This window comes from Rhizobium mesosinicum, from assembly GCF_019511345.1.
Lineage (GTDB): Bacteria > Pseudomonadota > Alphaproteobacteria > Rhizobiales > Rhizobiaceae > Rhizobium > Rhizobium mesosinicum.
In genome coordinates this window covers 56,668-113,362 of sequence record NZ_JAEUAK010000016.1, presented here as the reverse complement: position 1 = coordinate 113,362, position 56,695 = coordinate 56,668, and the positions used below count along the sequence as shown (strand labels likewise).

The window sequence follows — 56,695 nt, the reverse complement described above, 5'->3', positions numbered from 1 at the left end:
GCCGATGGGTATCGTGAGTATGGACGGGCCCTCTTCGGCTCGATGCGTGCGCGATCGGACAATTCACTTCAGGGGCGGAATGAGGTTCAGCATGCTCTGGCTTTCTGCCGTCTGGCAGTCACCCTAAGCCTTGCGCGAGATGTGGCACTATCGTGGCGCTAACCGATCGGGTCTGTTCTTCCAATCCTTGTATGGCAGCAGCATTTGGCCTGGAAACCGCTTCTCAATCGCACTTTCCGTAAGAACGATTTTTGCGAGTACCTCATTTGTTGACGATGCGTGATCCGACGATTCACTGCGCCTCTCTAAGTCGGCCATCAGTTCGAAAAGCTCTTCATCCGTCATCGTCTCGAGCGCTGATGCGAGTTCACGCTCCGGGACAGTGGCCAAATTCGTCATGAGCACCTCTTGCCGATAGGTTGCTTGACCTCCATCTCATCAGCGCGGACCAATGATGTTGATAGGGGTCAGTTTCCTGGCTGGTTATTTTCTGTGGCCGCAGCTGCCGGAAGCTTATTCTGGGTTCCTTCCCTGTCCGGCGCCTGTAAGGGTGCTGTCGGTGCACTGGCGACATAGAGACCTAGGCCGAGAGCGCCGACAGCAACAACAAAGGCACCGGCTATCGCGGCAACGGATCGCCGTCCGTCCTGCTTGATCATTCCGAAAGCAAGAGCAATTCCAAGGAGTGCTGCTCCTCCTGCTATTGCAAAAAGCCAGAGGTAGTTGATCATCGTCGGCTCCCAATATTGGCTACTTAACCTGAATAGGTAACGAAGGTTCCCAAGCTTCTTCGTTTGTGGCGCCGCCCAATTCCATGGTCAGAGGCCGTCACCGTTGTGGAAGTCGCAAAACTTCTGGCCATATCGCACCGCAATGATCGTTAGTGGTTCAGATCCTTGCCACCTTCAGATGGTGTTCAAGTGCCGTTCTCGTGCTTGCGGCTCATACTTCAGCTCGGCATTATCGTCGCCGTCGCCGTCGCCTTTGACGAGGTCGACCGCGTCCTTGTGTGCGGATTCCTGACCTGAATATATTGCTTGAGGAAATCATCGCCCTGAAGTCCCTCCAGCTTCGCCAAGAATTCCATGCACGAGTGGTCGCAGCGAGAGTTCGCGGCTGCCGCAGCTTCAGTCGCTGCTACCGAAGGCGCTGAAAGCTTAATGCAGCAATCTCGAAGCGGCTGCGGTTCGTCCGACCAATAGTCCATCGGACGGTTGAGTGAGCGCTCGAGCGACCCTGAACAGAAATGCTGCTGCAAAGGGCAGTGAAGCCGGTATCCACATCAAAAGTCCGGCGAGTTGCTGATCTTCGAGAGGCGACAGACCATAGGCTTGCGACGTCAGAAAATGCGGGCTGAAGAGAGGGTGTGACGCAAAGGTCAGAAATGCGCCGAGCGCCGTCATCTGCAGGAGCGTTGCGGCGGAGACGATAAGCGCGCCGCCTGCAGGTCGTCTGACATCGAGAATTTCCCTCCAAAGCCACAAGGCCGACAGGAAAAGCGGGACTTCCATGATCCAGTAAGGAGCATTTCCTGACAGCGCCCAAGCATAGGGGACGGGCAGATGCCATAACCAGAGCATCGTCGTGTGAAAGACGAAGATGAATATCAACGGCACTCGGTCCCAAAACGTCTCTCGGCTGAAAACAAAGCGCCAGATAAACGGCGCAGCAAGCGAGATCAGTACGAAGTGATGAACTGCTCTTGCCGAGAACAATGCTGAACTCAATGCGCACAGGGGAGAAACGAAGGCGACGACAAGGAGAAGGATAGCGGCCAGCCATTGCCGGATGCGATTGTCTCGAAGTGCCGGGAGCCAGGTCAATGCAGCGACAAGGCTTATGGCGAACAGCAGGTAAGGATCGACATTCCAAGCTGACATCAAGAGTTGAGGCGCTGGGGCGCTACCGCAGTATGGATCGATTTTGAAAGTCATCGCGCCCTCAAACATTGTGGTTTCGGCCACTAAACATATGTGACCAGGGTTTGTTCCGGCAACAACGCTCCAGATGCCGCCGATACTACTGAAGCGGCGCTTCCGCCTCTACGGGATCAGGGAACAATGTGTGTATTGCGGATGTTTGGAAGTCACTTAGGAGACTAAATGGGAGATGGCTACGGAATTCGCAGGGCCGCTCCTCGATCATCCAACGCATTATGGTTGGTGGGGGACTAAAGGAGAGTGTTTTCTGCAAATTGGCGATTGCGCGGGCTATGGTTCAATCGAACGGCGGCAGGTCCATGGTAGAATTGGTGCCTATTGAGCACCACTCTGATGAACTGATGAAACTGTCGACGCCATCCCCAAATCAACAATCACAACAGGCTGGTATTGATGCACAATGATTGCGTCGTTCAAGGCCTCTCGAAGTCCTCTTCAGCCGGGACATCGTCCATCGGGCAACTGTTACCATTGGCACTGGTCTCGGGAATGTTCGCTTCACCAATGCGACATCGAATGGCGTCGTAAAGAAAGGCGATTTAGGTATTATTCCCTTTTGTCCATTTGAATATCAGTTTGCGCCTAAGGTCGCCTCCGCCTATTCGTCACGCCGTAAGTTGCGAATTCGGTCGAAAAGAACGGCAAGCACAATTGCACCGCCGATAAAGCTACCTTGCCAGAATGCGTTGATGCCGAGCAGGCCGAGACTGTTGCGGATAACCTCGATGAGCGCGGCGCCGATCAGCGCCCCAAAGGCGGTGCCGACGCCGCCGGCCAGGTTGGCGCCGCCGATGACTGCAGCGGCGATGACCTGAAGCTCCATCCCGGCGCCAATATTCGTGGTGACAGCGCCGAGCCAGCCGGTTTGGATGATGCCGGCAACCCCCGCCGACAGGGCGGAAATCATATAGACGATAACCTTGATCCTCTGCACGGGAACGCCCGTCAGTGTCGCGGCGTGCTCATTACCGCCGATGGCAAAAACATAGCGGCCGAATTTGGTCCAGCGCAGCACAAAGCCGGTAAGGAGCGCCAGCACGACCATGTAGAGCACCGGATTGGCGATGCCGAAGAGCCAGGCGCCGCCACCCAGCGCCAGCAGCTTGTCGTGATCGGGCCCGAACTGGAAAACGACGGTGTTGTTGGACGCAACCATCGCAAGGCTGCGCGCAATCGACAGCATCCCGAGCGTTACAACGAAGGGTGGGAAGCCGAGATAGGCAATCAATAGGCCGTTGAACGCTCCGACCAAAAGGGCAACGCCGACCGAGGCTGCAATGCCGACTTCAATACTGTATCCCGCGTGCATGACGACCGCCAGCACCATGCTGCACAGGCAAAGCACCGAGCCAACAGACAAATCGATGCCGCCGGTGATGATGACCAGCGTCATGCCCAGCGCGATAATTGCGACGAACGTGACGTTGCGGGTGATGTTGTAGATATTCTTCGACGTTGCAAAGGAATCCGTCGTCATCGACAGGAATATGCAGGCGAGAATGACGGCAATCAGAACCCAGAATGTCTGGCCGCCCAAGATCGACGCAAGCCAGCTCCGTTGCTTCTGCCCGATCGTCTGGTCAAGTGTAATCGCCATCGTCGACCTTCTTCTTTCTCGCTGCGGCGGATAGCATCGATCACACCTGTTCGATGGCGCCGGTGATGAGCCCCGTGACTTCCTCAGGCGAACTTGCCGCAATTGGCTTGTCGGCTACTTTTCTGCCCCGCCGCATCACGATCACGCGGTCTGCGACCGAAAAGACGTCGGGCATGCGATGGCTGATCAGGACGACGACAATGCCCCGGTCACGCAATTCGCGGATCAGATTGAGAACCTCGGCGACCTGGCGCACGGAAATAGCCGCCGTCGGCTCGTCCATCAGGACGATTTTCGCTTCCGACAGCATCGTCCGGCCAATCGCGACCGCTTGCCGCTGGCCACCTGACATTTGCTTGACGAGATCGCGTGGCCGCGTCTCCGATTTGAGCTCGCGGAAGATCTCGCCGGCGCGCTTGTACATGGCTTTGTAGTCGAGGATGCGAAAGGGCCAAATGCCGCGTCGCAATTCTCGTCCGAGGAACACATTTGCTGCTGCCGTAAGATTATCGCAGAGCGCCAGATCCTGATGAACGATTTCGATGCCGTGCAGTCGCGCTTCCTTCGGCTTATGCAGCACGATCTCGGCGCCATCGAGACGCATGGTTCCGTGGCTCGGTCGAAAGTTGCCGGCGATCATCTTGACCAGCGTGGACTTGCCCGCGCCGTTATCGCCCATGAGGCCAACGACTTGCCCCGCTTCGAGCGAAAACGAAACATCGTTCACGGCCTGGATGGCACCGAAATGTTTGGAAATATTGGTGAGTTCGAGAACTGCCACCAGCCTCCTGGCCTCCCAAAACTTGTCGCTATCCGTTCGCTCCGAGCCCAGCCTTTTTCGACGCGAGGATCAGGCGAACTCGCCTTTCCAATATCCTCCCAGGAAAAGCGAATATGAGCATTTACGCAAAACCCTGCGACAGCGTCAACTCATAGTCCGAGATGCTGAGCCCACTATAACAAAAATCTGTTTTGTCAGACAAATATCAATTGACGGAGGCGGCGCGCGAATATTAGCTATTACTGGGAGAGAGAGCATGCTGATCCTTGTTACCGGTGCCACGGGCAAGGTCGGGCAGCGCTTCATTGCTGGGCTGCTTGACGATCCGAGATTTTCCAAAGCCCGTGTTCGCGCGCTTTGTCATAACCGTTTGTGCGAGGCGACCGATCGTGTCGAAGTCATCCGCGGCTCGATCGCCGATCGCGATGTCGTGGCGGCAGCACTTAACGACGTTACCCATGTCGTGCATCTTGCGACTTGTAAGGAAACCCCTGAAGACATCATGGATGTCACGGTCAAAGGTCTCTTTTGGCTGCTCGAGGAGTTCCGTGCGAGCGTCACAGCACGCCAATTCATCCTGATCGGCGGTGATGCGGGCATCGGGCATTTTCACTATCGCCACAATGGGCCGATCACCGAGAGCGCCCCCCATTGCGCCTATCCCGGAAGCTATGCACTTTCCAAGGTTCTGGAGGAGGTCATGCTGGAGCAGTTTGGCATTCAATACGGCCTTAACGGCTGTTGCCTGCGCGCGCCCTGGATCATGGAAAAGGACGATTTCAAGTATTCGCTGTCCTTTGGGGATGACGTTTTTGGGGGTCCGGACTGGAAGACGCTCGTTCCGGAAGAAGCGGCGCGACGCTACGCGGCCATGGGCACGGTGCCGCTGCTGCTCGATGCTGACGGCCGTCCGCTGAAACGCAACTTCGTGCATGTCGCCGACCTCGTATCGGCAATATTGGCAGCGATCGACAACCCCCGGGCGGAGAGGCAACTGTTCAATATCTGCATGGATCGACCTGTCGACTATGCTGAAGTCGCCGCCTACCTATCCCGCACGCGAAATCTCGACTCGGTCGAGATACCAAGCCGCTTCCATTCCAACTGGATGGACAACAGCAAGGCGAAATACCTGCTCAATTGGCGGCCAGACTACGATCTGGAAATGCTTATCGACTCGGCGTGGCAATACGAGCGTTCGAAGGAGGAGCCTCGTATCGTGTGGTATCCGGGTTGATTTCGTGTGGCGGGCATGCCGTGCCCGTCTGTTTCAAGGGAGGAAACCATGAGGAAGGCATTACTACTTACAGCCGCAGTTCTAGCATTGACCGCAGGGCAGGCCTTGGCGAAGAAGCAACTCGTCATCGTCGTTAAAGGCCTCGACAATCCGTTCTTCGAAGCGATCAATCAGGGTTGCCAGAAGTGGAACAAGGAGAACCCGACAGCGGAATACGAGTGCTTCTACACCGGTCCGGCCTCGACATCCGATGAAGCCGGTGAAGCGCAGATCGTTCAGGATATGTTGGGCAAGCCGGACACGGCAGCAATCGCGATTTCGCCATCAAATGCCAAGCTCATCGCCCAGACCCTCAAGACTGCCAATCCGAGTGTTCCGGTGATGACGCTCGATGCCGATCTTGCTGCCGAGGATGCAGCTCTGCGCAAGACCTATCTCGGCACCGACAACTATCTGATGGGCGCACGCATCGGCGAATACATCAAGAAGGCCAAGCCGAAGGGCGGGACGATCTGCACGATCGAAGGCAATCCGGGAGCAGATAATATTCTGCGTCGCGCGCAAGGTATGCGTGATACGCTCACTGGCCAAAAAGGCCTTACCGCGCTGAAAGGCGAGGGTGGTTGGACAGAAGTCGCAGGCTGCCCGGTCTTTACCAATGATGATGGTGCTAAGGGCGTCCAGGCGATGACGGATATCCTCGCGGCCAATCCTAAGCTCGATGCGTTCGGCATTATGGGTGGCTGGCCATTGTTCGGCGCGCCGCAACCCTATCGCGACCTGTTCAAGCCGATGGCCGACAAGATCGCCAGCAATGAGTTCGTCATCGGTGCCGCCGATACGATCGGCGACGAGGTTGCTATCGCGAGGGAAGGCCTAGTGACTGCGCTCGTCGGCCAACGGCCGTTCGAGATGGGGTACAAGGCACCTTCGGTGATGATGGATTTGATTGCCGGAAAAGCGGTTGAAGATCCGGTCTTCACAGGGCTCGATGAGTGCACGAAGGACACGGTCGATACCTGCATTCAAAAGTAGGCTTATGGCTCGGCGCACCAGGTCAGAGTGCGCCGACTGCCTTCACGTAACGGATCGAAAGATCTGCAGGGCTTGACGCGCCCTGAATTCCGCGCTTTGTGCCGGATCCAATCGCAGGCGACTTCCTCGTTATTACGATTGTTTTGATAGTCGTGCAGACAGTCGAAAGAATGCTGAGGCAGTGGAAATAAATGCCTGACAAGAAATCGGGAAAGCCGACAACACCGGTCGAGGTGGCGACGGCTGACCGCTCAGCCACCATAAGGCGCCCAAATGCCGCCCGCATGACCGGAGCGAGCGTTCATCTGTCTTTGGCAGGCGAGATAGGTCTCAGGATCGTTCGCGGTGACTATCCGCCCGGTACGATCCTGCCAAACGAGGCAAAATGGTCGCAAGTCTTTGACGTCAGCCGGTCGGCGGTGCGTGAAGCGATCAAGATGCTGATGGCAAAGGGCCTGCTTTCTTCCCGGCCGAAAATCGGCAGTTGGGTCGAACCCAAGGAGCGGTGGAACCTGCTGGATCGGGATGTGCTGGGCTGGTATGTGGCATCTCCCGATCGCGAATCGTTTTTAAGGGCGGTGCAAGAACTCAGGCACATGATCGAGCCGGAAGCGACAGCGCTTGCTGCTGAGCGCCGAACTGAGGCGCAAATGGAGGCGATCAGTCAGGCCCTGCGAGATATGGATCAGGCGACATCGCTCCAGCAGCGGACAGAAGCCGATGCGCGATTTCACATAGCGATCTTGCGGGCTTCGGGAAATGATCTGCTGGTGCCGCTCGGAGTATTGATCGAATCGGCGCTGAACCACCTTTTCGCTTATGTCACGCGAGAGGAGGACGACCTGCAATATGTCATGAAACTTCATGAAAATATTGAGAAAAGCGTCCGATTGCAACGACCGAACGTAGCGCGTAACGCAGTCCGCAAGGTACTGTCGAATACAGACCAGATCATAGCGCGGTGGTCACGATAGACGTCGGTATCCAGCCCGGCCCAGGAAGGGCCTGACGGTCTCGATTGTCTATACCGGCGGAAAAAGCCCACCCTCAATCGCCTCTTGCCGGCCACGGACTGAATTGGGCTTCCGTTGCTCAGGCGGCAGACGCTGCGGCCCGGCGTGGCGACCTCGCCATCAGTCGCGCATAAGCGATGGCTGACAGCATGTTGACGTGATTGGCGCGGCCGGTTCCGGCGATGTCGAAGGCGGTGCCGTGATCGACCGAGACACGGTCGATCGGCAGGCCGAGAGAGACATTCACGGCGGTCTCGAAAGCAACGAGCTTGATCGGGATATGGCCTTGGTCGTGATATTGGGCGATCACCAGATCGAAGGCGCCGTTATAAGCGCGCGCAAAGACCGTGTCGGCGGAGATCGGGCCGGCCACGTCGATACCCTTGGCCTGTGCGAGCTCGACGGCCGGTGCGAGGAATTCCGCGTCTTCGGTTCCGAAGAGGCCGTTTTCGCCGCAATGCGGGTTGAGACCGGCAACTGCGATACGCGCCTTCTTGCCGAGGCGCATGAAGTGATTGTGGCCGGCTTCGATCGTTGCCAGCACGCGTTCGGTCTTCGCCCGCTCGATCGCCCCCTTCAGCGAGACGTGGGTGGAGACATGAATGGTATTCAACCGCTCCGAGGCGAGCAGCATGAAGGAACTCTTGGAGCCGGTCAGATGTGCCAGCAGGCCGGTATGGCCATCGAAATGATGGCCGGCGAGGTTCATCGCTTCCTTGTTGATCGGCGCCGTGACGATGACGTCGGCGTCTTTCGACATAGCGAGATCGACGGCGCGGGCGATGTAGCGAACGGACGCATCGCCCGCGACAGGGCTGACCTTGCCAATCTCGGGGAGAGGGGCGCCAAGCGGCACCTCATCGACAGCGATGGTGTTTCCGTCTTCTGAGGAGGAGGGGCCAAAATCGAGGGCAACGTGAGTTGCACGCACGGCACGTTCCAACGCTTCGGCATTACCAACGATGACGAAATCGCGCCGTTCGGCGGCCGGCAGTGCAGCAAGTGCCTTGACGATCACTTCCGGGCCGACGCCGGCGGGATCGCCGAGGGTTACTGCGACTTTTGCATTTCTGTCCATCAGTCAAATTCCTCTTGAAAGCCCACCTCAATAGGCTGCTTCGTAGATCGAGCGAATGTCAGTGCGCGTCAAATCGCGCGGATTGTTGTCGAGTAGCCTGCGGATCGCGAAAGCATCGTCAGCCATGGCGTCGAGATCGTTTTCCGGCACACCGAGGCCGGAGAGCGTCATTTCGATGCCGAGTTCGGCGCAGAAGGCATAGGCCGCATCGAAGACCGATTGGACGGTGTCGGACGTGTCATAGCCGAGCGCCTCCATGACCGCCTTTGTCTTCTCGGGTACGGCCGGCGTGTTGAAGGCGAGTACATGGGGGAAGATCAGCGCATTGGCTGCGCCGTGAGCGATGTGCCAGCGGGTGCCAAGCGGATAGGCGAGGGCATGGCCGCCCGCCGTATTGACCGGGCCGAGGCAGAAGCCGCCGTAAAGCGAGGCCAGCGAAAGACCGGCGCGGGCTTCGGCATCCGAACCATCGCGGACGGCTCTTGCGAGATATTTGCCGACGAGCCGCGTTCCTTCAATCGCATACATGTCGATCATCGGATGTGCCTTGCGACTGGTGAAGGCCTCGACGCAGTGGGCCATGGCATCGACACCGGTTGCGGCAGTAGTGCGGGCGGGAACGGAGAAGGTCAGCGACGGGTCGATGACGGCGATATCGGCGAGCATGTGAAGGCTCTCGACTGCAAGCTTGGCTTTTGTCTCGGGATCTGTGACCAGAGCGCGGATGCCGGCCTCGCTGCCTGTGCCTGACGTGGTCGGCACCTGCGCGAGCGCTGCCTTGCGTGCTCTCTGCACCTTGTTTGGGCCGACAACTTCGTGAAGCGTCTGCTGCGAGCCGGCAAGTACGGCGGCAAGCTTGGCAAGATCCATGGCGCTGCCACCGCCGAAGCCGACAATGAGCTCAGCCTGTGTCGCTTCTGCCGCGGCGAGCACTTTGTCGAGATTGGCAATATCCGGCTCGGGCGTTACGTCTGAGAAGACCGAAACCTCACCCTTCAGCTGCAACACATCGATGCGTGCGGCATTGAAGGCATCCGAGATAACCAGCGTTCTGGAATAGCCCTTGCTAGTGGCCCAGGCGCCCAACTTCCCCGCAGTTCCGACGCCGAACTCGATCAGGTGTGGCCGGACAACGGTAATAGGTGAATCCAAGCTGACCATATTAGGTCCTCCGAGCGTGACGGTCAGGGCCGTCAACGATGCAAATTGGTTACGCCGCATGCTGACGGCGGGAATGAGTGTTGGTCTTTCCTGCTTGGCGAACAGGTCTGTCGCGACGTACCGGTCTTTCGCGAACTGCTCAGCGAGCTTATCAACCCACCATGCGAAGAGTTCATCCGAGGCTTTCGCATGCCGGCGCTCGCCACGCTTCTACCCATTCTGCTGACCTCTAGGCGATTGAGCCCAACGGAAGACGGACATATTTGATGGCGCGCCGGTAATAGGTATAGGCGACATGAAGCGTGCCGTCCGGCCCCTGGGCGATCGAGGGATAGGAGAATTCGCGGTTCAGCAGGTCTTTCGAGTTGTTGCTCAAACAGTATCCGTCGCCGGTGTCCAGGTCGAGCTTACGCTCGAAGTGCACACCTCCATCGCTGGACACTGCAAGGCTTAGCGGGGCACGCGGAACACCCCATACTGCCTTTCTGGCGGTTGCAATGGAAGTCTCCGAAACAGGCGCTCCGGTACCTTCCACCTCGTCATAAAGCGATTGGCGCCGGGCGTCATGGGAAGCAGCGTTGCTGTGGTTGTAAACCATCGCGATCCTTCGATCTCGGAGATTTATTGCCTGGATCGACGAATTGTTATTGGGCAAATCGATCGGCCTTGGCGTGCTCCAGGTTTGGCCCTGATTTGAAGACAAAGATGAGTGGATATTCTCCGCATAACGATCACGGAAAAAGGCGATCATTCTGTCGTCTTGAAGCGGGACGATATTCATGTGCACCGCGCCCAGGCTGTTGTCTATCTCTTTGACCTGCCAGGTTTTTCCTCGATCACCTGAGATCATAACGCCTGCCGTGTCCACGTCGCCGCTCCAGCGCCGACCGGGCAGGCTGCCGCAGCGGAAGATCGGGAGCAGCCATTCGCCCCTGCCATTGACCACAATCTGCTGGCGCACGAAGGTGCCAGGCAGGTCGCAGAGTATAGAAGGCGGAGCAAAACTCTTGCCGCCATCCTCCGAGATCCGGCATTTGACAACTGCGCCATCCTGATCGCCAGATGTCTGGGAGGTATAGAGCAACCAAACACGACCATCCGGCGCATTGAAAATCAAGGGATTCTGCTCGGACTTCGCCGGATCGTCAGACATTTTCTCCGGTTCGGTCCAGCTCTCCGTGCCGGGTGCCAGCCGCGACATGTAAATCGATATGTCGCCCATGCCTTCCATTGTACCGCCGAACCAGACGCACGTCAGCGTTCCATCGGCCAGAAAGGCGAGGTTGGCAGCATGGTTCTGGACGCAGGGGGAGGGCAGATAAGCATCAAAGCGGCCAGTCTGCGCGGTATTTGCCCTGAGGATACCGTCCATCAGCGACGGAACTTCTTCCGGTTTTAAGCCTGTCGATTGCATGTAATCCTCCTTAAGGCAGTTTTGCGTAACCTTCGGCGAGCTCCGCATATTCACGATCATTGAGTGGTACGAGCGGCGGGCGTGTGCGCCGCCAACCGGCGTTGCCGGTCTTCAGGCCAACCATGGCCTTGATCGTCGGGATCTGGACATAGGAGTTCGACAGGGTACGAAAGGCATTGATGCGTGCCTGCGCGTTCTCAACTTCTGCGCTCCTCGTCTCATCATGGACGTGGTCGTAAACGGTGCGCAGTGAATTTGCGACGAGGTTCGAGGTGGCGGTAATGCAACCGGCGCCGCCCGCCTTCAGGAGCGGCAACAGCAGTGGGTCGGCGCCGCAGAGTACAGAGAAGCCGGGGCAGGCTGCTACGATCGCCCGCATATTATTGAAATCGCCTGCAGATTCCTTAATGCCGACGACTGTTTGCGGGAATTCTTCAACCAGCCGGCTGATAAGCGGAATGGAAAGTGGAACGCCCGAAACCTGTGGAATATGATAGAGGATCACCTGAAGCCTGGTATCGCCGATCTTCTCCAGAATCTGCGCATAGGCGGCGAAAAGGCCTTCGTCGGAGACGCCTTTGTAGTAGAAGGGCGGGAGCATGACCACCTTGGTAACGCCGAGCGAAAGCGCATGCTTCGTTAGTTCGACTGTCTCGGGAATGGCGACGACGCCGGTACCCGGCAAGAGCTTGTCCGAGGGAATGCCAGCCTTCAGCGCTGCTTCCAGGATTACACGGCGCTCAGCAGAAGAGAAGGAGTTGGCTTCGCCCGTTGTTCCGAGCAGTGCCACTCCGTGGCATCCTTCTTCGATCAGCCGCTGGCAATGTTCAGTGAAGATTCCGAGATCGGGGCTGCCATCGGCGTTGAGAGGGGTAGTTGCGGCGCTGTAGACGCCTGTAATCTTGTGATTGTTCAAGAGATCCTCCCTCGTCGAACGGGCCTTCGTGGCATATTCCTCGCCTCTGTTTTCATCTCAGTGTTGCCATGTTGTCAATCTGACAAATTTTATTTTTGTTCATCCTTTTCAGCAAGTCGTTGAATTTAACTGAGAAAAATTTTGTTTAGCCGATAAATCGGCTTCCTTTGAGATTTTTTGTTGACATGTTTACATTATGACGTGATTGTGTGAGCCCTGCCGCGCAGCTTCGGGGAGGTCTTTCGAAAGGGCGCGCTATTTGCCAGGAGGAGCAAATGACATTTGGTAATGAGCAAGACTTTTCGCAGATTTCCCGTCGTGCCGCGCTCAAGCTCGGGCTTGCGGTCGGCGTCGGTTTCTCGCTCTTCGGCGCGAGCGCTCGCATCGTCATGGCGCAAGACGGTCAGGTTCTGAAGGCTATCAATCCAGCCTTCGACCAGGATTGGTCGCCGTTGCGCGGCGGCGGCAGAACCTTCCGTTGGAACTCGTTCTGGTGGGCCTCGCCGATGTATTTCGACGCCGACGGCAAAATCCAGCCCTATGTCTTCACGAGCTGGGACTCGCCCGACAAGAAGGTGTGGACGTTCAAGATCAACCCGAAGGCAGTGTTTTCCGATGGCAGCAAGATCACTTCGGCCGATGTCAAAGGCTCATGGGAGGTTGGCGCCATGCCTAGCACCAAGAACCAGCGCGTCGATCAGGTGTTGAGCAAGGTTGCCGGCTATAAGGAAGTTTCCGCCGGCTCCGCAAACGAGTTGACCGGCGTTTCGGCGCCTGATGAATCGACTGTCGTCTGCACGCTTTCCGAAGCCGACCCTATCTTCTTCATGCGACTTGCCAACCATATCGTGCCGATTACTAAGGCTGCCCAGTCGCGCGGCAGCGATGGCGAGGAAGTGGTTGACTGGTACAAGCCTGACAGCAGCGCCGTCTATTCAGGCCCCTTCAAACTGACCGAGCTCGATATCGACGCCGGCACGGTGGCCTTCGAGCCGAACGAGAATTTTTTCGGTCCGAAGCCGAAGCTCGCCCGCATCGAGATCAGCTCGATCGAAGACAATGTCACCGCGACTTCGCTGATCAAGTCCGGCGAATACAACGTACATACCGAGCTCGTCACTTCGACGATCATTCAGGATCTGGGTCCGGAATTTTCTGCCGGCCCGCTCATCCCGACCAGCCAGCACTTCTGGTTCAATACTTCGCGCGCGCCGATGGACGATCCCAAGGTTCGCCAGGCTTTGATCATGGCGGTAGATCGCGACGGCCTGTTCAAGGCGTCTTATCCTGATGGGCCACACAAGAAGGCCGACCAGATCCTGAATTCGGTTCCGGGTGCGGACAATTCCGGCTTCGAGCCCTATCCGTATGATCCGGCAGCGGCCAAGAAGCTGCTTGCTGAGTCGAGCTATGGCGGACCAGATCGTCTTCCCAAGCTTATGTTTGTCGGGATTTCGGGTCCGGCCATCCAGGCCGCTGCGCAGTTCATCGCCGAACAATGGCGACAGAATCTCGGGATAACGTCCGTCGACATGAAGCCGCAGCAGGATGGCGGACCGAACCAGAACGCGGTGCAGATCTTGCGAGACGACGTCGGGACACGCGTTCCCGATGCCGTCTCCTATCTGACCGGCTGCATCGCCTCCACCTCGTCCCACGCCCAGAACAAACTCGGCAACTACAAGAACGACAAGGTAGACAGTCTGCTTGCAGAAGCTGCAACCAAGGCTGCAGACGATCCGGATCGCGTGAAACTCGCGCAAGAAGCCCAGAATGCGTTCCGCGACGATTGGGTGTTCATTCCATGGTATTCTCAGGCCATGTCCCGCTGGGCGAGCAAGGAGGTCAAGGCCATGGAAAAGAACCTCGACTGGCAGGTCGTCACTCCCTGGGACGTATCGATCGGCTGATTGAGACTGTTAGCCAATTCTCGATAGCTCAAGCAACCGCGCGAAGGCCGGAAGGTCTTCGCGCAAGTTAAAGAAGGGTACGCGCGATCCGCACAGCTTGCGGAAAACGCTCCTGATAAAAGGTGGGAGGTGGTCTTGCTTCGTTATATACTAACGCGATTTGCCATCTGGATTCCGTCCGTCCTGGTCGTGATGATGGCCGTCTACGCGATGGCTTTCTATGGTGCCGGCGATCCGATCAAGCTGATCTTCCTTCGCGCGCCTGGTGACGTCGCTTACAACCCGCAGCGTATCGAGGCGATCCGCGAAAGTGCGGGTCTCAACAAGCCCTTCATCGAGCAGTTCGGTCTTTACATCTGGAACCTCCTGCACGGGCAGTTCGGCAATTCGCTGACGTCAGGTCGCTCCGTCTGGGCGATGGTTTCGGCAGCTGCTCCCGTCTCTTTCCAGCTTGCGCTCTGTTCCATTATCCTGACGACTGTCGTTGCGATCCCGCTCGGCATGCTCGCCGCCCTGAACCAGAACAACCGCGTCGACTACACGATCACCGGTACCGCGCTTTTCCTCTGGGCCATCCCCGCCTATGTCGCCGGTCCGCTGTTGATGGTCGGCCTCATCGTGCTGCTGCCGATGATCAGAGTGCCCTATGGCTGGGGCGGCGTCTTCGATGTGCGTATCATTCTGCCGCTTATCGTGCTTTCCTTCCAGCCGATCGCGCTCATCGTGCGCCAGACGCGCGCCGCAGTCATCGAAGTGCTGTCCGAAGATTTCGTCCGTACGGCGCGCGCCAAAGGCGTGCCGGAAATCGTGGTTGCGCTGAGGCATATCCTGCGCCCGGTGCTGACACCTGTGGTCACGCAGCTCGGCCTCATCATGATCACCATCGTCAACGGCGCCATCTTCGTCGAGCTCGTTTTCGGCCTGCCGGGTCTCGGCCGGTTGACCGTGCAGGCGCTCACCAATTCCGACTATCCCGTCATTCTTGCGATTACCCTGATCGGATCCTTCCTGGTCATGGTGTCGAACTTGCTGGTCGATGTGCTCTATCCGCTGCTCGATCCGCGTGCGAATGATTCCAGAAGGAGCCGCTGACCATGTCCGCCATTCCTCTTTCGACGATCGACACTGCCGAAGAGCCGCCGGTCAACCTGTGGCGTGATGCCTGGCATCGCCTGAAGCGCAACAAGCTTGCGATCTTCGGTCTGATCGTGATCGTGATCCTGGCCTTCACGGCAATCTTCGGCCCCGCCCTGACGCCCTATGACTATCTCAGTCAGGATCTTGCGTCGCGCAACGCGCCGCCGTCGCTGGCGCATTTCTTCGGTACTGACGACCTCGGGCGCGACGTCTTCAGCCGTATCGTCTTCGGCACACGCACGGCTTTTCTTGTTGCCGTCATCGTCACCTTTATCGCTGTCGTGATCGGGCTTCTGCTTGGTGCGATCGCCGGCTTTTTCGGCAATCCCTTCGACCGGGTTATCATGTGGCTAACCGATGTGACGATGTCGGTGCCGAACCTGCTGCTCGTCGTCGTCATCAATGCATCGCTGAAGACGCCTATCACCAGGTGGATGGAGGCGCAGTATCTTGCGACCCTCAATCCCTTCTATCGCCAGACGGTCTGGGTGGATTTCATCCTGGTCTTCGGCTCAATGGCGCTGATCTCCTGGCCACCTTATGCGCGTCTGGTTCGTGCTCAGGTTCTGTCGATCCGCAATCGTCCCTATGTCATGGCGGCACAGGCGCTCGGCCTTTCCAACTGGATCGTCATCTTGCGTTATATCGTGCCGAATGCGCTTGGTCCGCTGATCGTGTCCGTCAGCGCCGGCCTCGGTACAGCCATGGTGCTGGAGAGTGCCTTCAGCTTCCTGGGTGTCGGGGTCAATCCGCCCACCCCCAGCTGGGGCAACATGATCTCGGATGGCCTGCGCGTCTGGCAGCATTATCCGCATCTCCTCGCCGCTCCGGCGGCCGTGCTCGGTCTTGCCTCGGTAGCCTTCAGCTTCCTCGGCGACGGCCTCAACGACGCACTCAATCCGCGGGGCAGCAAATGATGAATGCAACAAGCAACGAACGCCTGCTGGACGTGAAGGATCTCACCATCGAGATCGATACGCGCCGCGGCCCGGCCGTCGTGGTTGACGGCATCGACCTCTACGTCAACAAGGGCGAAACGCTCGGCGTCGTCGGTGAATCCGGCTGCGGCAAGAGCCTGACGATGCTGAGCCTGATGCGGCTGCTGCCGAACAAGATCAAGGTGACGAAGGGTTCGGCGACGTTCGACGGGCGGGACCTGCAGAAGATGTCGAACGGCGAGCTGCGCAAGGTACGCGGCGGCGATGTCGGCTTCGTCTTCCAGGATCCGATGACCTCGCTCAACCCGGTGATGCGCATCGGCGACCAAATCTGTGAGCCGCTGATCTATCATCGCAAGATGTCGAAGAAAGAGGCACAGGCTCGCGCCGTCGAACTTCTGCGCCTCGTCGGCATTCCAGGTCCCGAAGAGCGGCTGATAGCCTATCCGCATGAGCTTTCCGGCGGCATGCGCCAGCGTGTGATGATCGCCATCGGCCTTGCCTGCAATCCGAAGCTTCTGATCGCCGACGAGCCGACAACCGCGCTCGACGTGACGATCCAGGCCCAGATTGTCGATCTGGTGAAGGATTTGCGCGCCAAGCTCGGCATGTCCGTCGTCTGGATCACCCACGACCTCGCGCTGATCGCCGGCCTCGTCGATCGCGTCGCCGTGCTCTATGCCGGCACGGTTGTGGAAGATGCGCCGGTGGACGAGCTCTATGCTCGTCCCAGCCATCCCTATACGCGCGGCCTCCTGTCCTCGATCCCGAAGCTTTCGGATGCGCCGGCAAGCCGCCTCTCCTCAATCGGCGGTACACCGCCGGAGCCCGGCCGCCGGCCGAAGGGCTGCCCCTTTGCGCCGCGCTGCCCGCTGGCCGAAGCTGTCTGCCATGAGCGGGTGCCGCGGCTTGAGCCGATTGCCGGCAACAAAGCGCATCGCGCCGCTTGTTTCGTCGTCCAGAGAATGCAGGAGGCTGCGTGATGGGTGCCCAACCGCTCTTGAAGGTCGAAAACCTCGTCAAGCATTTCCACGTCAAGCTCGGTGCTTTCGGAGAACGCTCGGCGACCGTCTATGCGCTGGACAACGTCAATCTCGAGATCATGGAAGGCGAGACGTTGAGCCTCGTCGGCGAATCCGGTTGCGGCAAATCAACGACGGGCTTCACCATTCTCAATCTCTATAAGGCGACGAGTGGCAAGGTGGTCTACAAAGGCCAGGATCTTGCTGTTCTCGACGAAAAGCAGATGCGGCCCTTCCGCCGGGACCTGCAGATCGTCTTTCAGGATCCCTATTCGACGCTCAACCCGCGCATGACGGTCGGTGAGGCGATCGGCGAGCCGATCCTCTTCCACAAGCTCGCCATCAAGGCCGAGCTCAGGGACAGGGTTGCAGCGCTGCTCACCGATGTCGGCCTGCCGACCCGTTTTGCCCAGCGTTATCCGCATGAGCTCTCGGGTGGTCAGCGCCAGCGCGTCGTCATTGCGCGTGCGCTTGCCTGTCAGCCGAAATTCATCGTCTGCGACGAAGCGATCTCGGCGCTCGACGTGTCGATCCAGGCGCAGATCATCAACCTGCTGCTCGATCTGCAGGAAAAATACGGCCTGACCTATCTCTTCATCGCCCATGACCTCGCCATCGTGCGCCATATCAGCACGCGTGTCGGCGTCATGTATCTCGGCCGTCTGGCTGAGCTTGCGACGCGAGAAGAGCTTTTCGACAATCCGCTGCATCCCTATACGAAGGCGCTGCTTTCGGCCGTGCCGGAAACCGATCCTGAACTGGAGCGCAGCCGCAAACGCCAGATCCTGCAGGGCGATGTGCCGAGCCCGCTGAACCCGCCGACGGGCTGTCGCTTCCACACGCGCTGCCCGATCGCGATGGACGTTTGCAGCAAGGTCATTCCGGAATGGAAGGAAGCAAAGCCCGGCCATCTCGTCGCCTGCCATGCCGTCAATCCGGGGCAAGCCTCATGACGCTGAAAGTCGCCATCATTGCCGACGACCTGACCGGCTCGCTCGATACGGGCACACCGTTTGTGGAAGCCGGATTGTCCGTTGCCGTGGCGATCGATGTGGGGGCGGCTGGCAAGGCGCTGGAAACCGGCGCCGAAGTCGTTGTGGTCAATACTGCTTCGCGCGCGTTGCCGGAAGCGGAAGCGGCCGCGCGGGTGCGTGCTGTTGCCGGGACCCTGCGCGCTGCCGGGTCAGCCATCTTCATGAAGAAGATCGACTCCCGACTGAAGGGCAATGTTGCGGTCGAAAGCATCGCGCTCGCCGATGTTCTTGGTCTCAAGACAATCCTCATGGCGCCTGCCATTCCCGATCAGGAGCGGATCACCTATCGCGGTTGCGTGGTCGGGCGCGGTGTCGATCATCCACTGCCGATAGCCGACCTCTTTGCCGGATCTGGTCGTGACGTGATGGTGGCCGATGCCGAAGACGATGCCGATCTCGACATTGTCGTCGCAGAGAATGACTGGCTTTCCACCCTTGCCGTCGGTGCCCGTGGTCTGGGTTCGGCGCTCGCGCGCCGGCTCGGCGGAACTACGCGGCTGACGCCGGAATTTCTTACGGCGCGAAAGACGCTCTTCGCCTTCGGGTCCCGTGATCCGATCACGGCTGCGCAGATGGATCGTCTCGAAGCATCGGGCGCGCTGCGCGTCGTCGTCGATGCGCCGATGGGCGTGGTCGAAGGAGGCGAGGGTCTGGCGCTGCCCGCGCTGGTCCGCTGCACAGGCGAGATGAAGAGCGATGTCACGCTCGTTGCCGCTCGCTTTGCGCAGGGCGTGAAATCGGTCATAGCTGATACGAATCCGGATATGATCATGGTGGGCGGCGGCGATACTGCGCTTGCCGTTTTCCGCGAACTGGGCGTTTCGGTTCTGTTGCCGAAGGGGGAAATCGAGGCCGGCGTTCCGTGGTTCGACGTGACCGGCGCCGACGGGCGGCAATTTCGTTGCGCCGTCAAGTCGGGGGGCTTCGGCAATTCCGATAGTTTGCTAAGACTGATCGTTCGGAATCAGGCGGCTTGAGCGAATGCCAGCAGGGAGAATGAGAGTGGATGAAGCGAATGGCGGATCGGTGAAGCCGGAAGCGGCGCCGGCAGCCCGGCCAGGCAGGGCCGTCAAGCTGGTCGACCGTGTCTTCGATCAGCTAATGGAGCGTATCCGCGCCGGTAATTATCCGCCGGATTCACGCCTTCCGGGTGAACATGAGCTGGCCTCTCTGCTGGGTGTCTCACGCCCCATCGTGCGCGATGCGTTGGCCCGTCTCAGAGAGCAGGGGATCGTCTATGCAAGACAGGGGGCCGGCACCTTCGTCAGCGCGCATGGCTCGCCGACGGCGCAGCTTGCCTATTCGCCGGTCAAAACGATCGCCGATATCCAGCGCTGCTACGAGTTCCGCCTGACGATCGAGCCGGCAGCCGCCTATTTTGCCGCTAAGCGCCGCGACGATGCCGCGATCCAGAAGATTGCCGCAGCCCTTGCGGATCTGCGCGAAGCGACAAGCCATCAGCTACACCGGGTTGATGCCGACTTCGTCTTCCACCGCGCTGTCACCGAGGCAGCCAATAATCACTATTACACGGCCTCCATGGATGCGCTGAAAGCGCATATCGCCGTCGGCATGCATCTGCACGGGCTTTCGCTCCTTGGCCCGCGGCCGGGCCTTGAGCAGGTGTATCAGGAGCACAACGAAATCTACAAGGCGATCGCCGAGGGCAGGGCGGAGAATGCCCGTGATCTCATGCGCGCTCACCTGGAGGGTTCACGCGACCGTCTGTTCGAAGGACGCGTGCTCGACCTGTCCTTCTGAGGAAGGCGGCTCCGCGAGGTTGGTTCGAGGCATCATTCCTCGAATAAAGCTCGTTCCGTCGCGAATATCTTGGTGATGTATTCGGCAACGGTCCGGATCGGCAAATCCTTGCGTTGCTGGCGTCGGGTGAGAAGCCAGGCTTCCCGCGGCGGCGGGACGAACGCGAGCGGGCAGGCATAGAGGCTTTTTTCCGTGCGACCGATGTAGTGCGGCAGCAGCGCCAGACCTGCGCCTGACCTAGCAGCCATCGCCTGGGAAACCTGATTGTTGGCGCGGAAAGACACGCGTGCATGCGGGAACTGGCGGGCCAGCCAGATCGCCTCGGGCACATAGCCGTTCACCTCGTCAAACCCGACGAAGACGGGTTCCGCACCGTTTTCGACCTGCCGGCAAATCTCCTGCGTTCCGTAAAATCCGTATCCGATCGTCGCGAGCTGCTTGGCAATGAGATCGCCGTCCTGCGGCTTTCCTAGGCGTATGGCGATGTCGGCCTCGTGGCGCTCAAGGCTTATGGTGCGCAGGTCAGTCGCAAGGTCGATATCGAGGCCCGGATATTGTTTGGTAATTTCCGCCAGACGTGGAATCAGGAAGCCCTGTGAGAGTGCAGGCGACGCGTTGACGCGCACCAGACCTTTCGGCGTGTCGTCCTTCCAGCCGCGTCCGAGCGTCTGCACGGAGGCTTCCATGTCGCTTGCTGCGGTGAGTGCGCGGGTTCCCGCTGACGTCAGCACATAGCCATCCGGGCGGCGCTCGACCAGTTTTTCGCCAAGCGTTTCTTCCAGTGAATGAAGCCGGCGGGCAATCGTTGCGTGGTTGACGCGCAATGTGCGGGCCGCTGCCGAAAGGCTGCCGTGACGTCCGAGTGCGAGAAAAACCCTGATGTCCTGCCAATCGGGTTCTGTGCGTTTTTTATCAGCCATTGACAAAGAATAGCGAATTTTTCGCAGAAGGGAACGGGGCTAGATAGAGGCGACCTCGAAACAGAAAGGTTTCCGATATGACCTCTTCTAGTCTCAATCTTACGCTGATCGGCGGGCCAACCGTGCTGATCGAATATGGCACGCTCCGGCTTCTCACCGATCCCACCTTCGACCCGCCGGGCCTCTACAGAGAAAAGCCCGTTCGCTTCGAAAAGACTTCCGGACCTGCCCTGTCGGTCGAAGAGATCGGCCCGCTGGATGCTGTCTTACTCAGTCACGACCAGCACCTCGACAATCTCGACAGTGCCGGCCGGGCAATGCTGCCGACAGTCCGCACCACATACACAACAAAATCAGGCGCGGAGCGGTTGGGCGGCAATGCGCTGGGCCTTGCTCCCTTCGAGACGGTCACGCTGGAAGGTGGCGACGGCGAGAAGCTTCTGGTCACCGCCACACCCGCCCGTCACGGCCCCGTCGGCATCGAGCCGATATCGGGCGATGTCGTCGGCTTCGCGCTTGGCCGCAAAAAGCCGGGCGATCTTCTCTACGTGACCGGTGACACGGTCTGGTACGAGGGCACGGCAGAGGTCGCCAGGCTCTTTTCTCCCAAAGTGGTGCTGCTGTTTACCGGTGCTGCCGAGCCTCGCGGTCGCTTCCATATGACGATGGGCAGCGAGGACGCGTTGGAGGCGGCACACGCCTTCCCGAACGCGCTGCTCGTAGCCGCGCACAACGAGGGCTGGGTGCACTTCCGCGAAAGCCAGGACCAGCTAGCCCACACCTTTTCCGTCTTCAACCTCGAAGACCGCCTGCAGCTCTTCGAAAAGGGCAAACCCCTCACCGTCGACCTGACGGACTGAGCATACCTCAAACGTGGCGCAAAGCGCCATCTTTCAAGGAGACGTACAATGAGCAATGAACAGAAAGTCGCAATCGTCACCGGTGCCTCGCAAGGTATCGGTGCAGGCCTCGTCGAAGCCTACCGCAAGGAAGGCTATGTCGTCGTTGCCAACTCCCGCAACATCCAGCCGTCATCGGATGCGGGCGTCATCGCGGTACCCGGCAGCATCGGCGAGCGTGGTATCGCCGAACAGGTTGTCAAGACGGCCGTCGAGCGTTTCGGGCGCGTCGATACGCTGATCAACAATGCCGGCATCTTCATCGGTAAACCCTTCACCGATTATACCGTCGAAGACTTCAACAACGTCGTCAACGTCAACGTCGCCGGTTTCTTCCATGTCACGCAATTTGCCATTGCCGAGATGCTGAAGCGGGGTCATGGTCACATCGTTCAGATCACGACGGCCCTGGTGGATCAGCCCATCGCCGATGTTCCGACCGGCCTTGCCACGCTGACCAAAGGTGGTCTCGACGCCGTCACCCGCGGGCTTGCCATCGAATATGCCAAGAGCGGCATTCGCGTGAATGCGGTGGCACCCGGCATCATCAGGACACCGATGCACGCACCGGAAACGCATGCTTTCCTCAGTGCCCTGCATCCAGTCGGCCGCCTGGGTGAGGTGAACGAGGTGGTCGATGCCGTGCTCTATCTGGAACGGGCGGGCTTCGTTACCGGCGAGACGCTCAATGTCGATGGCGGTCAGCACGCCGGCCGCTGGTAGTCTATTGAGAGTCGGGAACAGTCGGTGCGCGCTTAGCAGCGTCTGTCCCTTCAAGGAGAACGACAATGCCTTATGTGAATATCAAAGTAACGCGTGAAGGCACGGCTCCTGGTGCAACCAGCACCACGCCGGAGCAGAAGGCTGCCCTGATCAAGGGCGTCAGTGACCTGCTCTTCGACATTATGGGCAAGCCGCATGACAGTACCTTCGTCGTCATCGACGAAGTGGAGATGGAAAACTGGGGCGTTGGTGGCCTGCCCGTACCTGAATATCGCAAGCAGCTTGCGGAAAAAGCAGCAAAGCAGAAATAGTGTCATGGCGGTCCTTGCGGCCGCCACGCGCTTTATGATCAGGCGCCAAGCATGGAGTATCGTGTCTTGGGCAACTGGCAGGGCAATCGTATCATCGACCTCTTCAGGAGCGAGCTTCCCATCATTCAGGCGCCGGTGGCGGGGCGAGCAAGCGAAGCGGGTGGCCCTGGATCGCTTCCAGCAGCCCGAGCAAACGAAAGCGGGCCTCGACCAGTGTGGGCTGGGCAGGCTGCAAGCCTTGCATGCGAGATGTCGAGTGCGGAAGTAACGCGGCCTCTCGTCGAAGTCGATTAGATCGGCGGTGCGCTGCTACAGGCACAGCAGCCGTTTTGCTGTCGGGCCGAGGTGACTGGAGGAGAGAGGCGAGCCGTCTGCGATGGTCAGCGGAATGAAGGCCGGAGCCAGCACAGGCAAAACCTTGAAGGCGACTGCCGCATCGGCCCGAAGATCGGAAGTGATTTCCCAAGGCCTGATGCGCAGATTCAAAGGGTTAGAGCGCCATGCGTCGGCTCGCCTGAGATAACGGCGCCTGTCTGGACTAGGGAGGAACTGTTCTCCGATGTTGCCGAGCTCTTCTGCCGCACCTCAGCATCGGATGCGCTGTGCCAGAGTTGCCAGCCTTCGCCCTGTATGAGACCGCTGTCGGAGAGATCTTTCCAGTTTCGATAGGTGCCGGTGCTCGTGGAGACGAAGTTGCGGGCATCTTCGGGGGAAGAGTACATCGTGTATTCGGCTGTATGCTCTAAACGGTTGGCGGGATCGGCGACTTTGTGAAGGAAGCTCGACAAGAATTTAAAGTGCAGGAGGGCGCTGGTGACGCTGACGGCGCCACGCATTTCGCCGAGATTGAGAGCGAGCGGCCAGACCTGATGGGAGGATTTGAGATAGAGGCGCTCGCCGGATACGTAGATCAGCGGGATCTTGTTGAGCGCCGGACCATCCCAGACGCGGCCGCGGAAATAGACACGACCCCGCACGCCGCCCTTGATCCAGATGGTGCGGCTGTTCCTGTCGAAATGCGATTCATAACCTGAGCGGTCGAAGAGGTTGCAGACATCGAGCGGATTGCGGCCGGGCTCGCAGATGTTTTCGCTGACGGGATTGCGGCTGTACATGTCGATCATGACCGAGCGCAGCGAGCAGGCGCCAACCGATTCCAAATAGGTGGTCAACTGGCTGATCGAATTTGAATCGCAATGCGGATAGACGAGAAACTCATCCGCATCGACATAAAGAACCCATTTTTCCTGACAATGGCGATTGATGACCGCATTGATCCAGTCATTGCCGAAACGCGCTGCCTTGTAGGAACCGGACGCCGAAAGCAGCGAGACATCCCGCATGCCGGACAGGAGTTCGGCCGTGCCGTCGCTCGAACCGTTGTCGATGCAGATGAAGTGCTCGACACCGAGATTACGATAATATTGCAGGAAGAACTCCATCCGGTGCCCTTCGTCACGGATGACGCAGATCAGCACATGGCGCGCCTGCTTTAGGCTGTCGCGCAGCCCGCCATAGCCGACCTGGCCAGCCTTCAGCGAACGGCGCAGCCGGGCCTTGGCGTAGTGCGAGAGGCTGGTCGTCAAAGCACTCATTTCTGCTCCTGAACACTGGTATCGGCTAAAGACCGGCTCTGCCTGCAGGAATTGCGGTGCCTTTTCGTCAGACGACATAGTCGCCGGCGAGCAGGGTCTGGACGCGCGGATTGGGCATCTCATTCTGAAGGGCATGTCGTACGCGCTCACGCATCGAACGGTATTTGTAGACGACCTTGCGGTCGAAGCTGATGCCCCGGTAGAGCGCGTCGTAGGCAGGATGTGTCTTGCGAAGATCGATATAGACCTGGCTTTCGGTATCGCTCCACGGGAAGAACGTGCCGTGCCAGGGCTTGGGGTGCGCCATGTAGTGGACGATAGCGAGCGAGGACATGTCCACCAGATGCAGGAACTGCTTGGGAAAGTTCCAGCGGTTCGACACTAGAATGAGCGAGGAGCCGCAGACATAGTTCAGCGCACCCTGATCATGCTTGCCGTCGCATGCCTCTGGATTCGTGGCAAAGAGCTGCAGCGCTTCCGGCCCGATCCAGCCATCGCGGTGGAATTTCAGAACGCCGGCATTGAAGTAACGGCTGTCCTTGCCGTTTTGCAGCAGGCCGTGGATAGAGGTGTAATCGCGGGCCGCGAAGAACTTTCCAGGGGGCGCGAAGGCATTTTCGAGATCGGCAAGGCTGCTGACGATCTGCGTGTCGCCATCCAGGTAGATGATCTGGGTATAATTGTCAGGCAGGATTTGGGCGAGTACCAGCTTGGCCATGGTGCTGACACTGATCCGGCCCATGAAATGCGAACCGTCGAGCTTGCCGAGGGATTGGTGCAGTGCTTCTGTCGCGTCCATCAGCTTGACACCGCTCAACGCCAGCAGGCTCTTCAGCTCCTCGAAATTGTCGAGGTGCTCCGACATGAGAACGCAGACATCCGTTTCAGGATTTGCAAATTTTCGGGCCTGCAGCGCCGAAAGAATAGTCGGAAAGGAATATTCGACATCTGTAACGTAGGCCACGCACTGATTACTCATGGTACAATCCTTCTCGTAGTTCTTCGTCGGCAAGTGTCTTTGTCGGGATGCTGTCCTGCACCTGTTGCAAGCGGGCAATATCCCATCGATCGGGAGCCGATCGTGCCGCGTCGGCGTTTTGATCGCGGCGGATTGTGAGAAAATTAACTATTGCTCTCGCTCCGTTACCGAAAGCTGGGTGTTGTTGATTTAGCCCTGTAATGTGAAGATCGGCATGGGGCGCATGTGGGACGACAGAAAGGAATAAGGCATCGCAATGCTGAACGGCACGATCATTGTGATACTGATTTCGCTCGCAGCCGGTGCGGCCATTCGCGCCTGGGCCTTCGCCATTTTCGCGATCGCCGTAGCCCTCGGTTTCGGAATCGTAGCTCATCAAAACGCGTCGCTGCTTGAAGCCGCACTTTACGGTCTCGGTATCCTGGTGCTGATGCAGGTCTGCTATGTGACGGGTGCCTTCGTGGCCGGGCTTTGGCGCCGCAGCCGCAAGCCATCCAAGGAGAGCGCAATGGTCGACCCGGCGCCCGTGCCGAGCAAGCAGCGGCAAAGCTGACATCATCGACATTTTTTCCGCCCGGGGCATCATCGCGACGAAAATACCGGCGTGCTCATCAGAGATGCCGGTGTCCTCTGCAGACGGGCCATGCGGTTCGGCAGCGGGTAGGGCGCGGCCAGGCAACCGCTTGCAAGCCCGGCCGTGATGCTGAAAAGCAGGCCGAGGTCGGTGCTGCTTCCGGAAATCGTCGCGGAGGCGATCTGCGCAATGGAGGCGAAAACAGCGGCCATCCCGATTGCTCGATTCTCACGGTTCACCAGCTTGCTGCGGGCTGCAGCCTTCAGGAGGCTGCTGAGGAAGAGCACGAAGAGAACCGTCCCGGTGAGGCCGACGTTCGACAGAAGTGCGGCGGCGAAGCTTGATGCGCGCACGGTGCCGAGGCCTGCCCCAAAAGTGGCCGTCTCCACGAAAGAGACCAGCGCCAATGTGTTCCAAGCAGTGCGCTCCTCGCCGGATTGCGATCCGAGCTTGTTAGCCAGGGTGATATTCGCCAAGTCGCCGACGGCATTCCAGGCGCTCGGGATCAGGGCTACAGCCATGATCGCGCAGGGCACCATGAGTAGAGTGATCAGAAGGAAGGTCGCATAGGGACGTGTGGCCTGGCCGCTTAAGAGCCGCTTGAGGCTGAACAGGATCGCAACACCAATCATAAAGAGGCCGGCGACATAGGCAGTCGTCGAAGTGCAGAGGATCAGGGTCAGGCCGATCGACACGGTTGCAAAGCCGGTGAAGCGGCTCGGGAAGCGTTCAAGCCAGAGGATGAAGGTGAAGCTGAAAAACACCAGAGCCGCCGCACCATAAGCACTTGCCTCCGGGAAGGATCCGACGATACGCTTGAAGCCGCCGATGACCTCGGCTGTGTGCATCGTATAGTTGGCGTTGCGGATGAAATCGAGGAGGTCAGGCTGTCCAATCGTAAATGTTGCGATATCAAGGAGGGCAAAACCCAGGCAGACAAGCGCCGTCACGATGAGCTGGCGAGCGATGAAATGACCGTATCCGAGCCGTGCAAGACCACAGACGATGGCGAAGCAGACGAGGTCGCCGAGCAGGTAGACGGATTGCGTGAGATTGGAGGAACCCGGCGCCAGCGGCGATGCCATGATCGACATCACGCCGGAAGTACTGCGTGCGGATGAATAAACCAAGGTCGCGCCGGCGAAAATGCGCGGCAGGAAGAAGGCCGATACCGCAGAAAACAGGACATAGGCAGCAAACCAGAAGCCGGGGCCGGGATAGGCCAGGCTTACCAGCGCCGCCTGTTTCTGGCGCGGACGTAACAGCACACCGATCGTGACGAAGAGCAGCAGGAGATGGCTCGGCTGAATGCTGCTGCCGCCGAGCGCGGGAAGCTGGAAGGCAGCGGCTGCACCGAGCAGTGTGGAGATGCAGAGCGCCGTGATCGCAAAGCGGGATCCATAGTAGACGAGCGCCAGGCCGAGCAGGAGGACGATGAAGCCAATCGGTTCAATTGTCATGCCGCAACCTCCGACCCGCATCGAAGACCTCTGCCGTTACGCCAAGCAGGCCACGGCTGCGACATGACGAGACAGCAACTGCAGACATGAACTCAAACCCAACGCTAGCTGGCATATTCCTCCAATGTCCCCTAGTTCGATCCCGTCTGCGATACCCAGTTCGGACGGGGTGCCTCGCTTCGGGCTACATCAGGAATGAGGGCTGCTGGCTGCTGCGCCTGAGACGCGGCTGAGGAGGTAGCTGCCTCGACGCTGATTTCGACGATGTCATGCGGCAACAGGGCCGTGTTCTCATCCGCCACGATATTGCTGTAACTGCCGTCTTCGATGCGGCGAATGATCTTGAAGTGCTTCTTTGTCGTGCCGAGGAGCGTTGATTCCGCACCCATACGGGCGAGTTCGGCGCTATATCCGGCCTGATCGCCAAGGAGCTGCGCCACCTGCATGTCGATCCCCGCCTTGTTGATGGCGAGGTTGATCGTATTCAATTCCTGCTGGTTCTCGGCATTGCGCTTGTTGATGATGGTTGCCTTTTCGCGCTCGCTCTCGTTCAGGCCCTGACGCGACTTGGTCAGCGCGATCTCGAGGTCCAGCAGTTCGCTCTGGGCTTCAGCCAAGCCGCGGTCGACCGAATATTGGCGGGTATTGCTGGTGAGGCCCTTGCTGACGAGACTGTTGACGTTGTTCAGTTCCTGCTGCGCAAGATCGATCTGCCGCTTCTGCGAGATGATCTTGGCTTCGAGCGATTGGATTTCCTGCGTGTAGAGGCGGTTCAGATCGTCTGCAGCCGCGATCTGGCTGTTGGATTCGACAGCGCGCAGACGCATCAGATTCAATTCCTCTGCCTTGAGCTTATCGATATCTGGCGTGCCGGCGAGCTCGGCAGGAATGTCGAAATCGGACTGGCCGGCGATCTCGGCGCGCAGGCGTGCTGCACGCATCAGGAGATCGCGGCGATTGAGGAGGGCTGTGCGATAGTCACCGGCCGCCTGAACGCGGTTCCGGTCGTAGTAGCTGTTGTCGTCACGTGCCCGCATATAGCCGCCTGCGATGCTGACGGCTTTGATGACGGTCATATTGGCCTCGAAGGGGTAGCGTCCGGGCCGCTCGATGCTGCCGTTGATGAAGATCGGGGCGTGCTGGTCAATTTCGACGGCGATGAAAGGCCTTCCGGGAAGGTCGGCTTTTACGGCCAGTGCGTCCGAGATGATCTCCGATAACTGCTCGGTCGTCTGGCCGGAGGCTTTGATCTGGCCGGCGATCGGAATTGAGAGATTACCTGCGTCATCGACGCTGTAGGTTCCATCGAGAGCTTCCCAGCTGGCATATTTGGAATCAGTCGAACGCCATTCCACGATCCGCAGCTTTATCTGGTCCTCGGGAACGAGCGTGTAGCTGTCGGCATGAGCTGCGCTCCACCCCATTGCGCAGGTGAAGACGGCGGCAAGGCCAACGAGCGTAAGACGATCAGGGAAAGACATGAGCCTCATGGCGTCTGTTATCTCCGTTTTGCCGCGATGGATGTGGAGGACACCTCGCGATTTGAGGACTGGCTGAGCTCGAGAATGCGCATGGGAGACGCACGTCCCCCCAGAAGATCGGACAAAGCCAGGAAATTGCCGTTCAGCCGACCACGACGGTCGACCGCGGGATCATTCAGCATGGTACCGCCCGCGTTCGCCAGGATATTGCGGCCGATCTGCGCCAGTGCACGGGTCAAGGACATGGTGCCCTTGCGCATCAGATGCACGGGATTTGCGACTTGCGAATAGCCCAGCCGCTTGCCGGGCTGGCGTCCGGTCTTGACGCCGAGATGGACACCGCAGGCGCCCGAAATACGCACCGACCGTCCGTAGCGAGCCATTGCCCGGCTGAAATCGACATCTTCGAGCCAGCCGTAGAGCGGCAGCTCCTCGTCGAAGGCGAGCCCGTGGCGGACAACTGGCGCCAGCCGAACCGCCATATTACATCCATAGGCATTATAGACTTCGGTGACTTGTTCGCCTCTTTCGCCGGCGGTCTCGATGATGTGTATGGCTTCAGATTGGGTCAGCCCCTTGCCGAGAATGCCGTCGGCGAGGACGTCGCCGGTCGCGATGACCACATCCGGATTGTCGGCAAAGACCGCTGCCATGCGCGGAATGAAGCCGGGCGCAGGAATGAAGTCGTCATCGAGGAAGATCAGCACGTCCGTATCCGCGCCTGCGGCTTCAATGATCCGGTTGCGCTGGCAGGTCAGCCCGCGGGGGCCGACCATCAATTTCACACCCTCTCGGTTGGAAAGCCCGGCAGCGTCATCCAAGTTGGGGACGCAGACGATGATACGATCCGGATGAGGCTGAAGGCTATCGATATAAGTCACCGTCTCCAAAAGCGTCGCCGGCCGGCCCGCCGAGGCAATGCCGACGGCGATCTTCAGCTTCGGTGCCTGTGGGGTCGGAGCGATCATATCTTAGTACTCGATGGCGTGTTGTTGATGATCGCGCCGAGGATTTCTGCTCCAACATTGCGCATGCTGTCGATGACGCGAACGGTTTCGTCAATCGAGGTGCGGCCGTAAGAGGTTACGAGGAGAACGCCGTCCAATTCCGGAGCGATCGCATTGGCGTCCGGCGACGAGGTGAAGGCAGAGATATCGACGAATATGGCGTCGAATTCCTTCTTCAGATCGTTGAAGTTGAGCTGGGTGCGGCGCGAGCTCAGGCGGATAGCGGGCGTCACCGCACGGACCTTGCCGAGAGGCAGGAACTTCAGTGTCGGCGTCAGTGATAGGGTAGCAGTGCGGATCGCCTCGATATTGTCCAGTACGTCGATCAAGCCGGCTGAACTGTTCGGCGCAATGGACCTGCTCAGGGAAGATTTTGTCGCCGCGGCATCGATCAACAGAGTGCGCGCGCCTGATATCGCCGAGAGTACGGCAAGCTCGCAGGCGATAGTGGACGCGCCGCCGCCGGGATTGACAGCTACGATGCCTATCACCACACGCCGTCTGCGGCGGAAGCCGGTGATAGTCGCACCAAGTTCGGCCATTCCGGGGATCATTGGATAGGCAACGGTGCCGCTATCATTGGCAGTAGGCAGTGCCGCCGCCCGGCCAGTTCTCTTTGCGCGTCCGAGAGGTGTGACGAAAGACAGACCAGCCGCCTGCGAGAGCTGGTTGGTGCGCATGATGCGCCGGTCGCTGACATGGCGCACCATGGCAAGGCCAAGGCCAGAACCGGCGCCGACGACCAGCGCGAAGGCGAGGATCAGCGAATTGTTCGGCTGCGCCTTGGAGAGCGGCGAGGTGGCTCGGGAAACGATGGTGGCGTCGGAGACAGGATAAGAAATGCGCTGCTTGGCCTCGGTGTACTGCGTAAGTGTGTTTTCGAAGAGCGTGCGGCGGGCGTCGGTCGCGCTCTGCAACTCAGCAAGCTTGAATTGGTCGCGCGGATTCGCCTTGAAGGTGGCAAGCGCGCTTGCGGCATCCGCAAGCCCGCGCTGCTGCTCATTGACGAACTGTTCCAGCCATTCGCTGTACTGCTGGGCCGCAGCGGCCTTCATCTGGACATTCTTGCGGATGTATTGCTGGGCAACCGCATCGGCGATTTCAACCGCCTTTTGCGCGTTGGATGCGGAGGCGGATATTTCGAGGATCGTCGACTGGCCGATGCGGCGCATCGCAACGATATTGCGCAGCCGCGCGATCGCCCGGTCGGTCCGCGACGCTTCCTGGGTCGCCCCAGCGGGCTGGACATTGCCCGAAGTCGTATCACCTTGTGCGGTCTCCGGCTGGGCAGTGCTGCCGGGGCTGCCCGTCAGCCAGTTCTTGACCTTGTCCTGCAGGGAAAGGGACTGATCGGAGAAGGCCGGATCGTCGGCGAGGTTCAGCGCGCCGACGGCGCCGCCAAGGACGTCGCTGGACTTCGCTATTTCGAGCTGTGCGTCGATGAAAGCGTCTTCGGCGAACGCTCTTTGAGCGTCAGAGCCGTTCACCTGCGGGAAGACCATAAGCTGGGTACTGGCCACATAGGTCGGTTTGGCGGCGAAGAGATAGGCGGCGGCAAGTGTCAGGAAGACCAGGATGGTAGACACGATCCACGGCCAACGCATCCTGACGAAAAAGGACATATCCCGCAGCGTCAGTGACGAACTACCGCTGGCGGTGGCCGGCAAAGATATCGGGGAGACGCTGCTGAAGACGTGATTTGAGTTCATAGTGTCCTGATCCAAAGGCGAGGGTGTCTTTTCGTTGATATCCGGCAGGTGCGTATGGCCCGGATCGGCCATACGTCGTTTTGGGATCAGTAGCAGCCGCGCTGCGAGAACAGGGCTGGAACGGTCTTCGCGACGATGATGAAATCGCGCGTGAGCGACCAGTCGCGGACATACTGGACATCGAGCGCAACGCGGTGCTCGTAGCTGACATCGTTGCGACCGCTGATCTGCCATTGTCCGGTCAGGCCCGGTCTCGCGGCCATGTAACTCGTGACATGCTCGCCGTAGCGAGCCAATTCCTCAGCTGTCACCGGGCGCGGACCTACAACGCTCATTTCGCCCCGCAGGATATTGATGAGCTGCGGGAGCTCATCGATACTGGACCTCCTCAATATCTCGCCGACAGCGGTGATGCGCGGGTCGTTCTTCAACTTCCGCGTTGCTTCCCATTCGGCCCGCGCTGACGGATTGGTGCGCAGCAAGTCGGCAAGCTGGGCGGCGGCATCGGTCTTCATGGTGCGGAATTTGAGACAGCCAAAGGGGGCCCCACCATATCCAATACGCGTATGCGAATAGAAGACCGGCCCTTGATCGCTCAACTTTACGATGAGTGCGGTGATCAGCATTAGAGGCGACAGCAGAATCAGAGCAGTCGTTGCAATCACAATATCGACCGCCCGCTTAGATGCCCTGCCGACCACGTGAGGGCGCAATACTGCGTGACGATCGTTATTCATCCCGAACTGGTCAACCTTCGGCCAGGATTCACGAACTTTGATACTCTGTACTTCCCAAGTCATCGACCGACTCCAAAAGTTTTCGGTTAGAACCTTACGAAGTTTGGTGCAGCGCAATGTGCTTGTCTGTGACCGCGGTCATAATGATTAACAAATTCTTTATGCTAATACTGTGATGCTTCGAAATTCTGTCCGAATTTGGCGGCAGGGGATTTCTACATCCCAATTTTATTCGCTAATTCAACTTACGCGATGTCTGACCGCAACGGCTTGCATAGATGAAGCCGGGCGTTGCAGCCATTTTTTGAACAATTCTGATTTTGATCGCCCCAAAAATAGGCACTTTGGCTTAATACCTCTCCTGAATTCGACGGATACTAGAAAAAATATAATCTATATAACTGGTGGTATTGTCACTATTATTTGAGATGCTCCTGTCATCTTCGATTGTTATTTGACTCTCAAGTTAGGACAATATAAATGATGCAGTGCAGCATCAGCTACGGCCAATTTGTTTTGTTGGGGAGTTATGCGCATGGACGGAGCTACACAAACGAGAGACTATAGGGTCGCTATGGGCAATGCGGCTATTAGCGTTGTTCCGGATACATCTTTGAACAACCGCATCTCAAGTGATGACGACTTCCCGTTCTGCCGCGCGACTATACGCAACTTCCGTCGCGGCGAACTTATTGCAGGCGCTGGAGTCTTCGTAGACATGTTCGCTCGCGTGCAGCGCGGGCTGGTCAGTGCCAGTACGATGCTACCGGACGGCAGGGAGTTCATTGTCGAGATCATTCCGAGAGGAGGGTTGATCGGCGAGCTCGAAGTATTGCGCAAGCAAATGCTGAATCTGGAGTATAGAGCGAGTTCTGATTGCGAGCTATACTTCTTCGAAGGCCGGCTGTTGCGGGAAAGGTACGCAACCGATCCGCAGTTTCAGGAAAAGGTCTTTTCGAGAACGCTTGCGCGCGTCTCCGAACTGGAGCGGCGCATCATCTCGAACGCGGGATCGAGCCTGCAGTCGCGGCTGGCGGCAATGCTTCTGCGACTATCTTCAGTCTATGGAAAGGACACGCCAGCCAACCGCGATGTGCTGGTCATTTCTCAAAACGATCTGGCAGCAACGCTTCCGGCTTCCCGTGAAAAAGTCAACCAGTGCTTGCGGCGGCTGCGTGAATGCAAGGTGATCGACGGAGCTCAGGGCAGGATCCGTATTCTCAACCGTAAGGCGCTGGAAGCCTATGCCGACGGTGCAGCGTCGGCGAAATAATGCGCTTCGTCACGATCCGGCCGCTTTCGGCGGCCGGTCTGTGATCACTTCACCCGTTATGAGCGGCATAGGGGTCCAGCCGTCAAAAGCGTCCTTGTGTTTGTCGTTGGAGAGCTTCTATGAACGACATCGGCCAACTGCGTCCCGATGAGAATGGGTCCGCCGTTTCGACGTTGCGGTGGCCGGCTTCCGGACGCTACGCAAAAGTTTGGAGGGACGGCATCGCTGCGCGACCGGTGCTCGACCGTGTGGTCATAATCGATGACTATTCGACGGCGAGGGGCGGGGCGACCGCGCTTGCGGTACTCTCGGCGAAGCTCTTCCGCGGACTCGGCATTGCCGTCACTTACATCTGCGGCGACGATGGCGACAATGAAGAGCTTGTTTCTCTCGATGTCGCGATCGTTAAGCTCAATAGTCGCGACCTTTTGAGTTCCAACCGGGTGAAGGCCTTCGCGACCGGCATTCACAATCCTGCAGCCGCTAGCATGATTTCCGCCTGGTTGCGTGCCAACGATACGCCGAGGACCGCCTATCATGTCCACGGCTGGCATCAGATCCTGTCACCGGCCGTCTTTGATGCGCTTACACCCGTTGCCGATCGATGCGTCGTTCACGCGCACGACTTTTTCACCGGGTGCCCCAATGGGGCGTTTTTCGATTATCGGGCGCAAGATATCTGCCGGCGACGTCCACTTGGGACAAGCTGTGTTGCCACTTCCTGCGACAAGCGCAGCTACGCGCAGAAACTGTGGCGGACGGCGCGTGGCGCCAATCTCTTCCGCGCGCTCAGAAGCCGCCCCGCCTTCGGCAAGATCATCCTGCTCCATGAAAAGATGGCTGAGTTCCTTGTAGGCTCCGGCTACCGACCGGAACGGCTGATCACCATCCGCAACCCGATCGCGCCGCTGACGGCTGAGCGTGTCGCAGCCGAGGACAATGAGGAGTTCGTCTTCATTGGGCGGCTGGATGAGGAAAAGGGTATCGAAGACGCTCTTGCCGCCGTGCGCAGCGCCGGAGCAAGGCTTTGCGTCATCGGCGATGGGCCGCTGATGCCGAAGGTCGTCGCGGCTGGCGATCATGTCCGAGCCATGGGCTGGCAGTCGCATGCCGAGATCGGCCGGATCATCCGCACTGCAAGGGCTCTTGTCATGCCGTCCCGCTACCCGGAGCCCTTCGGCCTTGTGGCGATCGAGGCGGCGCGCAGCGGCCTTCCCGTCATCATGAGCAAGGGCGCCTTCCTTGCCGAGGAAATGGAGAGGGCCGGAATGGCGATCTCCTGCAACACGATGGACGAGGAAGCCTTTGCCGCAACGCTGACGGCCTTCCGGCAGATGCCTGACGAGGATGTCCGTCTGATGAGCGACCGTGCCTTCCGGCTGTCGCCCAATCTGGCAACGACACACGAAGAATGGCGTGATGCCCTTCTCGCACAATACCGCAGTCTGATTCCGACACATGTGGTGCCTGAGCCGAGGGGCGGGGCAATTGTACAAGGAGCGTTCAGGTGACTGTCAAAGCAGCAAGCTCTCTCCCCGATGCAATGGCATTCCGAAGCGACGCGCCCGTCGTGGCAAGAAGCCGGGCCGTCGAAGCCGGTAACAGGGCCGATGCGAAGCCGCTTCGCGTCGCTATCGTCCACTATTGGCTGGTATCGATGCGCGGCGGCGAAAAGGTGGTGGAAGAACTCTGCCGTATGTTCCCGCAGGCAGATATCTTCACGCTGGTGCATAATCCCGATCGTACCAGCGATTTCCTGAACAGCCGCAACATCCAGACGTCCTTTCTGCAGAAGATCCCGCGTTCTACACGCCACTATACGAAGATGCTGCCGCTCATGCCGTTCGCGCTCGAGCACTTCGACCTTCAGGACTATGATCTTGTGATTTCAAGCGAATCCGGACCTGCCAAGGGCATCATCACGCGGGCGGATGCCCTTCACATTTGCTATTGCCATTCGCCGATGCGCTACATCTGGGATCAGTTCCATGTCTATCGGCGCGGTGTTTCCTGGATCGGCAAGGCAATGATGTCGCTCACCGCTCCGATGCTGCGTGCCTGGGATGTAACGACCGCCTCGCGCGTCGATATGTTCGTAGCGAATTCCAGCTATGTCGCCGGCCGTATCCGCCGCTTCTATGACCGCGATGCAATTGTCATCTATCCCCCGGTCGCGACCGACGATTTCGCCATCGGGCAAGGCAAGGGCGAATTCTATCTCTATGCAGGCCAACTCACCGCCTATAAGCGGCCGGATATTGCCGTGAAGGCCTGCACGGAAATGGGCCGCAACCTGGTCGTGATCGGCGAGGGCGAGCAGGAGGACTATCTCAGGTCCATCGCCGGACCGACGGTGCAGTTCCTCGGCCATCAGCCGTTCCCAGCTCTGCGTGATCATCTGTCGCGCTGCCGCGCGCTGCTGTTCCCTGGCATAGAAGACTTCGGAATTCTGCCGGTGGAAGCAATGGCGGCCGGCCGGCCGGTTCTGGCTTTCGATGCGGGTGGTGCACGCGAGACTGTCTGCGCACCCCATGTCGGTTTCCGCTTTGCCGAGCAGAGCACGGAAGCTCTGATGGAAACGATGGCAGCCTTCGAAGCGGTCGAGGACACGCTCGATCCGGTGGCGATTCATAATCACGCTCTGAAATTCTCCGCAGCAGTGTTCCGCGACCGCCTCGGGTCGCTCATCGATGAGCAACTCGCCAAGCATGGCCTTCAGGCCGCAAGCCCTGTCAGAAGGAAAGTGAGCTGACACGCACAAAAGCCCCGGAGCGGCCGCCCCCGGCGCTCCCCAGAAGAGGTTCGTTGCTCATGGCCAAGGAATAGATCGTGTCAAGCGTATCGCATAGAACGGCGACAGCAAGCATCTGGACAATCGGCGGAAAATTCCTGGCACGGCTGCTCGATTTCGTAAGTCTGCTCATTCTTGCAAGACTTTTGAGCCCGGCCGATTTCGGGATCGTCGCCATTGCCACATCGGTCCTTGTCATCGTCGAAGCGATCCTCGATCTGCCGCTCACCCAGGCGTTGGTGCGTGTTCCTTCGCCATCTGAGCGGATGTTTACTACGGCCTTTACATTGAGTCTCATTAGAGGAACGGCGATCAGCCTGATGATGATCGTCGTCGCCTGGCCGATGGCTCTCATCTACAATGATCCGCGGCTCTTTTCGCTGATTGCCGTGATTTCGATCGCGCCTGCGATGCGCAGCGTGATTAGCCCGCGCATGGTGCTTTTCATGCAGCGCTTCGACTTCCGGCGCGAATTTGCCCTCGACATCATCGCCAAGGGATCGACCCTGATCTTCGGCGTCGGTATCGCGGTTGCGACCGACAGCTACTGGGGGCTGGCGATTGGCGCCGTTGCCGGGCCGACGACGGCGACCGTAGTCTCCTATATCTTTGCGCCGATGCGGCCAAGACTCCGCCTTTCTGAATGGAAGCATTTCCAGGACATGATCGGCTGGAACACGGTTTCGCAGGTTCTCAACTCGCTCAACTGGCAGATGGATCGGCTGCTGCTGCCGCGCTTTACGAGCCTTTCCACTTATGGTGCCTTCAGCGTCGCGGACAATCTTGCCGGCATTCCCTATCAGACGTTCGTCGGGCCACTCATGCGTCCGCTGATGGCTGCCTTTTCTAATGTCAGCGACCGGGGCAAGCGGACTACTGCTTATCTGAAGGCCACCAGTGCCATAATGGTCGTGGCGGCGCCCGTCCTGCTCGTGATCATTCTCCTGGCCGATCCGATCCTGCGCATTGTCGTCGGCGAGAAGTGGGCATTTGCGGCGCCGATCCTGCAGTGGCTCTGTACCGTCAGCCTGATCGGCCTGCCGACGACCATCATGCCGCCACTCGTCATGGTTCTCGACAAGACCAGATATGTGGCGCTCAGGATGTCTGCCGAATTCGCAGTGAGGGCGCCGGTTACGGTGCTCGGCGTGGTGATGTTCGGGCTTGACGGTGCGCTGGCAGCGCGCGTTATCTCCGCTGTCGTTGCCTATGTCGTCTGCCTTGTCATCACGCAGCGGCTGATCGGTGCCTCAATCGGCGCGCAGCTTTACGCGTTCGTCCGGCCGCTTGCGGCCTGTCTGCCGATGATCGGTTTCCTGCTCTGGGTGCAGCCCGTTCTCATTGCCATGCCGCTCGGCATCGAGCTCGTCGCTGGCGTCGGTCTCTGCAGCGGTGCCGCGCTTGCGATCTTCTGGGTTTTCTCCCTGCTCTTGTGGCAGGCCGTAGGACGGCCCGACGGACTAGAAGCCATCGTCGTGAGGAAGATCATGCCCTGGCGAAACGGAGCCGTCGTTTCATGACCGGCTCGCAAACCCCGCAACGGGGTCGAAAATCTCCTGGAGGGAGCACAATGCGTTACGCTAAATTTGCCGGAAGACTTGCGCTTCTGATCATTATTAGTCTTTTCGGCCCGCCAGGCCCCCGCCCCAGTGAGGCTGAAGAGCCACTCAATCTCGATGATTTTCAGCTGACCTTTGCCGAAGACTTCGACACGCTTGACGTTTCGGCCTGGGGTGAGAAGGGATCGCGCTGGATCGCGCATACACCGTGGAATGGCGATTTCGGCGACGCCCAGTTTACCGACCCAATGGACGGTTTCCCTTTTACGGTCGATGATGGCATCTTGCGGATCGAGGCTCGCAAGGATGCGGATGGTAAGTGGCGCGCCGGTCTACTTGCCTCCACCAACCCGAAAGGCGAGGGCTTTTCCCAGAAGTTCGGTTATTTTGAAGCGCGCATGAAGCTGCCGCCCGGCAAGGGCGTCTGGCCAGCCTTCTGGTTGATCGGCCTCGACCGGTCCAAATTCACCTCTGAAATCGACGTGATCGAATATTACGGTCGTGCGCCCGGCGAGTTCAGCATGGGCTATCATGTTTGGCGCCCGAGCAACCAGCACACGACAGATGGCCATCTGACGAATGTGCCCGAAGGCTCGCTCAGCAGCGACTACCACACATTTGGCGTCGATATCGGCCCGCAGAAATCGACCTTCTATCTGGATCGCAATCCCATCTGGAGCTTCGATACGCCGCCGGAATTCCAGATGCCCTTTTACCCGCTGGTCAATCTTGCGCTCGGTTCGGGCTGGCCGATCGATGAAACGCCGAACCCGTCCTATCTGCTGGTCGATTATATCCACGTCTATCAGCACAAGAGCCTCGTTTCCGAGAATAACGACTAAAGCGTTTCGCGATCTTCCAGGTTCACTCGCCACATTCTAGGCTCTTGTTCTCGCATATCGCTGTCGCAACTCTTTGCGCGACATCCTTCAGGGTCGGATACCAGAGCGTTTGAGCGCATCGAGTACGATGCCGGTCAGCCTGCGCGACGGAGAGCTGCGTGGCCAGAGCATTCCAATCTCTCGCGGTGGAAAGGGTGCGGGCAATTCGAGGACAGCGATGTTGAGGCCCTCCGGCCAGGTTTTTGACCAGTCAGGCACCAGCGAGACGCCAAGCCCATTGGCGACCATGACCGAAATTGCTTCGAGGGAATCGAGCTCCAGACGTTCAGCCGGCTTCAAGCCCTGTCTTTGAAGATATTCATCGGCAAGACGGCCGCCCCAATTGTTCCGGTCGTAACGGATGAAAGGGCGGGTCTTCAAAAGATCATGTGGGTTCTCGCCCCGGCAATCGGCGGGAGCCACAAGAACCAGACGTTCTGCCCGCAGCAATTCCCATTCCAGTGTTTTCGGTATCGAAAAGGGTGGCTTTACGAGGATCGCAGCGTCGATATCGCGGTCTATCAGCCGTTGGTAAAGATCCGTGGAGGGTCCGGGCAGTAGAAAGACCTCGACATGCGGCATGCTGGCAAACACCTCGTGCAGAGCCCCCGGCAGCAGCCCAGTCAGCGCAGTGGTAATGGCGCCGAGGCGGAGCTCGCCGGATGGCAGATCGGCATTAGCGAGGCTGCGCAGATCGCGGACCTCCGCAAGGATCCTGCGGCTCTTTTCGATGATGGCATAGCCGGTATCGGTGGGTTGAACGCGACGCCCGACGCGGGTTAAGAGCGGCACGCCGACATCGTCTTCCAGTGCCTGCATGCGCTGGGCGACCGCGGCTGGCGTAATGCCGAGGCGCCGGGAGGCTTCAGCCATCGACCCAAGTTCGGTAACCAGCAGGAAAGTATCGAGAAAACGCGTTTCCATAAGAATAGAATTCCTATCTTCTGAAAGCAGAAAAAGCGAGATTTTTCTTCTTTCCGTGATCGCCATAATGCGGGCGAAACCGGAGTATCTGGCTTGGATATGCAATTGAACGGAAAGACCGCATTGGTATTCGGCGCGGGTGGTGGGTTAGGCGGCGCTATTGCCCGCTCGCTGGCTTCGGAAGGCGTTGGCGTCGCCGCTGCGGATATCGATGACATTGCGGCCGCGAAGACGGCGGATGGCATCGTTTCCGCGGGAGGGCAGGCGATCTCCATCGGCTGGGATATTGCCGATCTCTCCGTCATCGACGCAAGGCTTGCTGTGATCGCGAAAGCCTTCGGACCTGTCGATATTCTCGTCAACAATACGGGTGGCCCGCCGCCAACGCCGGCGTCCGGTCAGACGGCGGAAAGCACCACCTCCATTCCCGTCGGGCGTTACGGGCGGCCGCAGGAATATGGCGATACGGTAGCTTTTCTGGCGAGCCAGCGTGCATCCTACATCACTGGCTCCGTCATCCGCATCGACGGCGGCCTCATCCAAAGCATATGAAGGTGCAATCCATTTCTCTCAATCCGTCAATCATCGAAACCCTGAAAGGCGTCTCCACGGCGACGCTGACTACAGTGCTTCTGAAGAAGGGGCTCAGGAACGTCTGGATGCGTGGTACCAGGCCGCTAAGGGCGGGCCAGGAGCGGGTTGTCGGCCCGGCTTTCACGCTGCGTTTCGTGCCGGCGCGCGAGGACCTGGCGACGCCCGAAAGCTGGGCGTCGCCGATCTCCACGCGGGCGGCGATCGAGGATATGCCGGAAGGGTGTATCGCCGTGGTCGATGCCATGGGCGTGCAGGATGCCGGCATTTTCGGCGATATCCTTTGTGCGCGGATGATGAAACGCAAGGTCGCGGCCTTGGTCAGCGATGGTGTGGTGCGCGACCTCGAAGGCGTGCTTGGGAGTGGCCTGCCTGTCTGGTGCGACGGCATGGCGGCGCCACCTTCCGTTGCCGGGCTGACTTTCGTCGGCTGGCAGCAGCCGATCGCTTGCGGTGGTGTTGCGGTTTTCCCAGGCGATATCGTCGTTGCCGACAAGGACGGCGCCGTGCTTATCCCGGCAGCACTGCTCGATGCGGTGCTTGCCGAAGCGCCGGAGCAGGAGCGTATGGAAGGCTGGATCATGAGTGAAATCGACCGGGGAGTGCCGCTTCCCGGTCTCTATCCGATGAACGCGGAAACCAAGGTGCGCTATCAGGCTTGGAAGGATACGCAATGAGCTTCGGTCCTGACGCAAAGGGCGTCTATGCAATTGCAACCACGCCGTTTCTGCCGGACGGTTCTCTCGATGCGAGGTCGATCGACCGGCTGACTGACTTCTATCAGGACAGTGGCGTTGCCGGCATGACAATCCTCGGCATCATGGGCGAGGCGCCGAAACTGGAGTCTGCGGAATCGCGAGCTATCATCCGCCAAGTGGTTGGCCGGTCAAAAGTGCCGGTCGTTGTTGGTGTCTCCGCACCCGGCTTTGCAGCCATGCGTTCGCTCGCCCGCGATGCGATGGACATGGGGGCTGCCGGCGTGATGATCGCTCCGATGCCGCTGCTCCGTACCGATGAGCAGATCGCCCAGTATTTCGCACAGGCCGTCGAGGCTGTTGGGGCGGACGTTCCCTGGGTGCTGCAGGATTATCCGCTGACGCTGACGGTCGTGATGTCCGCCGGCGTGATTGCCAAGATCATTTCCGATCATCCCTCCTGCCTCATGCTCAAGCATGAGGACTGGCCGGGGCTGGAGAAGATCTCGAAGCTGCGTGCAATGCAGAAGGCGGGCGAGCTCCGCCCCTTCTCGATCCTCTGCGGCAATGGCGGAATGTTCCTCGATTTCGAGCCGGAGCGTGGTGCTGACGGCGCCATGACCGGCTACGGTTTTCCGGACATGCTGGTGGAGCTGGTCAATCTGTCTGCCGCGGGAAAACGCGACGAGGCGCATGATCTCTTTGATGCCCATCTGCCGCTGATCCGCTACGAGCAGCAGCCCGGCGTCGGCCTTGCCGTTCGCAAGCATGTCCTCATGCGCCGGGGCGTCATTACTTCGGATGCGCAGCGCAAGCCTGGAAGCGCGCTCAGCGCCACGGCGCGGGCTGAGGTCGATTATCTCCTGCGCCGTCTTGCGCGGCTTGATCCGCGCGCACTTTTCTGAGGGAGTTGGCACACCGCGACATAGGAAGAGCTCGCCGTCAGAATGCCGATTCAGCTTCTATCCGCATAAAGTGGCAACGATGTTCGCCTGTGAGGGAAATGCCGTTCACGACGACGTTCGGTCCCTTCAGCAGCGAATCTCCCCGCCGATTGGCACTTCTGCGGACTGTTGACGGCAGCGCCGCCTAACGGGCGTTGTTCTGTGGACTTGCATCTGGCCGTTCAGAAAGGGCAACGTTAAACCAGTCGCACTCCTCAATGGGCGACACCGCGATGTCACAATGACAACGCAGATATCCCTCCTTAGAAACCGAATCAAACAAGGATGAGCAGAGTGGTACAGGCCCAGCCGCATGAGCGAATTCAATACATTGTCGAGGGCGGACATCGCCTTGCCGGCGAGATCCAACCGAGCGGCAACAAGAACGCTGCCCTGCCGATCATCGCCGCCTCGCTGCTGACCGACAAGCTCGTGCATTTGACAAATGTGCCGCGCATCCGCGATGTTGAGGCACTGGTAGAGCTGATCCAATCCGTTGGCGCCAAGGCACGCTGGCTCGGCCGCAACGAACTTCAGATCGAGGCAATCGACTTGAAGCCGGCGGATCTCGATCCCGGCCTTTGCGCTCGTATTCGTGCTTCCATCCTGCTTGCCGGCCCGATGCTGGCGCGTTGTGGTGAAATCACCTTGCCGCCGCCGGGCGGTGATGTCATCGGCCGGCGCCGCGTCGATACGCACTTCCTTGCATTGGAGCAGCTTGGCGCCGAGATCAGTGTCAACGGCTCCTACAGCTTTCGCGCAGAGTATTTGCGTGGTGCGGACGTGTTTCTCGACGAACCCTCGGTCACGGCGACCGAAAACGCGCTCTGTGCGGCTGTCGCTGCCGAAGGAAAGACGATCCTGCGCAACTGCGCATCCGAACCGCATGTTCAGGATCTCGCGCATTTCCTCATCGCGATGGGCGCGAAAATCGAGGGTATCGGAACCAATACGATGACCATCCACGGCGGCCAGCCATTTGGCAGCACGTCGCACCGTGTGGGGCCTGACCACAATGAGGTCGGCTCGTTGATCGGCCTGGCTGCCGTCACCGGTTCCGAGATCGTTATCCGCCGAGCGGGCGTGGAGCATCTGCGTTCGACACTGATGACCTTCGAGCGTCTCGGCATCCGCTGCCGTATCGAAGGCGATGATGTCGTGGTGCCGGCAGGGCAGGAGATGAAGATCCAGCCGGATTTTGGCGGGCATATTCCAAAGATCGAGGATCAGCCCTGGCCCGCATTCCCCGCCGATACGATGTCGATTGCCATCGTCACCGCGTCGCAATGCGACGGCGTGGTGCTGATGTTCGAGAAGATGTTCGAAAGCCGAATGTTCTTCGTCGACAAGCTGATCGCGATGGGCGCCCGCATCGTGCTCTGCGACCCGCATCGTGCGATCGTCGCCGGTCCTTCCAAGCTCCGCGCCGCGCAGGTGGAGAGCCCCGATATCCGAGCCGGCATGGCGATGCTGATTGCCGCGATGTGCGCTGAGGGTATTAGCGTCATCAACAACGCCCAGCAGATTGAACGAGGCTATGAACGGATCGAAGAACGGCTGAATGCGCTCGGCGCGCGCATCACCCGCGTGCCGCCGCGCGAGGCTTAAGCCGTTCTATTGGCTTCAGACGCTGTGATTTTGCGTTTTGCCAAGCAAATTTTCTATCGTCGCAACTCTGTCATATAGCTATGGCGAGAACGTGCTTTATCGAGCAGATTGAACAGGGAGCGTGCCATGATCGAAAACACTCAGCTCGACCGTATCAAGAACGAGATTGCCGACAGCTTCGATGAGGAGCTGGAAATGCAGATGGAGGAGGATCGGCTCGACGAGCTTGTTGCCGAGGGGATGTCCGGCCCGGGGGAACAGACGCTCGACCGCAAGCTCTACTTCCGCGAACTCTTCCGCCTGCAGCATGAGCTGGTCCGCCTTCAGGACTGGGTTCAATACAAGAAGCTCAAGGTCGTCGTGCTTTTCGAGGGCCGCGACTCCGCTGGCAAGGGCGGCGCGATCAAGCGCGTAACTCAGCGTCTCAATCCGCGCGTCTGCCGCGTCGTGGCGCTTCCTGCACCAACCGAACGCGAGCGGAATCAGTGGTATTTCCAGCGCTATACGCCCCACCTGCCGTCGGCAGGCGAAATGGTGCTCTTCGACCGCAGCTGGTACAATCGTGCAGGTGTCGAGCGCGTCATGGGCTTCTGCACAAAGGACGAACTGGAAGAATTCTTTCGCTCCGTACCGGAATTCGAGCGCATGCTGGTTCGTTCCGGCATCATCCTCATCAAATACTGGTTCTCGATTACCGACGAGGAACAGGAATTCCGCTTCAACATGCGCATTCACGATCCCTTGAAGCAGTGGAAGCTGTCGCCGATGGACCTGCAGAGCCGTGTCCACTGGGAAGAGTATACCAAAGCCAAGGAAGAGATGATGGACCGCACTCATATTCCGGAAGCTCCGTGGTGGGTCGTCCAGGCCGTGGACAAGAAGCGGGCACGCCTCAACTGCATCGCACATCTCCTGACCCAGGTCCCCTATGAGGACGTTCCGAAGGAAGCGATCGTGCTGCCCGAGCGCGTGCGTCACGACGATTATCACCGTATCCCGGTTCCGCCGGAAATGCATGTTCCTGAAGTTTATTGATTGAAGAGGCTGCGGCCTGGTTCCGGCAGCAGCATCACAAGGGGCCTTTCCGGTTGGAGGGCCTCAATGCGCCGATTGCTGTTTGGCGCGAGCGACGATCTGTGTCGGATTGACGAATTGCAGCGCAATTACGAGCCAGAAGAGTGTCGTCACCATATAGACCACTGCCATCGCATCGATCGACTGGCCGGCCCGCACCCCCGAAGCAAAGACAGCATAATAGAGCGAAACGACGAGCGTCTGGGTCTGCGGTCCCGCGATCAGGAAGGTCAGCTCGAACATCGCGAGCGTGCGCACCAGGACGAGGAGAAGTGCCGCCAGCATGCCGGGCAGCAGGAGCGGTAGCAGAATGCGGATAAAGAGGCTGGTGGTGCCGGCGCCGAAGACACGGGCGGCTGCCTCGATGCGCGGGTCGATCTGCTCGATGAAGGGGATCATGACCAGCACGACGAAGGGGAAGGACGGCACGAGGTTGATCAGCACCACGCCCCAGAAGGTGCCGCCGAGGCCGAGTTGGTACAGCACGGTCGCCAGCGGAATGCCGTAGGTGAGCGGCGGGATCAGCAGCGGCAGCAGGAAGAGCAGGATGATGGAGCGCTTGCCGGGAAAGTCGCGCCGCGCCAGTGCATAGGCGGTCATCACGCCGAGGATGCCTGAAATGATGACGACGACGAAGACCATCTCGAAAGTGACGATCAGAACGTTGGATAGCTGAAATTCGCTCCAGGCGCTGAAATACCAGCGGTCGGTCCAGCCGCGCGGCAGCCAGGTGCCGAGCCAGCGCGTCGCAAAGGAATTGAGGATGACGGCGGCGATGACCGCCAGCAGATTGAGGACGAAAAGGGTGGCAAGCGCCCAGACGGCGATGCGCCAGATCTTCGAGGTAAGGCCTTGGTCACGGATCATGCTCAACCTTTCGTGCCGCCGGCCGGGCCGCGGTAGAAGAAAGAACGTGCGCCAAGAACGGCGACGACGACAATGAGCTCGACCATGCCCATGACGAGGGCGATCGCCGTGCCATAGGAATGGTCGTATTGCTCGAAGGCGGCCTGATAGGCGGCGATCGAGATGACGCGCGTCGGGCCGGCCGGCGCGCCGAGCAGGACGGCCGAGGGAAAGACTGCAAAAGCCTGGACGAATGACAAGCAGAACGTCACGGCAAGGCCAGGGACCAGGAGCGGCAGGAACACGCGTATGAAGCGCTGTCGCGGATTGGCTCCGAGGGTTGCTGCGGCCTGTTCGATCGCCGGGTCGATGCCGGTAATGTAGGAGAGCGTCAGAAGGAAGGCGAAGGGGAAGCCGGTGATCAGCAGTGAGGCGAAAACGCCCCAGTAGTTATTGGTGAGCTTGACCGGCGATTCCAGGATTCCGAAGAGGATGAGCGTCTGATTGAACCAGCCTCGCGGGCCGAGATAGGTCAAAAGGCCATCGGCGACGAAGACCGTGCCGAGCGTGATCGGCAGCACGAGGATCGTCGTCAGCAGCCGCTGGCGGCGCATCAGGCGGACACGGAAGGCGACCGGGATTGCGGAGGCGAGATTGATGATCGTCACCGGCAAGGCGAGCCACATCGTGTTGGCGATGGTACCGTACTGGAACTGGTCGGAGAAGAACTTCGCGTAGTTCTCGTACCAGGCGCCGCCATCCTTCGGCATCAGCGAATCCGCAACGCCATAGACGAAGGGGTAGATGAACAGGGCGATCATGAAGATCAGGCCGGGCAGCACCAGCAATGTCGTGCCATCAAGGCCCTGAGCGGCAAGCCGGGTTTTCAGGGAGGGACCGCCGTTCATGCGGGCACCCCTTTGAAGACAAGCGAGCGGCCTGCGACCGGCTGCAGAGTGGTGGCAGAGCCGCGTGGCAGCGCCTCATCGGAGCGGAAATACAGCTCCGATCCGTCCGCTGAGCGGGCCATGCCGAAGAAAGCGCGCCCGCGATATTCAGTGCTCGCGACGATGACGGGAACGCCGCTGTCATCGGTAGTCGCAACCAGATCTTCCGGGCGCACGGAGAGCACTGCGGGATCGCCGACTTTCAAGGTGTCGCGCATCGTGCCGGTCAGCCGCGCGCCGGCGGCTTCGATTTCGGCCTCTTTGCCGGAAACGGAGACGACGCGGCCGGGAATGCGGGTGCGGAAGCCCATGAAATCGGCCACGTTGAGATTGATCGGACGCTGGTAGAGATCCTGAGGTGTGCCGATCTGCTGGATATGCCCCTGGCTCATGACGACGATGCGGTCTGCAAGTGACAGGGCTTCGTCCTGGTCGTGGGTGACGTAGATGGTCGTCGAGCCGATCTGGTCATGGATGCCGCGGATTTCGGCGCGCATTTCCAGACGTAGCTTGGCGTCGAGATTGGAGAGCGGCTCGTCCATCAGGACAATCGGCGGGCGGATGACAATGGCGCGGGCAATGGCCACGCGCTGCTGCTGGCCGCCTGAAAGCTGGCCCGGCAGTTTGTCTGCCTGGCTTTCGAGGCGCACGAGCGCCAGTGCATCAATGACGCGCTTGTCGGCCTCTGCACCACGAATGCCCTGCATCGCAAGGCCGAAGCCGACATTCTTGCGGACGCTCATGTGCGGGAAGAGGGCATAGCTCTGGAAGACCATGCCGAAGCCGCGCTTTTCCGGCTCCAATTGGTCGATGCGATTGCCGCCGAGGCGGATTTCGCCGCCGGACAAGCCAAGCAGGCCGGCGATGCAGTTCAGCGCCGTGGACTTGCCGCAGCCGGAAGGGCCGAGAAGTGCGATGAATTCGCCGGGTTCAACGGTGAGATCGATCCCATCGAGGGCATTGTAAGCGCCGAAAGACCGCTTGATGCCATCAAGCTCAAGGCGCGCATTTTTCCGCGATGACACTGCTGCTGCGTTTTGAACCGGCAAAGTCAATGCAATCTCCATTTATCGGCAATCATGGCCGTTAGAAATCCGGCGCCGAGATACCCGGCGCCGGTTCAATTCGATCACCAATGATCAGCCCTTCTTGGCGCCGATCTTCTCGTCCCAGATGCGGAAGGCCTGGACGAGCTGCTTGGGCTCGAGCGGCACTTCCAGCGGGCTGCTGGCGATCCAGTCGGCATATTCCGGCCGGCCGAACTCCTTGATGGTTTCCTGGCTCTCTGCCGGTGCCATTTCGAGAGTGACATCCTTCACTGCCGGGCCGGGATAGAAGTAACCGGCGTCATAGGCGATCGCCTGCTGCTGCGGCTGGTAGATGAAGTTCAGGACGTCGAGCAGAACGCCGACCTTCTCGTCGGAGACACCCTTCGGGATGGCCGCATAATGCGCGTCTGTAACCCAATGGAAGCCCTCGAGCTTGCCGACCTTGGCCTCCTCGGGAACGATGCCGAGAGCACGGGGGTTGATGTCCCAACCGGTCGTCGTGGCGACGATGTCGCGCGTACCTTCGCCGAGTTCCTTGAAGACCACGGCGGTACCGGTCGGGTAGTATTCGATGTTTTCGCCGAGCGCGGCCAGATATTCCCAGGTCTTGGACCAGCCGTTGACCGGGTCGCGCGGATTGCTGTCGCCGAGCAGGTAGGGCAGGCCCATCAGAAGCGTGCGGCCCGGGCCGGAGTTTGCCGGGCGGGCATAGAGGAACTTGTTCCTGTTCTGTTTCGTCCAGTCGAGCAGTTCCTGCGCCGACTTCGGCGGGGTCGCTACCTTGTCCGGCATATATTCAATCAGCGGGCCGGACGGGTAATAGGTGATGACGACACCCTGGTCCTTGGCAAGTGCCTGCATCTTGAAGGCCTGTGGCTGCAGGATGCTTTCAAGATTTGGAAGGGCGGACTTCTTGCTGGACAGGTCGATCCAGAGACCTTGGTCGACGCCGGCAGAAAGTGCGTCCGTGCCAGTCAGCACGAGATCGATATCGACCTTGCCGGCAGCCTGCTGGGCCTGGATCTTGGCCGGCAGTTCCGGAGCAGGCGCCTTGGTGAAGGAAAAGCTGGCGACGAATTCCGGCTTTGCCTTGGCGTAGTTCTCGAACATCCCTTGCGTCAGCGCCAAGTTGCCGGCGACATCGACGACGGTGATGGTCACCGGGCTTGCCGGCGCTTTTGCCTGAGCGAAAGCGCGAAGCGGCAGCATTCCGGCCGCGGCGATGCCGGCGGCTCCGCCGACGAAGGTTCTGCGTGTGATCTTCATTCCGTCCTCCTCCTTTGCGGCGGTGCCGGCCTTTGCCCCGAGCGCCGCTCGTTTGCATCGCAATGCACGTCTCATGCCTCGATGCGCCCGTTTTCCGGCGCATCAGAATGCTCGCAGATCGAAGCGTTCCTCCGGGTGCAGCGCCATGCCGGCGTTCTCCTCCGCGGCATGGCTTGGCAACAGAATTCAATTGATATACTAGTATGCACGAAAGTGTCAACGTCTTGAGATCATGCATGCGGCAGGCCTCCGACTCTGAAATCCTTGCCTTTCCGGCGCCGCGCGACGTCGGCGGAAAGATCCGCCGCGTGACGACGGCGGCGGCGATCCACGAGCGGCTGCATGCCGACATTGTGTCGCTGAAAATCCCGCCGGGCACAGCACTGCATGAAAAGCGGATCGCCGAGGATTTCGGCGTCAGCCGCACGCCGGTGCGTGAGGCGTTGTTGAGACTCTCCGAGGGTGGGCTCGTCGACATCTATCCGCAGTCCGGCACGGTGGTTTCGCGCGTGCCCGTCTCGGCTATTCCGGAAGCAGTCGTTGTGCGCAAGGCGCTTGAGGGAACGACGGTCGAGACGGCCGCCAAAATTGCAACGGAGGGCGATATAGCGCGGCTCGATGCGATCATCGCCCGGCAGAAGACGCATGCAGCGCTCGGCAATGCCTCAGGCTTTCATGAAGAGGACGAAGCCTTTCACGAGGCGATCGCCCAGATTGCCGGTTATCCCGGTATCTGGACCATTCTCAAGGCCGTGAAGGTTCAGATCGACCGGGCGCGGCGCCTGACGCTGCCGGTACTGGGGCGCATGGACAATGTTGTGCGCGAGCATATGGTGATCCGCGACGCTATCGCGGCGCATGATATCGCAGCAGCGCGCGAAGCCATGGTTCATCACTTAAGCGCCGTCATACCCGACGTGGCGGAGCTGCGCTCGCAGTTTCCGGACTACTTCTGCTAAGAAAACGAGAGAGGAGACAGAAGAAATGCGGCAAGGTTGGAGATGGTTCGGGCCGGAGGCACCAGTCACACTGGACGAGGTGCGCCAGACAGGTGCAACGAACATTGTTTCGTCGCTGCATCAGGTGCCGATCGGCCGCGCCTGGACCAAGGCGGAAGTACGAGAGCGTCAGTCGCTGATAGAGACCACGCCGCCGGGCCGTTCGCAACTGATCTGGAGCGTCGTCGAAAGCATCCCGATCCCCGATGCCGTCAAGCGCAAGGGCGGGGAAGCGAAAGCCGAAATCGAGGCCTGGATCGCCAGTCTCGAAGCTGTCGCCGCCTGTGGCATTCCGATCGTTTGCTATAATTTCATGCCCGTGGTCGACTGGACCCGCACCGATCTCGACTACGTGACGCCGACCGGCGCCACGGCCATGCGTTTCGATCATGAGCGTTTTGCCGCCTTCGAATTGTTCGTGCTGGAGCGGCCGGGCGCTGCAGCCGAATATTCCGACGAGGACAGGGCGCGGGCGAAAGTCGTCTATGAAAGCATGACGGAAGCGGAAATCGCCGAGCTTACTCGCATTATCACTTCGGCTCTACCAGGCTCCACGACCGAGCCGCTGACCATTCCGGGATTCCGTGAAAAGCTCATCGCCTATGAGGGCATCGATGCGAAGAAGCTTCGCCAGCATCTCATCGAATTCCTCGAAGCCGTCGTGCCTGCCGCTGAAGCGCGCGGCGTAAAGCTGACGTTGCATCCGGACGATCCGCCGCGCTCGCTTTTCGGCCTGCCCCGCATCGCATCGACGGCTGAAGATTATGCAGCGCTGTTCGATGCCGTGCCGGCGGCCGCAAACGGCATGTGCTATTGCACCGGCAGCCTCGGCGTACGCGCCGACAACGATCTGCCGGCGATGGCGCGGCGTTTCGCCTCACGCATCTATTTCGCGCATCTTCGCGCCACGACCCGCGAAGGCGACGGACGTACCTTCCATGAAAGCGCACATCTCGAAGGCGACGTGAACATGGTTGCCGTGCTGAAGGAGCTGGTTGCCGAAGACCGTCGCCGCAGCGCCGACCAGTCGATCGTCTTCCGCTCGGATCACGGCCACCGCATGCTCGACGACCTGCAGAAGAATGTTACGCCGGGCTATCCCGCAATCGGGCGTCTTCGCGGGCTAGCCGAGCTGCGCGGCATTCTGCACGCGCTCGACGCGCCGCCGACCTGATTTCAGATCCGGCTTGCCGTCGAAAGCTGCCGCAGCGTTTCGACGGCCCGTCCGGCATCGACGGCAAGTACGAAAATCTTGTCAGCGGCCTGTGAAGGACCTTTGCCGTATTTTTGAGAGGCGTGGATCGGCAAATGCGCTGACCGGCGGGGAGGGGATCCGGTTAGCGCCAGAGGAAGGGACGATCAGAAATGGTTCCGGCCGATTTCGTTCGGGCGGCGTTGCGCAGCAGCGCGGACCGGCTGGTATTCGTAGATCGGATTTTCCGGTTCCAGGCGCAGAAGCGCACAGTGAAACCTGTAATTCGCCCCGGTCACGAGGTTCGAGAAGATCACATCCATTAGTATGTTCTTCCCGACGCTGATAAAAATCGGGTGCTTGAGCTTTATCATAGCGTTCACCTCGCTTTTCTGGTCAAGTTTGCTGGATGTTTCGAGGTTGATTGTAGTCTTTAATGATTCCATCTTGAATTATACATAAGTGTATAATTCGAATTGATCGGGTGGCGAAAGCAATATTCAGCCGACACGGTCGAGCCTTATGGCTTTAGAGCCAGTTCCAAATAGTTGATGAGAGAATCGAATTCGACCGGCTTGCCCAGAAAGGCCAGCGCACCGCCTTCAATGGCGGCCATGCGGGTCCTCTCGTCGCGATAGGAGGTCATGAAGATCATGGGCGGCTTTTCAGGTTCGCCGTTGAGGATCTCCTGCAGTTCGATGCCGCTGAGTCCAGGCATCTTGACGTCAACCAGCATGCAGTCGATTGCTGCCCTGTCGTCAAAGGCAAGAAACTCTTCCGCAGAGGCAAAAAGCTTGCTCTGGTAGCCGCAGGACTGGATCAGATCGTCAAGCGCCTCCCGGATGGCCTGGTCATCGTCGACGACCGCGATTGTGGATATATGTGACACGAGATTGGTAGCCTTGCTTATTCTTGCATTTCGTTGACTTATATTATGGCTGGGAACCGTGTCGCGGTACCATACAAGGGTCTAGGTTCCGCTATCTGCCTTCCAGCATTTCCGCCTTGCGCACGAGATCGGCCACCGACCGGACCTGCATCTTGCGCATCACGTTGCCACGATGCAGCTTCACAGTAATTTCGCTGATGCCGAGGTCATAGGCGATTTGCTTGTTCATCAGACCCTTGACGACGGCGGCCATCACTTCCCGCTCGCGGGGCGTCAGCGTATCGACAAGGGAGGCGACGGCGTCGCTTGCTGCCATTTCCCGTCGGCGGGTCATATCCTTTTCGATCGCGATGCCGACCGCATCGATAATATCCTGGTCACGGAAGGGCTTGGTGAGGAAATCGACGGCGCCGGCCTTCATCGCGCGCACACTCATCGGAATATCGCCGAAACCGGTCATGAAGACGATCGGCATCCTGCTGCCGATCCGTTCGAGATGAAGCTGGAAATCCAGCCCGCTCAGGCCTGGCAGGCGCACATCGAGGAGAATGCAGCCCGGCCGGCGCAGGTCTGCGGTATCGAGAAAGGCGGTTGTGGTCGCGAAGGAGGCGGCATCCATCTGGATCGACCGGAAAAGATCGACAAGCGACTCGCGGATGGATTCGTCGTCATCAACAACATAGACGATCGGTGATGCGGACTGCGAGGCTGCCTTCGATGCGGCGCTAGTGTCTTTCATGGTCGTCCTCGATCGGTATGATCATTTCAAAGATGGCGCCCCCTTCGGGATGATTGCCGGCAATCAGCTGGCCGCCTCTGGCTTCCAGTGTGCTGCGGCAGATCGAGAGCCCCATGCCCATTCCGGAGGGCTTGGTCGTGAAGAAAGGGGTGAAAAGCTTCGCCATGGATTCCTCGCTGATGCCGGGGCCGAAATCCCTGACGGAGAGGGTGACGAATATATCATCCTTCCTGGCGAGCGAGATCAGAATCTTGCGCCGGTCGATTGCCGTTTCGCGCATGGCCTGCACGGCATTGGTCACGAGGTTGATGAGCACCTGCTGTAGTTCGATGCGGATCGCTTTCACCGTGAGCGGCTCTTCGGCCGGGATCACATCAAAGTCGACCATGTCGCGTTGGAAGTCGTGCTCCATCAGCGCGCCCGTTTCCTCGATCAGCGTTTCGAGATCGACCTGTTCGGGCGTGCGATCTGTCTGTGTCAGCATCGAGCGGGTATTGTGGATGATTTCGCTTGCCCGCTGGCTGTCGCGGATGATGCGCTCGGCCGAACGCCGCACGGCAGCAAGGTCCGGTGGCTCGCGATTCAACCATCTGAGCAGCGTCTGGGCGTTGACGACGATGGCGCCGAGCGGCTGGTTGAGCTCATGGGCGAGCGATGCGGAAAGTGTGCCGACGGTTGCTGCGCGTGAGGCCAGGGCCAGTTCATCCTGAGCTTCGCGAATGGCTTTCTGCATCATTTCCCGCTGGGTGATATCCACCATGCCGACAACAACTCGGTTGAAGGCGTTCGGATCCTCCGGAAAACTCATGCTCATGATGACGAGCCTGGTCTCACCGTTCTCCGCGACCAGATTGCCCTTACCCTCAAAATGCCGTTCCCCACAGAAGATTGCATTCATGAGGTCCAGAAAGGTATCGTCATCGGGAGCGATGTAGCGCCGCATCGTGAGCGCCGGCCGGCCGTCATCCACGTGGCCGAGCAGTTCCAGCGCTGCGTCGTTGGAGGCGATCGTGCGAATGAGGCCTGTGCAGGTGGCGATAATGCCTGGATTGGTGCGGTAATGTTCTTTGAGATCGGCCACGCCTTCGGCTTTCAAGGACATCAGGAAGGCGCGCACTGCAGAATAATCCCGTTCCCATAGGGCAATACGGCTGTGCTCGAAGATGTAGCGATAGCGTGTTTCGCTGTCGCGCAGGTGCAGGTTGGCTTCGATCAGCCCCGCGCGCGCGGCCTCGTTCCGGAGAATGAGGGCGCAGGTGATAGTGATGGCGGCGAGAGAAACCGCCAGGCGCAACTGGGCCGGAATATCCTCATCGAGACCATGCGAATAGAAATAGGCAAAGAGGGTAAGGGCGGCACAGACAATGGCCAGGAGCGTGGTGCCAATTCTCGTCAGCATTTCTGCCGACAGCAGGAGCACGATGACATAGAGAACGGCGATGGCGCTCTCGATTTCCGTGAAGGCATCGACATAAAGCACGGCGGCGCCGAGCACCAGTGCGATCAGGCCAAGCGTGACCTCATGTGAGAGCGTTCCGCGGCGATTGACGAGTTTCGATACAATAGATGGTCCCATACCCCCTCGCTATTGGTTCCGGTCTTCTACCCATACCGGCTGGTGTACGTCACCTTAACGGCGTGTTTATCGGCGCAAAACTATACCAAAGTGTTGGAAGCTTAGGCGAATTGTCTCTACGCTTGAAAAGGAAAGACCGCCCCGGGCGGCGGGACGGTCTCTGGCGGATGGGAGGATCCGCAGGGCTTCGGCGGAGGGGAGCGCCTGCCCGAGGGTGGCAGGGGGCGATGCCACCAGCCTGGAACCATCGATGGTCGGGTCGGTTCCGAGCTGCGATTACAGGCTAAATCCAAACGTCCTGCCACATAACTATACTTAGGTTTTGGTCCGGCCATACGAATGGCAGGTCTGGTTTCCTGAACGAACAGCTCTGAAACTTCCCTGCGTGTAGAATAAAACCGCCATCTCATTTTGAGATGGCTGCATCGAATAAACCTATTTGTCACAATAGTTTCACCACGACATAGTCTTGGGAGGGAGAACATTTTTAGGACATTGCTGTGGAATATGTGCGCTTTGGCCAGACCGGCCTGAAGGTTTCGTCGCTTTGCCTTGGTACCATGGGTATCGGGTCATCCAAGTGGAAGGGTTGGGTGCTCGACGAAGAAAAGTCGGTACCGATCCTCAAGAAGGCGCTCGATGTCGGTATCAATTTCTTCGACATGGCGGACTGGTATTCGACCGGTGTCAACGAGCGGGTCGTCGCCCGCACGCTGCTCTCGTTGACGGACCGTGAAAAACTGGTGCTTGCTACCAAAGCCTTCTATCCGATGAGCGACGATCCGAACGACAAGGGCCTGTCGCGCAAGCATCTGATGGCATCCATCGACAAGTCGCTGAGGCAGATGGGCACCGACTATGTCGACCTCTACGTCATCCACGCTTTCGATCCGGAAGCCCCGATCGAAGAGACGATGAGCGCGCTGCATGACATCGTGAAGTCGGGCAAGGCGCGCTATATCGGCGCCTCCACCATGTATGCCTGGCAGTTTGCCAAGATGAACCATGTCGCCGACAAGAACGGCTGGACGCGGTTCGTCAACATGCAGTGCCAGTACTCACTGCTCTACCGCGAAGAAGAGCGTGAAATGATGCCTTACTGCCAAGACGAGGGCATCGCAGTGACGACCTTCTCGCCGCTTGCCCGCGGTTATCTGGCAGGCGGCGGTTCGGCGCCGCGTATCGCCCATGACCTCTATCTCGACTGGTTCGGTGACGAGATCGACCAGGAGATCGCCAAGCGCGTCAACGATATCGCCGCCAAGCGCGGAAAGACGGCAAGCCAGATCGCCCAGGCCTGGGTCATCGGCTCCGGCAACAGCACGGTTCCGATCGTCGGTACGGAAAGCCCCGAGCATGTCGTCGCCGCGATCGAAGCTGCCGCGATCGAGCTGACGGCTGAAGAGCGCGACTTCCTTGAAGAGCCTTACCGCCCGCGCGACATGATCAACGACTATAATCCGGTCCGTCGCCCGCGCGCGCTTTCAAGGGCGTAATGGGCGAAGGCATACTGGGTTCGGCTCGCATCGCTATAGGAGATTTCGATGCTTTATATCGGAGAAGGCTTCGAGGGTTCCGGCCCTAACGCCGCGCATATCAATCTCTATCTCGGCCCGAAGAGTGGCCCAATCTCCGGCGCGCTCGCCGGCGCAGCTGCAAGCCCTGGTCCTGGGCACCTGCCGTTCCAGGCGGTGCTGAAGCCGAACTTGCCGGCCAAACCGGTGACGCTGTTCATTGCCAAGGCTGTGATGGAATCCGGTTCGTCGCACGAGCTGATGACCTGGGGGCCGGCACAGGCTGGTGTTGCTGCGGGCATTACCACGGCGCTGCTCGATGGCTCACTGCCGGCCGAGGCCGAGGATAATTGGGTGGCGATTGCCGCCGTCTGGGTCAATCCGTCGGCAAAGGATGCAGAAGAGGTATATCATAACAACAAGGCTGCGACGCACCTTGCCGCCAGGCGCGCAATGATGAAGGGTTGGCCGTCGCGTGCCGAGCTTGCCGAAGGCGTAGCAACGGTCAGCAATCCATTTTTCACGCCTAAGGTCGCCTGATATGAAGCTCGTCGAACGCAATGCGCTGATGAGCCTCGGCCGCAAAGGTGCTGCCGAAGGTTTCGATGAATATCTCAAGAGCAAATATGTCCTGTTCGGTGGGCTCGTGAGATAATGACGGAGGATCGCTCTTCCCAGACGAAGAAGGAGCCGGCGGTCGACCGCCGCCGGTTGCCGCTGAACGCGCTCAGGGCTTTCGAGGCGGTGGCGCATCACGGCAGCTTCACGGCGGCAGCCGCCGCGCTTAACATTTCGCAGAGCGCGCTTTCGCGGCATGTCATCGGTCTGGAAGAGAGTATCGGACGCAAGTTGTTCGAACGCGGCCACAAGGCCACGACGCTGACGGATGACGGGCGATCGCTCGCCGCCGGCATCGGCAAGGGTTTCGATCGTATCGAGCAGGCACTGAAAGAGGTCTGCGCGCCGGAAG

Annotated in this window: 55 protein-coding genes (1 of these 55 cut by a window edge); 29 read left to right on the top strand and 26 right to left on the bottom strand. The window is 59.3% G+C overall.

Annotated features, from left to right (window positions below):
* Positions 1 to 147: 147 nt before the first annotated feature.
* The 5 genes from JNB85_RS28620 to JNB85_RS28600 all read right to left on the bottom strand — a co-directional run bounded on the left by JNB85_RS28620 (position 148) and on the right by JNB85_RS28600 (position 4,318).
* Positions 148 to 399, bottom strand: coding sequence for a hypothetical protein (locus tag JNB85_RS28620; RefSeq protein ID WP_220337784.1), 252 nt, complete (start codon positions 397 to 399; stop codon positions 148 to 150).
* 68 nt (positions 400 to 467) lie between these two features.
* Positions 468 to 728, bottom strand: coding sequence for a hypothetical protein (locus JNB85_RS28615; RefSeq protein ID WP_220337808.1), 261 nt, complete (start codon positions 726 to 728; stop codon positions 468 to 470).
* A gap of 429 nt (positions 729 to 1,157) precedes the next feature.
* Entirely contained in the window at positions 1,158 to 1,880 is a 723-nt protein-coding gene (locus JNB85_RS28610; protein ID WP_223216640.1) for a cytochrome c oxidase assembly protein, read from the bottom strand.
* Between the two features lie 658 nt (positions 1,881 to 2,538).
* Entirely contained in the window at positions 2,539 to 3,537 is a 999-nt protein-coding gene (locus JNB85_RS28605) for an ABC transporter permease (protein WP_220337782.1), read from the bottom strand.
* Between the two features lie 40 nt (positions 3,538 to 3,577).
* Positions 3,578 to 4,318 carry an ATP-binding cassette domain-containing protein gene (locus tag JNB85_RS28600; protein ID WP_220337781.1) on the bottom strand — a complete coding sequence of 247 codons (741 nt, stop codon included), beginning with the start codon at positions 4,316 to 4,318 and terminating at the stop codon, positions 3,578 to 3,580.
* Positions 4,319 to 4,574: 256 nt separating this feature from the next.
* Between JNB85_RS28600 and JNB85_RS28595 the strand changes: the two genes are divergently transcribed.
* The 3 genes from JNB85_RS28595 (at position 4,575) to JNB85_RS28585 (ending at position 7,564) form a co-directional block, all read left to right on the top strand.
* Positions 4,575 to 5,555 (top strand): NAD-dependent epimerase/dehydratase family protein, encoded by a 981-nt coding sequence (locus JNB85_RS28595; RefSeq protein WP_220337780.1) that lies wholly within the window; start codon positions 4,575 to 4,577, stop codon positions 5,553 to 5,555.
* A 48-nt stretch (positions 5,556 to 5,603) separates the two neighbouring features.
* Positions 5,604 to 6,590, top strand: coding sequence for a substrate-binding domain-containing protein (locus JNB85_RS28590; RefSeq protein ID WP_220337779.1), 987 nt, complete (start codon positions 5,604 to 5,606; stop codon positions 6,588 to 6,590).
* A gap of 191 nt (positions 6,591 to 6,781) precedes the next feature.
* On the top strand, positions 6,782 to 7,564 hold the full coding sequence (locus tag JNB85_RS28585; protein ID WP_220337778.1) for a FadR/GntR family transcriptional regulator: 783 nt from the start codon (positions 6,782 to 6,784) through the stop codon (positions 7,562 to 7,564).
* A 118-nt stretch (positions 7,565 to 7,682) separates the two neighbouring features.
* Here the strand turns inward: JNB85_RS28585 and pdxA are convergent, their stop codons facing one another.
* The 4 genes from pdxA to JNB85_RS28565 form a co-directional block, all read right to left on the bottom strand.
* On the bottom strand, positions 7,683 to 8,681 hold the full coding sequence (pdxA, locus tag JNB85_RS28580) for a 4-hydroxythreonine-4-phosphate dehydrogenase PdxA (RefSeq protein ID WP_220337777.1): 999 nt from the start codon (positions 8,679 to 8,681) through the stop codon (positions 7,683 to 7,685).
* A gap of 27 nt (positions 8,682 to 8,708) precedes the next feature.
* Positions 8,709 to 9,842 carry an iron-containing alcohol dehydrogenase gene (locus JNB85_RS28575; protein ID WP_220337776.1) on the bottom strand — a complete coding sequence of 378 codons (1,134 nt, stop codon included), beginning with the start codon at positions 9,840 to 9,842 and terminating at the stop codon, positions 8,709 to 8,711.
* Between the two features lie 229 nt (positions 9,843 to 10,071).
* Entirely contained in the window at positions 10,072 to 11,256 is a 1,185-nt protein-coding gene (locus tag JNB85_RS28570) for a sialidase family protein (protein WP_220337775.1), read from the bottom strand.
* Between the two features lie 10 nt (positions 11,257 to 11,266).
* Positions 11,267 to 12,172, bottom strand: coding sequence for a dihydrodipicolinate synthase family protein (locus JNB85_RS28565; protein WP_220337774.1), 906 nt, complete (start codon positions 12,170 to 12,172; stop codon positions 11,267 to 11,269).
* Between the two features lie 275 nt (positions 12,173 to 12,447).
* On the opposite strand from JNB85_RS28565, the gene JNB85_RS28560 reads away from it, so the two are divergent.
* The 7 genes from JNB85_RS28560 to JNB85_RS28530 all read left to right on the top strand — a co-directional run bounded on the left by JNB85_RS28560 (position 12,448) and on the right by JNB85_RS28530 (position 19,974).
* Complete coding sequence (locus JNB85_RS28560; protein WP_220337773.1) at positions 12,448 to 14,082, top strand: ABC transporter substrate-binding protein; 1,635 nt, start codon at positions 12,448 to 12,450, stop codon at positions 14,080 to 14,082.
* Positions 14,083 to 14,217: 135 nt separating this feature from the next.
* Complete coding sequence (locus tag JNB85_RS28555) at positions 14,218 to 15,174, top strand: ABC transporter permease (protein WP_220337772.1); 957 nt, start codon at positions 14,218 to 14,220, stop codon at positions 15,172 to 15,174.
* 2 nt (positions 15,175 to 15,176) lie between these two features.
* The gene (locus JNB85_RS28550) at positions 15,177 to 16,136 is read left to right on the top strand and encodes an ABC transporter permease (protein ID WP_220337771.1); all 960 of its coding nucleotides are present in this window, start codon (positions 15,177 to 15,179) and stop codon (positions 16,134 to 16,136) included.
* Positions 16,136 to 17,140: an ABC transporter ATP-binding protein gene (locus JNB85_RS28545; protein WP_420852305.1), complete on the top strand. Its 1,005-nt coding sequence runs from the start codon at positions 16,136 to 16,138 to the stop codon at positions 17,138 to 17,140. The genes JNB85_RS28550 and JNB85_RS28545 overlap by 1 nt, the downstream gene beginning before the upstream one ends.
* Positions 17,140 to 18,132: an ABC transporter ATP-binding protein gene (locus JNB85_RS28540; protein WP_220337769.1), complete on the top strand. Its 993-nt coding sequence runs from the start codon at positions 17,140 to 17,142 to the stop codon at positions 18,130 to 18,132. Before JNB85_RS28545 ends, JNB85_RS28540 begins: the two co-directional genes overlap by 1 nt.
* Complete coding sequence (locus tag JNB85_RS28535) at positions 18,129 to 19,190, top strand: four-carbon acid sugar kinase family protein (protein ID WP_220337768.1); 1,062 nt, start codon at positions 18,129 to 18,131, stop codon at positions 19,188 to 19,190. Before JNB85_RS28540 ends, JNB85_RS28535 begins: the two co-directional genes overlap by 4 nt.
* Positions 19,191 to 19,215: 25 nt before the next feature.
* Positions 19,216 to 19,974 (top strand): FadR/GntR family transcriptional regulator, encoded by a 759-nt coding sequence (locus JNB85_RS28530; RefSeq protein WP_220337767.1) that lies wholly within the window; start codon positions 19,216 to 19,218, stop codon positions 19,972 to 19,974.
* Between the two features lie 32 nt (positions 19,975 to 20,006).
* On the opposite strand, the gene JNB85_RS28525 is transcribed toward JNB85_RS28530, so the two are convergent.
* Positions 20,007 to 20,894 (bottom strand): LysR family transcriptional regulator, encoded by an 888-nt coding sequence (locus JNB85_RS28525; RefSeq protein ID WP_220337766.1) that lies wholly within the window; start codon positions 20,892 to 20,894, stop codon positions 20,007 to 20,009.
* A gap of 77 nt (positions 20,895 to 20,971) precedes the next feature.
* Here JNB85_RS28525 and JNB85_RS28520 point away from each other — a divergent pair, with 77 nt between their 5' ends.
* The 3 genes from JNB85_RS28520 (at position 20,972) to JNB85_RS28510 (ending at position 22,827) form a co-directional block, all read left to right on the top strand.
* Positions 20,972 to 21,754, top strand: coding sequence for an MBL fold metallo-hydrolase (locus tag JNB85_RS28520; RefSeq protein ID WP_220337765.1), 783 nt, complete (start codon positions 20,972 to 20,974; stop codon positions 21,752 to 21,754).
* Positions 21,755 to 21,802: 48 nt separating this feature from the next.
* Positions 21,803 to 22,516 (top strand): SDR family NAD(P)-dependent oxidoreductase, encoded by a 714-nt coding sequence (locus JNB85_RS28515; RefSeq protein WP_220337764.1) that lies wholly within the window; start codon positions 21,803 to 21,805, stop codon positions 22,514 to 22,516.
* A gap of 65 nt (positions 22,517 to 22,581) precedes the next feature.
* Positions 22,582 to 22,827 (top strand): tautomerase family protein, encoded by a 246-nt coding sequence (locus tag JNB85_RS28510; protein ID WP_007818313.1) that lies wholly within the window; start codon positions 22,582 to 22,584, stop codon positions 22,825 to 22,827.
* A gap of 482 nt (positions 22,828 to 23,309) precedes the next feature.
* Here the strand turns inward: JNB85_RS28510 and JNB85_RS28505 are convergent, their stop codons facing one another.
* Both JNB85_RS28505 and JNB85_RS28500 read right to left on the bottom strand, forming a co-directional pair.
* Complete coding sequence (locus JNB85_RS28505) at positions 23,310 to 24,422, bottom strand: glycosyltransferase family 2 protein (RefSeq protein ID WP_220337763.1); 1,113 nt, start codon at positions 24,420 to 24,422, stop codon at positions 23,310 to 23,312.
* 67 nt (positions 24,423 to 24,489) lie between these two features.
* The gene (locus JNB85_RS28500; protein ID WP_220337762.1) at positions 24,490 to 25,401 is read right to left on the bottom strand and encodes a glycosyltransferase family 8 protein; all 912 of its coding nucleotides are present in this window, start codon (positions 25,399 to 25,401) and stop codon (positions 24,490 to 24,492) included.
* 256 nt (positions 25,402 to 25,657) lie between these two features.
* Here JNB85_RS28500 and JNB85_RS28495 point away from each other — a divergent pair, with 256 nt between their 5' ends.
* Complete coding sequence (locus JNB85_RS28495) at positions 25,658 to 25,954, top strand: hypothetical protein (protein ID WP_220337761.1); 297 nt, start codon at positions 25,658 to 25,660, stop codon at positions 25,952 to 25,954.
* Positions 25,955 to 25,983: 29 nt separating this feature from the next.
* On the opposite strand, the gene JNB85_RS28490 is transcribed toward JNB85_RS28495, so the two are convergent.
* The 5 genes from JNB85_RS28490 to JNB85_RS28470 form a co-directional block, all read right to left on the bottom strand.
* Positions 25,984 to 27,435, bottom strand: a complete 1,452-nt coding sequence (locus JNB85_RS28490; RefSeq protein WP_220337760.1) for a hypothetical protein — start codon at positions 27,433 to 27,435, stop codon at positions 25,984 to 25,986.
* A 131-nt stretch (positions 27,436 to 27,566) separates the two neighbouring features.
* Positions 27,567 to 28,925: a polysaccharide biosynthesis/export family protein gene (locus tag JNB85_RS28485; protein WP_220337759.1), complete on the bottom strand. Its 1,359-nt coding sequence runs from the start codon at positions 28,923 to 28,925 to the stop codon at positions 27,567 to 27,569.
* Between the two features lie 8 nt (positions 28,926 to 28,933).
* Complete coding sequence (locus tag JNB85_RS28480) at positions 28,934 to 29,884, bottom strand: glycosyltransferase family 2 protein (RefSeq protein WP_220337758.1); 951 nt, start codon at positions 29,882 to 29,884, stop codon at positions 28,934 to 28,936.
* On the bottom strand, positions 29,881 to 31,632 hold the full coding sequence (locus tag JNB85_RS28475; protein ID WP_220337757.1) for a GumC family protein: 1,752 nt from the start codon (positions 31,630 to 31,632) through the stop codon (positions 29,881 to 29,883). Before JNB85_RS28475 ends, JNB85_RS28480 begins: the two co-directional genes overlap by 4 nt.
* An 86-nt stretch (positions 31,633 to 31,718) precedes the next feature.
* Positions 31,719 to 32,432, bottom strand: coding sequence for a sugar transferase (locus tag JNB85_RS28470; protein ID WP_275957770.1), 714 nt, complete (start codon positions 32,430 to 32,432; stop codon positions 31,719 to 31,721).
* 472 nt (positions 32,433 to 32,904) lie between these two features.
* Between JNB85_RS28470 and JNB85_RS28465 the strand changes: the two genes are divergently transcribed.
* The 5 genes from JNB85_RS28465 to JNB85_RS28445 all read left to right on the top strand — a co-directional run bounded on the left by JNB85_RS28465 (position 32,905) and on the right by JNB85_RS28445 (position 38,834).
* The gene (locus JNB85_RS28465) at positions 32,905 to 33,642 is read left to right on the top strand and encodes a Crp/Fnr family transcriptional regulator (RefSeq protein WP_420852303.1); all 738 of its coding nucleotides are present in this window, start codon (positions 32,905 to 32,907) and stop codon (positions 33,640 to 33,642) included.
* A gap of 119 nt (positions 33,643 to 33,761) precedes the next feature.
* Positions 33,762 to 35,153, top strand: coding sequence for a glycosyltransferase family 4 protein (locus tag JNB85_RS28460; RefSeq protein ID WP_220337755.1), 1,392 nt, complete (start codon positions 33,762 to 33,764; stop codon positions 35,151 to 35,153).
* Complete coding sequence (locus JNB85_RS28455; protein WP_220337754.1) at positions 35,150 to 36,394, top strand: glycosyltransferase family 4 protein; 1,245 nt, start codon at positions 35,150 to 35,152, stop codon at positions 36,392 to 36,394. Before JNB85_RS28460 ends, JNB85_RS28455 begins: the two co-directional genes overlap by 4 nt.
* Before the next feature lie 77 nt (positions 36,395 to 36,471).
* The gene (locus JNB85_RS28450) at positions 36,472 to 37,953 is read left to right on the top strand and encodes a lipopolysaccharide biosynthesis protein (RefSeq protein WP_220337753.1); all 1,482 of its coding nucleotides are present in this window, start codon (positions 36,472 to 36,474) and stop codon (positions 37,951 to 37,953) included.
* A 50-nt stretch (positions 37,954 to 38,003) separates the two neighbouring features.
* A complete protein-coding gene (locus tag JNB85_RS28445) occupies positions 38,004 to 38,834 on the top strand; it encodes a glycoside hydrolase family 16 protein (RefSeq protein WP_220337752.1) in 831 nt (276 codons plus the stop codon).
* Positions 38,835 to 38,921: 87 nt separating this feature from the next.
* Here JNB85_RS28445 and JNB85_RS28440 read toward each other — a convergent pair whose 3' ends face one another.
* A complete protein-coding gene (locus JNB85_RS28440; protein ID WP_220337751.1) occupies positions 38,922 to 39,797 on the bottom strand; it encodes a LysR family transcriptional regulator in 876 nt (291 codons plus the stop codon).
* A gap of 93 nt (positions 39,798 to 39,890) precedes the next feature.
* Between JNB85_RS28440 and JNB85_RS28435 the strand changes: the two genes are divergently transcribed.
* From JNB85_RS28435 to ppk2, 5 genes are all read left to right on the top strand, one after another.
* Entirely contained in the window at positions 39,891 to 40,349 is a 459-nt protein-coding gene (locus JNB85_RS28435; RefSeq protein WP_420852302.1) for an SDR family oxidoreductase, read from the top strand.
* 11 nt (positions 40,350 to 40,360) lie between these two features.
* Positions 40,361 to 41,065 carry a ribonuclease activity regulator RraA gene (locus JNB85_RS28430; RefSeq protein WP_220337805.1) on the top strand — a complete coding sequence of 235 codons (705 nt, stop codon included), beginning with the start codon at positions 40,361 to 40,363 and terminating at the stop codon, positions 41,063 to 41,065.
* Entirely contained in the window at positions 41,062 to 41,988 is a 927-nt protein-coding gene (locus tag JNB85_RS28425; RefSeq protein WP_220337750.1) for a dihydrodipicolinate synthase family protein, read from the top strand. Before JNB85_RS28430 ends, JNB85_RS28425 begins: the two co-directional genes overlap by 4 nt.
* Before the next feature lie 333 nt (positions 41,989 to 42,321).
* Entirely contained in the window at positions 42,322 to 43,635 is a 1,314-nt protein-coding gene (gene murA, locus JNB85_RS28420; protein WP_338050376.1) for a UDP-N-acetylglucosamine 1-carboxyvinyltransferase, read from the top strand.
* 126 nt (positions 43,636 to 43,761) lie between these two features.
* Positions 43,762 to 44,670 carry a polyphosphate kinase 2 gene (ppk2, locus tag JNB85_RS28415; protein ID WP_220337748.1) on the top strand — a complete coding sequence of 303 codons (909 nt, stop codon included), beginning with the start codon at positions 43,762 to 43,764 and terminating at the stop codon, positions 44,668 to 44,670.
* 63 nt (positions 44,671 to 44,733) lie between these two features.
* On the opposite strand, the gene JNB85_RS28410 is transcribed toward ppk2, so the two are convergent.
* The 4 genes from JNB85_RS28410 to JNB85_RS28395 form a co-directional block, all read right to left on the bottom strand.
* Positions 44,734 to 45,576 carry an ABC transporter permease gene (locus JNB85_RS28410; protein WP_220337747.1) on the bottom strand — a complete coding sequence of 281 codons (843 nt, stop codon included), beginning with the start codon at positions 45,574 to 45,576 and terminating at the stop codon, positions 44,734 to 44,736.
* A 2-nt stretch (positions 45,577 to 45,578) separates the two neighbouring features.
* A complete protein-coding gene (locus tag JNB85_RS28405) occupies positions 45,579 to 46,463 on the bottom strand; it encodes an ABC transporter permease (RefSeq protein ID WP_220337746.1) in 885 nt (294 codons plus the stop codon).
* The gene (locus tag JNB85_RS28400; RefSeq protein ID WP_220337745.1) at positions 46,460 to 47,569 is read right to left on the bottom strand and encodes an ABC transporter ATP-binding protein; all 1,110 of its coding nucleotides are present in this window, start codon (positions 47,567 to 47,569) and stop codon (positions 46,460 to 46,462) included. Before JNB85_RS28400 ends, JNB85_RS28405 begins: the two co-directional genes overlap by 4 nt.
* 72 nt (positions 47,570 to 47,641) lie before the next feature.
* On the bottom strand, positions 47,642 to 48,817 hold the full coding sequence (locus JNB85_RS28395; RefSeq protein WP_220337744.1) for an extracellular solute-binding protein: 1,176 nt from the start codon (positions 48,815 to 48,817) through the stop codon (positions 47,642 to 47,644).
* Positions 48,818 to 49,053: 236 nt separating this feature from the next.
* Between JNB85_RS28395 and JNB85_RS28390 the strand changes: the two genes are divergently transcribed.
* Both JNB85_RS28390 and uxuA read left to right on the top strand, forming a co-directional pair.
* The gene (locus JNB85_RS28390; RefSeq protein ID WP_220337743.1) at positions 49,054 to 49,776 is read left to right on the top strand and encodes a GntR family transcriptional regulator; all 723 of its coding nucleotides are present in this window, start codon (positions 49,054 to 49,056) and stop codon (positions 49,774 to 49,776) included.
* A gap of 25 nt (positions 49,777 to 49,801) precedes the next feature.
* Positions 49,802 to 50,989 carry a mannonate dehydratase gene (gene uxuA, locus JNB85_RS28385; RefSeq protein ID WP_220337742.1) on the top strand — a complete coding sequence of 396 codons (1,188 nt, stop codon included), beginning with the start codon at positions 49,802 to 49,804 and terminating at the stop codon, positions 50,987 to 50,989.
* A gap of 185 nt (positions 50,990 to 51,174) precedes the next feature.
* Here uxuA and JNB85_RS28380 read toward each other — a convergent pair whose 3' ends face one another.
* From JNB85_RS28380 to JNB85_RS28365, 4 genes are all read right to left on the bottom strand, one after another.
* Positions 51,175 to 51,453: a hypothetical protein gene (locus JNB85_RS28380; RefSeq protein ID WP_223216639.1), complete on the bottom strand. Its 279-nt coding sequence runs from the start codon at positions 51,451 to 51,453 to the stop codon at positions 51,175 to 51,177.
* 74 nt (positions 51,454 to 51,527) lie between these two features.
* Positions 51,528 to 51,896: a response regulator transcription factor gene (locus JNB85_RS28375; RefSeq protein WP_220337741.1), complete on the bottom strand. Its 369-nt coding sequence runs from the start codon at positions 51,894 to 51,896 to the stop codon at positions 51,528 to 51,530.
* Between the two features lie 91 nt (positions 51,897 to 51,987).
* Positions 51,988 to 52,635 carry a response regulator transcription factor gene (locus JNB85_RS28370; RefSeq protein ID WP_220337740.1) on the bottom strand — a complete coding sequence of 216 codons (648 nt, stop codon included), beginning with the start codon at positions 52,633 to 52,635 and terminating at the stop codon, positions 51,988 to 51,990.
* Complete coding sequence (locus JNB85_RS28365) at positions 52,622 to 54,211, bottom strand: sensor histidine kinase (RefSeq protein ID WP_220337739.1); 1,590 nt, start codon at positions 54,209 to 54,211, stop codon at positions 52,622 to 52,624. The genes JNB85_RS28370 and JNB85_RS28365 overlap by 14 nt, the downstream gene beginning before the upstream one ends.
* A gap of 500 nt (positions 54,212 to 54,711) precedes the next feature.
* Between JNB85_RS28365 and JNB85_RS28360 the strand changes: the two genes are divergently transcribed.
* From JNB85_RS28360 to JNB85_RS28350, 3 genes are all read left to right on the top strand, one after another.
* Positions 54,712 to 55,707, top strand: coding sequence for an aldo/keto reductase (locus tag JNB85_RS28360; protein WP_220337738.1), 996 nt, complete (start codon positions 54,712 to 54,714; stop codon positions 55,705 to 55,707).
* Positions 55,708 to 55,755: 48 nt separating this feature from the next.
* Positions 55,756 to 56,265, top strand: a complete 510-nt coding sequence (fae, locus tag JNB85_RS28355) for a formaldehyde-activating enzyme (protein WP_220337737.1) — start codon at positions 55,756 to 55,758, stop codon at positions 56,263 to 56,265.
* A gap of 114 nt (positions 56,266 to 56,379) precedes the next feature.
* Positions 56,380 to 56,695, top strand: the 5' portion of a protein-coding gene (locus tag JNB85_RS28350) for a LysR family transcriptional regulator (protein WP_220337736.1). 680 nt of this gene lie beyond the right edge of the window; 316 of the gene's 996 nt are visible here — the first part of the coding sequence; its start codon is at positions 56,380 to 56,382; its stop codon lies beyond the right edge, outside the window.

Coding starts and splice junctions, on each gene's coding strand:
- JNB85_RS28540 (WP_220337769.1), top strand. CDS start 17,140: ATGGGTGCCCAACCGCTCTTGAAGGTCGAAAACCTCGTCAAGCATTTC.
- uxuA (WP_220337742.1), top strand. CDS start 49,802: ATGCGGCAAGGTTGGAGATGGTTCGGGCCGGAGGCACCAGTCACACTG.
- JNB85_RS28440 (WP_220337751.1), bottom strand. CDS start 39,797: ATGGAAACGCGTTTTCTCGATACTTTCCTGCTGGTTACCGAACTTGGG.
- JNB85_RS28605 (WP_220337782.1), bottom strand. CDS start 3,537: ATGGCGATTACACTTGACCAGACGATCGGGCAGAAGCAACGGAGCTGG.
- JNB85_RS28515 (WP_220337764.1), top strand. CDS start 21,803: ATGAGCAATGAACAGAAAGTCGCAATCGTCACCGGTGCCTCGCAAGGT.
- JNB85_RS28550 (WP_220337771.1), top strand. CDS start 15,177: ATGTCCGCCATTCCTCTTTCGACGATCGACACTGCCGAAGAGCCGCCG.
- JNB85_RS28390 (WP_220337743.1), top strand. CDS start 49,054: ATGCGGCAGGCCTCCGACTCTGAAATCCTTGCCTTTCCGGCGCCGCGC.
- JNB85_RS28510 (WP_007818313.1), top strand. CDS start 22,582: ATGCCTTATGTGAATATCAAAGTAACGCGTGAAGGCACGGCTCCTGGT.
- JNB85_RS28590 (WP_220337779.1), top strand. CDS start 5,604: ATGAGGAAGGCATTACTACTTACAGCCGCAGTTCTAGCATTGACCGCA.
- JNB85_RS28500 (WP_220337762.1), bottom strand. CDS start 25,401: ATGAGTAATCAGTGCGTGGCCTACGTTACAGATGTCGAATATTCCTTT.
- JNB85_RS28575 (WP_220337776.1), bottom strand. CDS start 9,842: ATGGTCAGCTTGGATTCACCTATTACCGTTGTCCGGCCACACCTGATC.
- JNB85_RS28585 (WP_220337778.1), top strand. CDS start 6,782: ATGCCTGACAAGAAATCGGGAAAGCCGACAACACCGGTCGAGGTGGCG.
- fae (WP_220337737.1), top strand. CDS start 55,756: ATGCTTTATATCGGAGAAGGCTTCGAGGGTTCCGGCCCTAACGCCGCG.
- JNB85_RS28425 (WP_220337750.1), top strand. CDS start 41,062: ATGAGCTTCGGTCCTGACGCAAAGGGCGTCTATGCAATTGCAACCACG.
- JNB85_RS28480 (WP_220337758.1), bottom strand. CDS start 29,884: ATGATCGCTCCGACCCCACAGGCACCGAAGCTGAAGATCGCCGTCGGC.
- JNB85_RS28405 (WP_220337746.1), bottom strand. CDS start 46,463: ATGAACGGCGGTCCCTCCCTGAAAACCCGGCTTGCCGCTCAGGGCCTT.
- JNB85_RS28620 (WP_220337784.1), bottom strand. CDS start 399: ATGACGAATTTGGCCACTGTCCCGGAGCGTGAACTCGCATCAGCGCTC.
- JNB85_RS28470 (WP_275957770.1), bottom strand. CDS start 32,432: ATGACTTGGGAAGTACAGAGTATCAAAGTTCGTGAATCCTGGCCGAAG.
- JNB85_RS28545 (WP_420852305.1), top strand. CDS start 16,136: ATGAATGCAACAAGCAACGAACGCCTGCTGGACGTGAAGGATCTCACC.
- JNB85_RS28505 (WP_220337763.1), bottom strand. CDS start 24,422: ATGAGTGCTTTGACGACCAGCCTCTCGCACTACGCCAAGGCCCGGCTG.
- JNB85_RS28525 (WP_220337766.1), bottom strand. CDS start 20,894: ATGGCTGATAAAAAACGCACAGAACCCGATTGGCAGGACATCAGGGTT.
- JNB85_RS28445 (WP_220337752.1), top strand. CDS start 38,004: ATGCGTTACGCTAAATTTGCCGGAAGACTTGCGCTTCTGATCATTATT.
- JNB85_RS28475 (WP_220337757.1), bottom strand. CDS start 31,632: ATGAACTCAAATCACGTCTTCAGCAGCGTCTCCCCGATATCTTTGCCG.
- JNB85_RS28485 (WP_220337759.1), bottom strand. CDS start 28,925: ATGAGGCTCATGTCTTTCCCTGATCGTCTTACGCTCGTTGGCCTTGCC.
- JNB85_RS28610 (WP_223216640.1), bottom strand. CDS start 1,880: ATGTCAGCTTGGAATGTCGATCCTTACCTGCTGTTCGCCATAAGCCTT.
- JNB85_RS28365 (WP_220337739.1), bottom strand. CDS start 54,211: ATGGGACCATCTATTGTATCGAAACTCGTCAATCGCCGCGGAACGCTC.
- JNB85_RS28560 (WP_220337773.1), top strand. CDS start 12,448: ATGACATTTGGTAATGAGCAAGACTTTTCGCAGATTTCCCGTCGTGCC.
- pdxA (WP_220337777.1), bottom strand. CDS start 8,681: ATGGACAGAAATGCAAAAGTCGCAGTAACCCTCGGCGATCCCGCCGGC.
- JNB85_RS28595 (WP_220337780.1), top strand. CDS start 4,575: ATGCTGATCCTTGTTACCGGTGCCACGGGCAAGGTCGGGCAGCGCTTC.
- JNB85_RS28535 (WP_220337768.1), top strand. CDS start 18,129: ATGACGCTGAAAGTCGCCATCATTGCCGACGACCTGACCGGCTCGCTC.
- ppk2 (WP_220337748.1), top strand. CDS start 43,762: ATGATCGAAAACACTCAGCTCGACCGTATCAAGAACGAGATTGCCGAC.
- JNB85_RS28490 (WP_220337760.1), bottom strand. CDS start 27,435: ATGACAATTGAACCGATTGGCTTCATCGTCCTCCTGCTCGGCCTGGCG.
- JNB85_RS28400 (WP_220337745.1), bottom strand. CDS start 47,569: ATGGAGATTGCATTGACTTTGCCGGTTCAAAACGCAGCAGCAGTGTCA.
- JNB85_RS28410 (WP_220337747.1), bottom strand. CDS start 45,576: ATGATCCGTGACCAAGGCCTTACCTCGAAGATCTGGCGCATCGCCGTC.
- JNB85_RS28520 (WP_220337765.1), top strand. CDS start 20,972: ATGACCTCTTCTAGTCTCAATCTTACGCTGATCGGCGGGCCAACCGTG.
- JNB85_RS28465 (WP_420852303.1), top strand. CDS start 32,905: ATGGACGGAGCTACACAAACGAGAGACTATAGGGTCGCTATGGGCAAT.
- JNB85_RS28395 (WP_220337744.1), bottom strand. CDS start 48,817: ATGAAGATCACACGCAGAACCTTCGTCGGCGGAGCCGCCGGCATCGCC.
- JNB85_RS28570 (WP_220337775.1), bottom strand. CDS start 11,256: ATGCAATCGACAGGCTTAAAACCGGAAGAAGTTCCGTCGCTGATGGAC.
- JNB85_RS28460 (WP_220337755.1), top strand. CDS start 33,762: ATGAACGACATCGGCCAACTGCGTCCCGATGAGAATGGGTCCGCCGTT.
- JNB85_RS28380 (WP_223216639.1), bottom strand. CDS start 51,453: ATGGAATCATTAAAGACTACAATCAACCTCGAAACATCCAGCAAACTT.
- JNB85_RS28495 (WP_220337761.1), top strand. CDS start 25,658: ATGCTGAACGGCACGATCATTGTGATACTGATTTCGCTCGCAGCCGGT.
- JNB85_RS28370 (WP_220337740.1), bottom strand. CDS start 52,635: ATGAAAGACACTAGCGCCGCATCGAAGGCAGCCTCGCAGTCCGCATCA.